This window comes from Streptomyces sp. NPDC057697, from assembly GCF_042799335.1.
In the GTDB taxonomy this organism is placed as follows: Bacteria; Actinomycetota; Actinomycetes; order Streptomycetales; family Streptomycetaceae; genus Streptomyces.
Window position 1 is genome coordinate 56,670 of sequence record NZ_JBHVJA010000007.1, and the last position, 56,413, is coordinate 113,082.

A 56,413-nucleotide genomic window follows, 5' to 3' on the forward strand; every position below is an offset into this window, starting at 1 on the left:
GCATCCCGTCCGCCGAGTCCTGCACGATCTTCGGGCCACGCAGCTTGACCGTCTGGTGGCTGACCGCCGTCACGAAGTGGCGCTGCATGCCAGTGAGCTGACTGTGCGCGCCGGCTGCGACCGCGTTCGGAAGGACGTTGGTGCCGAGGTGCTTGTTGAAGTAGCGGACAACGTCGTCGGGCTGGAGCTGAGAGGCGATCTCACGTACCCGGGCGTCGATATCGACATCGGTGCCTTGCCAGATCCGGTACTCGTTGCTGTACGACCGGTGAACGACGAGCCCGTCCTTCACCAACTTGTCCAGTCGCTTCTGCATCTGCTCGAAGCGCTCGACATTGGTGGCATCGATCGGGTCGTTCAGTGCGAACTGAATCATCGCGGGGGTGGCCCGGAGCAGACCGTCCGCATCGATGAGATTCAGGACGCCGATTGCTTTGAGGAGCTCCTGGTCCTCCTCCGGGAGACCATGGGCCTCCTCCAGGCGAGCATCGATCTCCAGCCACCGGCTCGCCTTCGATGAGGCAAGGATCGTCGTGCGTCCCGCAGAGAAGAAGAAGTCGTACAGCTGAGGGATACGGAGGGTGGAGGCGCGCTCCGGCGATGCGTCAGCGAAGGCGTCCAGACTGCGCCGCACAGTGAATGGCTCATCGTTGACCAGGAAGCCGCTAAGACTACGGTCGTTCTGACCGATCTGCGATGCCATGAGCGGAGCAGTGAAGGCCGTGAGCGGGTGCAGGGGATACAGGTTGGCGAACGACTCGACGGAGATGTCGACCACCGAGTGCAGCGACTGCTCATGCCAGATGCCGTGAGCGGCCTTCGCCTGGGCTTCGATCATCTTGCGATTCTGCTTCGACACGCCAGCGTGGTTCAGCTTTCGCTGGAGGAGATAGGCCGCGTCGCCGAGGTTGGGCGCGAAGGTGACGTCCTCGAAACGCCCCTGGATCTTGGCCCATTCCTGGGTCTGAGCTGAGCTCGCCCGTGAGGCGTAGTCAGTAAACGCCAGGTGCTGCAGGGTGAAGATGAAGAGCGGCAGGCCCTTGGCGCCAGCGCCCCTTTCTGCAAGCAGCTGGAGGAGGAAGACGTCGCTTCCAGCGTCTCCGCTCTCCTCCGCCGAGACCAGGTGCTCCAGTGTCTTGCCGAATTCGTCGACGATCAGCAACAGCGGCGCCTTGCCGCACAGCAGGGTTACGGCGTTCAGCAAGCTGTCCGATGTCGGCACGTCCGTCTCAACGCAGGCGCTCATGACAGCGGACACGTCCTTCGGAACGCGCTTCTTCCACTTGCGTTCCACTGCGGTCTGCAGAGCCCGGTGGATCGTGACAGCCAGCGGCTCACGACGGGCGGTGGTGACCGCCCCCAGGAAACCATCGCCGGTGAGCGCCTTCCGGGTCTCAGCGATTTCTTGCGCCAGCGCGTTGTGCGTCGCAGAGACTGCTTTGTACGCAGCACTGCCGCGCTTCGCATCGTGCCCAAGGAAGGCGTCGATCAGGTTCGCGAGCGTCGACTTACCGGACCCGTACGGTCCCGTGAAGGACCATGCGCGGGAACGCTTGGGGTCGCGCAGGGCGCTTCCCACGCGCTCCAGCACGTCCTGGGCGCGGACGCCGACATACGGTGAGTGCAGGTCGGAGTCCTGGACATCGCGCTCCAGATTGGTGGAGCGGAACTCCGTACCAACGAAGCTGATACCCGAAGGGATCTGCGCACCAGTGCTCTTCGACTTGGTGTGCGGGGAAGGCTGGGTCGCCGTGGTCACGCGAGCTCCTCGTTCATGTCAGCCCGCTGGGGGAACAGTCCCTGCGTGGCCTCAGCGTCATCCGTGGTCTTCGTCAGGCCGGGCTTCTGCCGCGCCCACTCTTCAGGCGTCGGGAAACCATCGCGCTCGCGCACGCGGCCGTACTGCTCATCGAGGACGTCCCAGGCGAGGGTCTCGGGGTTGTCCGCGAAGCGCAGGCTCCGCTGGCCGAGCGACTCCACGACCTCCAGCTGTGGGTGGCTCTCGACGAAGGCTTCGATCGATCGGGAGAGCTCCGGCTCACGCATGTGGAAGGCGCGTCCGGGTGCTCCGGGTTCGCTGGCGAGCCGGGCCAGTGAGATGGAGTCCGACTGGCGGGAGAAACGCGCTGCGTAGTCCAGGCAAGCATGCACGAGGACGCGCGGCGGAAGACTGGGCCGGATCCCGCTGGTGAAGCGGTACGTGCGCTCTTTACCGCGCCCCCCCTGGTACTCCAGCAAGCCGAGCTCACGGAAGGGGCAGAGGAGGGAGTCCTCGAAGCTGCCCGGAGAGAGCGGGTTCGCGTCGGGGTCCGGGGCGTACATCTTGATGAAGCACTCGGCGTCACGGGTGATGGACTCTGCGGCCGGCCACTTTTCGCGCGGGAAGCTGCTGTGCACTTCACGCGTGATGAGTGTGGTCATCTCCTCGACGGTAACCCGGGCAAGCGGAGCGAGGTGGAACATCACGTACCAACTCGGCGCGAGGCACTGGGCGTCCTTACTACCAGAGACGAGCCACCAGTGCAACAGCCAGAGGCTGCCGGTGTCCTCGAGATAGGGGTCGGCACCATCCTCGTCCAGGAGCCAGCGGGCCCGCCAGGTCGGTGTGGCCGCGAGCGACCGTGACTGGTTCTCGGCGCTGTTGTACTCATGAGTGAGTTTGAATGCCTGCGACCAGTACCGCATTGAATAAACCATGTTCTTACCGACACCGAGACGCACCAACGCGTCCGGAGCATGGAAGAGCATTTCATCCTTCTTTACCTGAAGGTACGCCTTGTGCAGCCAGCCGAAACGAGGGGGGAAGCTTTCGTGGCGGTTGAATTTGAGTCCGACAACGTCGGAGAGGCGGCCTTCTGGCATTATAGTCGAGCCCTTCATTTCAAGGTGTGGGTAAAAGATCTTTGCAAATTCGGTCAAGGGCCGGCAGTGGCGTTCATGAGCGCCTTTACGTGTGTTACTGCTCGAACTGCGGCGGCAACGGCGCGGCGGATTTCCCGTTCCGTGGTGGCGTGCCCCAACGAGAAGCGGATCGTGGCGTCAGCGTCTTCCCGGCCGAGCCCCATGGCGACGAGGACGTGACTCGGACTAGGTGCACCTGCGGAGCAGGCGCTGCCGTCGGAGGCGGCGACGTCAGGCATTGAGGCCAGGATTGCGTCGGCTGGAGCGCCAGGGAACGTGATGCTCGTGACGCCGGGCAGCCGAGGGGCTGCGGAACCGTTGACGTAGCTGCCGGGGAGGCGAGTGAGTAGCTCGTCCTCCAAGAGGTCTCGCAGCTTGGTGATGCGTGACGCTTCGTCGGTGAGATCACGGGTCGCAGCCTCGGCAGCGGCCCCCAGTCCGACAATGCCGGGCACGTTGAGTGTGCCTGCTCGCCAGCCACGCTCATGTCCCCCGCCGAAGACCAGGGGTCGCTGTGAAAGCCGTATACCGCGACGGATGAACAGCGCACCGACGCCCTGCGGCCCTCCGAACTTGTGGGCCGAAAGTGACAGCAGGTCTACGTCGAGTTCCCTCAGGTCGACAGGCAACTTGCCGACGTACTGTGTCGCATCCGTGTGAACCAGTGCACCGACTGAGTGAGCGGCCTCGACTACGGGCCGCAGATCGGTGATCACGCCGGTCTCGTTGTTCGCGAGCATGAGGGAAATGAGAGCCACGTGGTCCCGCTGAAGCGATGCGGTGAACGTCCCCAAGTCGATCTGCCCCAGACGATCAACCGGTAGGACGTTCAAGGAAGTAGGAGTCTCACTTGTGAGTGCCCGTGCGGTCTCCAAAACAGCCGGATGCTCAACGGCCGAGGTGACGATCAATCCGCCCTCAACGTAAGCAGCTTGCAGGGCAAGATTGTTGGCCTCAGTGGCACCGGAAGTGAAGATGATCTCGCCGGATGAGCAGTTCAGCAAGTCCGAGAGCTGTCGGCGTGCTCGGTCGACCCTGCCTGCGGCGTCGCGGCCTTGATGGTGGATGCTGGAAGCATTACCCACAGAGTGGAGCGCCTCCTGCACGGCCTTGAGCGCCGCCGGCCGCATGGGGGCAGTCGCGTTGTAGTCGAGGTACACAGACTGCGCCTCGGGTGTGCCTGCTTCCATAGAATGCCCCCACTCACTGCGATTCGCTCCTTATGCCACTCCTGGTTGCTCTTCGCGACCGGTAGCTCGTGTTCCACCAGGAGTGCTCTGAGATCCTAACGAACCATCGGGGCGAGTGGGAACGGCTCGCCACAGGAAGAACGGGTGCGAGCGGGGCGTGAGCGTCTCCCGCCGAGGAGCGCCCCCTTCTGTTCACAGGCGTCTGATCAGGACGTACGCACGCCGAGCGCTGCCTATATTTGCGCTGTCCGGCCCTTTGCCGGTGGTCGGAATTACTGTTTGCTACACGTGGTGACCAGATTCATGGAAGCGTCAAAGAGCTGATACCGGCGTGCGGGGGAGGGACGGAAAGCGCGTGGTGAGTACGAGTGAGGCGCCTCACCTGAGGTGCGAGAGGGTGGATGCCGGATGTGTGCAACCGGAATTGCGTTCGCGCGCGTTCTTGACATAACTTCTTTGGATACGTGTGAGAACTCCTCGGTGACGAGGAGTGCACGCTTCTTGGCCTCCTGTACGGACGCACTGCTGATGATCCCATGCTCCGGTTTGTGGCGTGAACGCCGGGTTGCCTTCTATCTTCCGGAAGGGGTGGACAAGACCCAGACGGCGATGAATATGATCAGCGAGGAGGGGATCGCTGAGCGTGCGGCGGAGAATATCGCCGAGCGTCTGATGCATTTCGAAGAGGAAAGGATCGTCTCGACTGGGCCCTGGGATCTCAGGTGGGGGCGCGAGTTTCGATGATCCAGGGGACGGAGTTCCACTGATGGGCGCGATGTTAAAGCTCGTACGGGATGGAATTCCGGAGATCATCCGCCGGAATGGGGAAGAGCCTGCCACGTGCGTCGCTGGCGCGCCGGAGTATCGGAAGCGGTTGCGTGACAAGTTGAGTGAGGAGGTTGGCGAGTTCCTTGAGGTCGAGGAAGATTATTCCAAGGAGGAGCTCGCCGACGTGCTCGAAGTGGTTTACGCGCTTGCGCAGGATCTGGGCATTACACTGGAAGATCTTGAACGCTGCCGTGCGGAAAAGGCCGCCGAACGTGGTGGCTTTGAGAAGCGCATTATCTGGACAGGCATGGAGAACGGCAGCGGCCGACCGTAGGCGAGTCCAGCTTCGCCGGGTGGGGTGTGTGGGTACCGCCCCAGTCGTTTTGCGGGGCGTCGCGTCAGCGCGCCTGCGGCTGGTCGTCGTTGGGTAGCGTGCGGCTGCCGTTCTGGTGGGGGGACGCTCTGGGTGGTGTCGTCGAGGCGGTACTGGTCGGACTGGATTCAGTACACCCGCTGGAACAGGGAGCGGCCCCATCCTCAGAAGAGCGAGATGGGACCATCGGGGAGCCAGCCCTCGATGTATCCCGTCGTGAGAGTGACGACCCCCTCCGGGAAGATCTCGCGCCTGCGCTTACGCAGGTTCTTCAGTGTCCAGCGAGCGTGGGTGGCCGAGCGTTCCTCGAGTCGGTCGCCCTCCGCGCTGCTGATGTGGATGATGAAGACGCGGGTGGCCGTCGCACGGTCGAACTCCCAGTCCGCGGTGTACTCCGTGTGGCGCCTCCCGTGGACGGGACCGAAGCGGGGCGCGAGCTCAAACTCCTTGGTGAGGAATGCCGTCGCTGTCGCGCGAAAATCAACGCTGCTCGTCATCCGGACCTGTGGAACGGTTCAGCCGCCGCAGCATCCGCCGCACAGCATGAGCCTTTGTTGCTCGTCTAGGAGCAACAGGTAACAGCGGCGATCAAGGCGGAGCCACGGGAGCCGTGGCGTGGTGCATTCGGGCATGACTGAAGACTCAGCTGCTGCTACTTGTGTAGCAAGTCGGGAGGTTTGAATGGGGCACTCATAGCGAGCCAGGCACCCCCTTGCCCACTGCTCCCGCTCGTGCCAGCTGTGCGGCGATTACTGGCTCACGTTGACCTGTGCAAACCCGGAAAAGCGTTAGGGAAAATCGCGAACCGCGTTCGTAGAGCTCCCAGTGCACAGATCGTGGCCTGCGGTGATGCAATTTCCCACAGACCCTACGAAGGCGGGGGTTTGGAGAGGATCTCGGAGGAAATCCAGTGAGTGGATCTTCGGCGAGGACGCCAAGCCCGATGGTCGGACGCGGTCCCGGCGCGGTCGCACCGCCGGATGGTAGTGCAGCCGACCGTTTCAACGGCTGACCAGGGACCAGCGTAGCGGATGGAGATCCGGACAGGGGCCTGGATATGGGGAGTGGGCCGGGCGTCGGGCGGCTGTGGGGCTGTCGGTGGCTGCGCGCCGGGAACAGCGGGGTCGCCTCGGCCGAGGTGATGAACGCCGCCGGCTCGTCGCAGACGTGGACGAAGGTCGCTCCGGCGGCATCCTTCATCCACGACCTCGGGCCGTACGGCACGGGCATCGACATGGCGTACCGCCAGCAGGGCCTGAATCGCGGTCATGTGTGTGGGGAGTTACGCCCATCCGGTTCGGAGCTCCGTCAACACGCTCCTTGAGGATCACCCGGAAGTGATCTTGCCAAGCCGACACTCCGTGTGACTTCCTGGACATGTACGGCAACCGTCTGTAGTGGACGGTCGACGAACGGCGAAGGGATGACGATGAGCGCTGCCCAGTCGGGAGCCACGAGTGGCGAGGACTTCGCCGCTCCCATCAGTACGGTCGCGGGGAACGGCACCGCAGGGGACGGCGGGCCCGCGGTCACGGCTCAGGTGGGTCGTCCGATCGGGATCGCGATGGACAGGACGGGCACGCTCTACGTCGCCGACTACGGGGGGCACCGGGTCCGGAGGATCACGACCGACGGGAAGATCAGCACGGTCGCCGGGACCGGGTCGGGGACGTTCGGTGGGGACGGTGGTCCGGCCGCCTCGGCCCAGCTGAAGAACCCGTACGGGGTGGCGGTGGACAGCGCGGGGAATCTCTACATCGCGGATTCCGAGAACTACCGGGTCCGGAAGGTGACGCCCGACGGGAAGATCAGCACCATCGTCGGCTCAGGCACCTCGACGACCTCCGGCGATGGCGGCCTCGCCACCGCCGCCCGGCTGAACCGCCCGACCGGGGTCGCGGTGGGCAGCGACGGCGTCATCTACATCGCTGACAGCGGCGGCCACCGGATCCGGAGGATCACGCCCGACGGGAAGATCAGCACGGTCGCCGGCACGGGCTCGGCGAACTTCGGTGGGGACGGCGGTCCGGCCACCTCCGCCCAGCTGAAGAATCCGTACGGCGTCACCGTGGACGACGAGGGAAACCTCTACATCGCGGACCGGGGCAACCACCGCGTCCGGAAGGTCACGGCCGCCGACGGGAAGATCAGCACCATCGCCGGCACGGGCTCCGCGAGCCTCGGCGGGGACGGCGGTCCGGCCACCTCCGCCCAGCTGAACAACCCCTTCGCCACGGTGCTGGACAGCACCGGCGCGCTCTACATCTCCGACTACGGCAACCACGCGATCCGCAAGGTCACGGCGGACGGCGTGATCGGCACGGTCGCGGGCACCGGCACCGGCGGCATCGAAGGGGACGACGGGCCCGCCGTCGAAGCCCAGTTGAAGAATCCGGCCGGGGTCGCGATGGACTGCGTCGACACCCTCTACATCTCCGACCACAACAACGGCCGGATCCGGAAGGTCGCCTCGGAGAAGATGGCCGGGCTGCCCGATTCAGGTGCGGTCGTCTCCTGGGCCAACGTCCGCAGCAGGTTGCGGATGGGGGTCCTGAGGGAATCCGTCAAGGACGGGGCCGAGATCCACCAGTCGCTCGCCGCCCCCAGGGAGCACCAGCGGTGGCGGCTGGTCGTGGCGGCCCAGGACGACGGCGAGGTGCTCTACACGATCGAGAACCTGCGCAGCGGCAAGGTCCTGGAGGTCGCCGGAGCCCACGGGTGCGACGGGGCCGTGGTCGCACAACGCGCCTACGAGGGGGACGACGCGCACCACCAGCAGTGGCGCCTGATCCCGGTGGGCTCCGCGGACGGCGCCCCGCGTGCCTATGAGATCGCCAACCGGAACAGCGGTCTGCTCCTGCGCGTCGGCACCAACGCGCGCACCCCTGTCCGGCAGCACGCGGTGGAGGGCGATCACCGCAACCGGCAGTGGGAGCTGCTTCCCGTATGACGCACATGGGGTCAGGGGCCGCCTTCGCCCCTGGCCCCACGTCACACCACCAGGCCGCTACGAGGAGCCGGACGGGGCCTCCGCCGTCGGCTTGGGGGGCTCGGGGGGCCGGGTGAAGTCGCTCTTGCTCGGCTTGCCGGCCAGGTCCGCGTCCTTCTGGAGGCCACTGTGGTCCTCCACCGTCGCGGCGGACTTCTGCATTCCGGCCGACGCCGCGTCCGACACCGATGCGGGGTTCTGCGCGTACTGCTTCTGCTCGTCGGCGGCGACCTGGGTGGTCTGGATGAAGGAGCCGAGGAAGCCCAAAATGGCCCGCGCCTCGGGAGAATGCTCCTGCACGGTCTTCGCCCGGTCGGAGGCTCCGTGGATCGATCCGTTGAACAGGCTCGGGGTCGTGTCGTCGTACGTGCTGTCGTCGGCGTCCTCGAAGTCGACACCCGCGCCCGGCTGCGGCCTGACGCTGTCGGTGGTCACCGAGAACAGCCCCGCGCCCTTGTCCGCGGAGCCGAAGATGTTGCCGAACACCATGGTCGTCACCTCTCGTCGTCTCGTGTCATCTCTTGCCGCCCCGCGTCATCGGGGCCCGGTCAGGGCTGCTTGTGCAGCGCGCGGTCGCTGCCGGTCAGGCTCTCCTCCGCGAACATCGTGTGGTCGACCTCCAGGGCGGAGACGACCTCGGCCCACCCCTTCATCCGGAAACCGTTCCCGCCGGCCAGGTCGATGTCACCGATGTCGCGGGCGACCAGGTGGTCGAGGCCCGGGTAGTCCCCCGACTGCGGGGGCGACAAGACCTTCACCGGCACGTCGTACTTCACCGCGAGCAGCCCGGAGAAGGTCACCGGGATCTCGTACGTGTACTCCTTGCGCTTGCGCCGCTGGCAGACGAGGGTCCTGATGCGGCAGTCCGGCGGGACCTCGCCGGAGATCTGCGAGTTCGACGCCCAGCTGGTGGTGAGGGTGCCTCCGACGGAGGCCGTGATGCCCAGCATCAGCTGGGCGTTCAGCTCCGCGCTGCCGGTGGCGCTGCCCAGGGTCGTGAACGCCACCGAGTTCGTCACCGCGTTGGCCGCGGAGTTGGCCGCCGAGTTCTTCACGCCCGTCTCGGTGGCGTCCGCGACGTCGAGTCCGACGTCGTCCTTGCTGTTCTCGTTGGTCTCGGTGTGCGTGGTCTTGTTCTCCAGGTCGTTCTGGAGCTGGGCCTGGAGCTGGGACTGGAGGTCCAGCTGGAGATGATTCTGCAACTGCAACTGGAGTTCCGCGCCGACGCTCCCGCCGAAGGTCAGCTGGCTCTCCCCCGCGAGGGACCAGGTGACCTCGTTCGACACGGTGAACTCGACCGAATCGGTGAAAGTCATCGTGGACTCCTCGCTGCGGTTGGCATAGGTCCGCGCGGAGAACATGTCGGGCGGAGGCTGGTCGACATTGCCCCGCTCCTCGATCAGCGGCTCCCCCAGGTTCATGTACGCGAGCCAGCCCAGCCGGTACGCGGAACCGGGAAAGGACCCGAAGCTGGATTTGTTCAGGGAGAAGCCGATGGGCTTGTGCGGCACCCCGTAGTCGTCGACGTAGACCAGATTGGGGTGGTCCAGGATGGACTGCCAGTTCTGCTCGATATTCAGTTCCCGCAGGTTCTTCTTCGTCAGCGGCTGGCGCTTGGACCGTTCCAGGTTGTACGCGTTGGAAGGCATTCCCCGTCCTCAACTGCTCGGGTCGGACCACGCTCGGTCAATGGGAAAGAGAAATCTGTGCACGTTTCGCCCATGGAAGTTATCACGCCCCGATGAGGTGGAAAGATTCCGTCGCACATCACCCTCAATCGAGTGAGAGGAATTCAGCCACCACTCGTCGCCTGTCCCGCTCGTGGGTGGTTTGATCTGCGATCCTGTCGCTTTTGATAGGTTTTCGCCCGGTCATGCATTCGCTTTTCTGGATTATTGGGCACGGAGGCGATTGAGCCTCGGCAATAACGCGTGATAAACCACCAGTGCACTGAGCTCCTGACGCATTGTTCTCCCCATCCAGAACAGATGAGGTTTCCGCGATGTACACCCAAGAACACACCGCGATGTCGAATTTGGTGGTCGGCGGACCGGTGGCGGTGAACAGCTATGACAACGCCATCGTGGCAGCACTGCTCGAAAATCGGCCGGTGATGCTCGTCCATGCTTTCAACGGCGGCTATCTGCGGCCCGCGGAGCTGAAGGAGGAGAGCCACGACAAGGGGGTCAAGCTGGCCACCGCGCTCGACCCGGCCACCAAGGAGGCGCAGGGCCACCTCTGGTACATCACCCCCGGCGGCTTCTTCGGGCAGCGGCCGCTGTACTTCATCGAGAGCGCCGCGGGCCAGGTGTCGCCCCGGCCGGCCGGCCCGGCCGAAGCCGCGGCCGGGCGCGGCGACGACGGCACGCCCAAGCCGCGGCGCAGGCGTATCGCCGCGCACCAGGAGGCCCCCCGGAGCACCGCCGACACCGTCCAGGTCGGGCTCCCCGACAAGGTCGGTGAGAAGTGGCGCGGCAAGAACGGCGCGCCCGAGGACACCCAGCTCTGGGTCGTCACCGTGACGCCCTGGGGCGGGATCACCTTCGTCCCGATCACCCACCCCGACGCCATCCTCGGGTTCAAGGACCACGCGGTGACCGCCGACAGCGAGGTGCGCCTCACCTACAACTGGGGCGGGGACTTCACCGGGACGGTCATCAACACCTTCTACCCCCGGCTGCCCAGCGAGTGGAACGTGCCGTACCACCACGTCTTCACGTGACCCCCCGGTTTCACGTGCCCCCGGTCCCGCCACCGCCGCACCGGAACCGTCCCGAGCCACCGCCCGTACCGCCGCCTGGAAGAGGCACCACGATGCCCGTGCCCACGGAAGAACTGAAGCTGGAGATCGTCAACGCCGCCACGGGGGAGAGACTCGGCGCCAAGCCCGCGCCCAGCGCAGACGGGACGCTGGTCGTCCGCGCCTTCCCCGATGACGGCCCGAGCCCGGACCTGTGGCAGTTCACTCCCGTACCGGCCGCTTCGGGCGGACACGAGGAGGACGACCAGGCGTATGTCGTCCGCAACACCATCAGCGGCAAGGTGCTCGACAACCCGACCGCCGCCGACCGGGGCGTACGCCAGTGGGACGCCGGAAGCGGCAAGAAGGGGCAGCAGTGGCATCTCGTCCCCGTCGAGGGCGAGGTGGGCCTCTACGTCATCGAGGGCGTGGCCGACGGCACCGTACTCGATCTGTCGTCCGACCCCGGCGAGGACGGCACCCGGGTCGTCCTGCGCGAGCACGACGACGGCGCGGAGAGCCAGCGGTGGCGGTTCGTACCGGCCGAACCCGAGCGCACCAGCGACCCCGTACTGCGCTGGGCGCCGCTGAGCCACTGGAACAGCCGGCAGTCCTGGAGGCTGGGCCCGTCGGCCGCGCTGCGGCCCGCGCCCGACGCGACGCCCTCCTTCAGCGATCTGCTGCTGGTCCTCGAAGGGTACGGAAGCAACCAGGACTCCGGCGGGTGGAAGAGCGACGCGGTCACCCCTCCGCCCGGCGGACAACCGACCTGGTGGGCCGGGCCCGGGGCACGTTTCCTCGCCGACGTCGCGGGGGCCGGACGGGCGGACATCGTGGGGATCAGGCCCACGAAGGGGGCCGTGACGTCGGCCGGCAGGGGCGACGGGACGTTCGACGAGGAGAGCCCGCTGCACCAGGGGGCGACCGCGCCCGACCCGGCGGACCTGTGGTCCTTCGTGGACCTGACGGGCAACGGCCGGCCCGACCTCGTCGTCCTGTGCACCGGCGGTGTCCGGGTGTCCGCCCAGGGCGAGGACGGGACGTTCGCACCCGCAGGCGGCGAGCTGGCCCTCAAGGCGTTCGGACACGGCAAGCAGGCCGGCGAGTGGGCTGCCGCCAAGCACCCGCGCTTTCTCGCCGACACCACCGGTGACGGGCGGCTCGATCTCGTCGGCTGCCACGACGACGGCGTCTGGGTATCGCTCCAGGACGAGGAGGGAAAGTTCGCGCCGCTCGGCGACGAACCAGCGCTCCGTGCGTTCGGGCACGACGAGAAGGCCGGTGGCTGGCTCGTCGACAGGCATCCGCGTTTCCTCGCCGACACCACCGGTGACGGGCGGCTCGATCTCGTCGGCTGCCACGACGACGGCGTCTGGGTATCGCTCCAGGACGAGGACGGAGCGTTCGCCGAACCCCTGTACGCCCGCGACGACTTCGGGGTCGATCAGGGGTGGAGCTCGACCGAGGAGCACCCCCGGTTCCTGACCAGGACCACCGGTGGCGGAGCGGTGGACATCGTCGGTTTCGGACCGCAGGGCGTCGTCGTCTCGCACGGGCGCGGTGACGGTACGTTCGCACCCTCGAAGCTCGTTCTGAACGACTTCGGATCGGCCCAGGGGTGGACGAGCCGGAAGCACCTCAGGCTGCTCACCGACGTCACCGGCGACGGCAACCCCGACATCGTCGGCTTCGGCGACGAGGGTGTCTGGGTGGCGCACAGCCTCGGCGACGGCCGGTTCGAGCAGGCCCGACTCGTCTGCCGCGGCTTCGGGTACGGGGAGGACGCGGGCGCCTGGCGGGTCGACCGCCATCCACGCTTCCTCGCCGACATCACCGGTGAGGGACGCGTCGACATCGTCGGCTTCGGCGGACCGGGCGTGTACGTGGCCCGGAACCTCTTCCGCCGCTTCAGGACCCGATAGCCCTCGGGGACTCGCCGGCCGTGTCCGTACCGGCCTGCGGTGGCCAGGGCGAGCAGGGAGGCCCGGGGGCTTCGCGTTCGAGCGGCCTCCGGGCACGCGGCGTTGCCCCGGCCGCGGCTGCCGGGTCCCTTCCGTGCGCGCCGTTGCCCAGGAGCGAGACTTCAGGCGTTCCGCGTGATCGCTCCGTCCGGGATCCGCTCTCCGACGGGGTGGTGTGAGGACCCCACCGTGGTGGTCCGGCGAACGTGGCCGCTCCAGGCGGCCAGCCGTGCTGTCACCCAGCAAAGGTGCCGGGTCGACGCCTGAGTGGGATCGCTCCGAGATCTTCTCCACGCCGGCCCCACGGAGGCGCAGGCCGTGGTGCCGCTGCGACCTGCTGCTTGTTCGCGCGGGGGTGTGCGGCGCCGGGCAGGCGGAGGAGGTGAGGGGGCGGCCGTACGCCTTAAGATCCACTTCGGCGGATGATCGGAAAAGGTCTGCGAAGGATGGGGTCAGGGATGTCGGACCGGACCGGTCGGTTACGGGGTGCCGTGGCGGGCGGCAGTCGGCGGATCGTGGACTCTTCGGCGTTCGGGGCCGTGGTCTTCTGCCTCATCGTGGGCAACGCGGCCCTGCTCGGGGCCGAGACCTATACCGGTGCCGTGCATGACTGGCATGGTCCACTCAAGCTGGCGGAGCACCTGTTCCTCGCGGCGTTCACCGTGGAGATCCTGCTCCGCGTCGCGGCGTACGCCGACCGGCCCGGGGACTTCTTCCGTGACCCGTGGAACGTGTTCGACCTCGTGGTGGTCGCGCTGGCGTTCATGCCTTTCGCGCGCGAGAACGCCACCGTGCTGCGCCTGCTGCGGCTGGCGCGTGTGGTGCGCGCGGCGCGCTTTCTGCCGCAGTTGCGGATCGTCATCGTGGCCGTGGGCAAGAGCCTGCCGGGCACCGTGAGTTTCGTGCTGGTCGGGGCGCTCCTGCTCTACATCTACGCCATGGTCGGCTGGGTGTTCTTCTCCTCGGCCGACCCGGAGCACTACGGTTCGCTCGGCCGGGCGGTGCTCACCCTCTTCCTCCTGATCACCCTCGACGGCCTCGGCGATGCGGTACGGGCCGGCCTGGAGGTCTCCCGCTGGACCATCGTCTACTTCGCCTCCTTCGTCCTGCTCGGCTCGTTCCTCCTGGTGAACCTGCTGATCGGGGTGGTCATCAACTCGCTCCAGGAAGCGCGCGAGTTGGAGACCGGGCGGAGTGACGAGGTCCCGGCGCCCCGGGGTGCCGGGGCGGGCGCGGAGGTCGGCTCGGAGGCCGAACTGCGGGAGCGGCTGGCCGCCGCGCGCCGGGCCCTGGACGACATCGAAGCGGGGCTCTCGCGCCACAGCCACCTGTAGCCGCGGCCGGGGCCGGTCAGTCCCGGGAGTTGCCGAACAGCAGGCGGTACGCGATGAGCAGGACGAGGGAGCCACCGATCGCCGCGCCCCAGGTGGGCAGGTCGAAGAACTGCTTCTCCACCGGGCGGTCCAGGAACCGGGCGGAGATCCAGCCGCCCACGAAGGCGCCCGTGATGCCGATGAGCGTCGTGCCGATCAGGCCTCCCGGATCGCGGCCGGGAAGAAGGATCTTGGCGATCGCGCCGGCGAGGAGGCCGAGGATGATCCAGCTGATGATGCCCATGTCGTTCTCTCCTTGTCCGGCCGTGTCCGGGAGCGTCTCCGGTTCGGGTGGCCGTCGTGTGTTGCTCGGTTGCGCAAGCTATGGGAATTTCTAGGACGCGGGCGCGGTGCCGGTGGTTGCGCGTCCCGTCGACGGGCGGGGTGTCGGCGAGGGAATCGTCACTTAATATATTGCGCAACTGTGGAACTCAAGGTCTCCGGAACACGTTTGAGTGCGATGTGTGACGCGCGATGAGCGATGCGCGGCATGCGTCGAACGACGAACGCCGGAGCGGCTGCGGAGGAAGTTCATGGGTGTGCCCCTGACCAAGGGCGGAAACGTCTCATTGAGCAAACAGGCCCCCGGCCTGGCTGCCGTGACGGTCGGGCTGGGATGGCAGGTGGCGGCCGGGTGCGAGCTGGATGCCAGTGCGCTGCTGTGCGACCGGGCGGGCAGGGTCCTGTCCGACCAGCACTTCGTCTTCTTCAACAACCTGAGCAGCCCGGACGGTTCGGTCCGCCATTCCGGAAGCGGAGGGGACGCGGGAGGGGGCTCGGGAACCGAGGAACAGATCGTTGTCGATCTCGCCAGGGTTCCGGCCGAGGTCGCGAAGATCGTCTTCCCGGTGTCCATCTACGAGGCCGCGGCCCGGGGTCAGGACTTCGGGCGGTTGCGCGGTGCTCACATCCGGGTGACCGACCGGGAAGGGGGCGTCGAGCTCGCGCGCTACGACATGGCGGCCGGGAGTCTGTCGGCGGAGACCGCGATGGTCTTCGGCGAGTTGTACCGGCACAGCGCGGAGTGGAAGTTCCGCGCGGTGGGGCAGGGATACGACTCCGGGCTCGCGGGCATCGCCACCGACTACGGCGTCGATGTCCTGCGCGAGGCGCCGGAGGCACCGTCCACCGCTCCTGCCTCGGACGGCGGAGGAACGAGCACGTACGCGCCGCCCGCGCCGACCCTGCCTCCTCCTCCGCCGACGCCTGCGCCGACCCCGCCTCCTGTACCGACACCCACGCCGACCCTCGTCGTGCCGCAGCCGTCGATGGCCGTCGATCCACCACCACCGACAGGGAGTTCTCCCATGACCTGCTTCTTCGACCCCGGCCACGGCCCCGGCACGACACCCGTGACGTGGTCCCCGCAGTGGGGCGTGCCCCGGCAGATCCAGGTGTGCGGCGGCTGCGCCCAGCGGGTGCAGACCACGCCTCCGCCGTACTACACACCGCCCCAGCCCGGATATCCGCAGGCCGGTCAGCCGCAGGCCGGATACCCGCAAGCCGGGTATCCGCAGCAGCCGCAGCAGGGGTATCCGCAGGACCCGCAGGGCGGCCGCAGATTCGGTACGGGGGCGCTCATCGGCGCCGGTGCGGCCGGGCTGGTCGGAGGCGCGCTGCTCAACGAGGCATTCAGCGACGACGAACCGGATGTGATCGTGAACAACTATTACGAGGACTGAACGGACCGAGAGGACTGGACGGAGCGAGCGGGCTGAGTGGGCCGAGCGGGCTGAGTGGGCCGGCTGACGGTTCCGCCTCGCGCCCGCCCGGCCTGGAAGCGCACGGGCGCCCGGCGCCGGACACCTAGACTGGGCCGGCGCACGGGACGGTGTGCAGGACGGGACGGGAGCGGGTTGTGGCGGCAGACGTTGGTGACCCGGAGGACCCGCCCGCCGAGGTACTGGCCGAGGCAGCCGCCGCGTTCGGGTTGCTGGCGTCCTCGGCGCGGCTGCACATCATGTGGGCGCTGGCCCAGGGCGAGAGCGATGTCACCCATCTCGCGGACCGGGTGGGCGGGGCCCTGCCCGCGGTCAGCCAGCACCTGACGAAGCTGAGGCTCGCCGGTCTCGTACGCTCCCGCCGCGACGGCCGGCGCCAGGTCTACTACGTCGACGATCCCGATGTCGTGACCGTCGTCCGGCTCATGGTCGGCCAGTTGGCCGCACGTGCCGAGACGGCGTCGTCGGTGCCGGTGCGCCGACTGCGCGGGGCCGGTGCCTGACGGCTCCGGGATCGGCGACGGGTCCGCGGCCCTGTGGGCCGGGCGGGCCGGGATGCGAATTCCGGTGTGACGAGGACGGGTGTGAAGCACCATGAAGGGCCCAGGCACACTCTAGGTGTCGTGCCCGTCGTCAAAAAGGATGATTCATACATGATTACGCTCACGAAGGAAGATGGACCGGCGGACCTGGATGGAGTGACCCATCTGTCCATCGGAGTGTCCTGGGACCCCACCGCAGGCAGCAGCGGCGGGGTGATGGGGATACTCCGCCGCAAGTCCGGTACCGACCTCGATCTGATCGCCATCGCGATGCAGGGCGGGGACCCGGTGCGTCTCGCCGGCCTCGACTCCCTGGACCCGATGGGCAACGGCTCGCTGGTGCACAGCGGCGACAACCAGACCGGACGCGGCGACGGGGACGACGAGACGGTGACCGTCGAGTTCGCACGGATCCCGTCCCACATCACGTCGATCGTGTTCGTCGCCGCCGCCTACAAGAAGGGGAGTTCCTTCCAGAAGGCGCGCAACATCAGCTTCAAGGTGTACGACGCGACCGGTGGCAGCACCCAGCAGGTCGCCGACATCTGGCCGAGCCTGCTCACCCAGGACAACGGGTGCGCCGTGGCCAAGGCCGTGCGCGTGGGCAGCAGCTGGAAGCTCGAAGTGATCAATACGACCGGGAAGATCAAGCAGGGCAGCGAGCATGCCCTGATGCGCTTCGCCGTCAGCAAGTAGCGGGCAGCGGCCTGCCCCGCGCCGGGGCGCGGCCCGCCCCCCTGTCGGGCGGAGGCCCGCCCCCTCGCCGGACCGACCCGCCGAACCGATCCGCCGGACCGATCCTCCGACCTGTCTCTGGGGGCCTGCCCAGGGGCAGGTCGGAGGATCGGTCCGGTTGTTGGTTGTCGGGTTGTCCTAGCCGTACGACAGGTTGGAGCACAGGTCGTCATCGGCCGAGCGGGCGTCGTCCGCCACGGTCTTGGGCACCGCTGCCCCCGGGCCCTCGGACCCCTTGGCCGAGGAGACCTCGGCCGTGTACGACCGGCCCAGGACCACGCTGACGCCCTCGCCGGACGCCGACTCCAACCGGGCGCCGGGGAAGAGTCCGGCGACGTTCTCGGCCCGGCTCCGCTGCCCCGGTCCGTACTCGATGATGGTGTCGGCGTGGTCCTGGGTGCTCGCGTTCGCCGTGCCGGTGACGGTGAAACCGTGGTCGGTGAGCGCGGTCGCGGCACGGGCGGCGAGCCCCTTGGTGGTGGTGCCGTTGTAGACGGCGACGGCGATGCCGTCCCCGGAGACGGGCGCGTCGGAGGCCGGCGGGGCGGAGGCCGTCGCCCCGCCCTTCTTTCCGCCCTTTCCGTCGGCGTCCTTCCCGGCGGCGCCTTTACCGTCGGCGTCCTTCCCGCTGGCGTCCTTGCCGTCGATGGTCCGGTCGGCCTTCAGCGCGGCCCAGAGCTCGTCGGCGTCCGGCTGGACGATCGCCACCCGGGCGCCCTCGTACCGCCAGGGGATGGTGACGAACTTGGTGTTGTGCAGGTCGATGTCGCGCAGGGCCATCGTGAAGGAGATCAGTTTGTCGGCCGAGCCTAGGCCGGGGTCGACCGTCATCGACCGGGTGGCGGCGTCGGCGAGCGGCAGCAGCTTGGTGGGAGTGAGGCCGTCGCTCTTCACCCGTGCGATCAGGCTGGCCACGAAGGCCTGTTGGCGCTTGATGCGGCCTATGTCGGAGCCGTCGCCGATGCCGTGCCGGATGCGTACGTAGTCCAGGGCCTTCTGACCGGCGACCGTCTGCTCGCCCTTGTGGAAGAGGAGCTTTCCGCGAGTGGTGCGGTTGGGGTTGAGGTCCTGCTGGTGGATGTCCTGCGGCAGACACACCTTCACACCGCCGACCACGTCCGTCAGCGCGGCGAAGCCCTTGAAGTCGACGACCACCGTGTGGTCCACGCGCAGCCCGGTGAGTTCCTCGACGGTGTTCTGGGTGCAGGCGGGGCTGCCCTTGGCCGTCTGCCCCACGGAGTAGGCCGCGTTGAACATGGTGTTGGTCCGCGTCTTGGTCCAGGTGCCGTCCGGCAGCTTGCAGGGCGGGATGGTGACCAGGGTGTCGCGCGGGATGGACACGGCGACGGCGTGCCGGTGGTCGGCGTAGACGTGCAGCAGGAACGCGGTGTCGGAACGGCCGATGTCGCCCTTGTCCCCACCGCCCAGCGCGCTGTTGCCGCCGGTGCGCGCGTCCGATCCGATGACGAGGACGTTCTCGCCCTTCGCCGCTGCGGGGCGGTCCCCGGAGATGCCGTCGGCGCTGAATGTGTCGATGTTGCCGTTCAGTTCGAGAAAGATCCAGCCGAGCCCGGCCGCGCCGAGCACGAGTATGGACAGGGCTATGGCGAGGGCTATGCGCAGCCGACTGCGTTTGCGCCGCCGTCCCGCGCGAGCGTTGCGTTGCCCCGCGGGGGCGTTGCGCCGGCCCGCGCGTCCGTTGCGCCGTCCGCTCTCGCGCGGCGCCGGTGCCGTGCGCCCGCGCTGCGGTGGAGCTGCCTGGTGGCTGGTTGTCATGTGTACGCCCTCATCCGTCTGCCTCATACGAAGGGGACGTCTGGCCCCACTGCAAGGTTGTACAGTTGCGCAATGTAGCAAGCGTTACAGGTGGTGCGGTGCGCCCGGTACCCACCTCTGCCGGATGAAGAGAATGGGGTGGGCGGGATGCTCCGCAACGGACTGGAACCCTGGCACCTGCTGATCGTCGCGATCGTGGTGATCGTGCTGTTCGGCTCGAAGAAGCTGCCGGAGGCCGCGAGGTCCCTGGGCAAGTCGATGCGCATCCTCAAGAGCGAGGCCAAGGCCATGAAGCAGGACGGCGCCGCGGAGTCCGCTCCCGCTCCTGCTTCCGCTCCCGCCGAGGACGACCCGGTACGGGAGGCGCCGCGGACCATCCGGGCGGCGCCGGGCGACGTCGCGTCGGCCCGTTCCGTCGCGGAGAACGACGCCGCCCGCTGAGTCGCGCGCGGCCCCCCTCAGGGGCTGGCCCCGTCGAAGCCGTACCGCAGTGGCTCGCTCTTCACGCGCAGGTCGCGGCGGTAGATGTGCAGCGCCTCCGCGCGCATCTCGTTCGACGGGGCTTCCAGCTCGCAGGGGCAGGTCACCTGGATCGTTCGCGGCCGGTCGGCGACCCGCATCCGCAGGCCGTCCGCGGGGCCGCCGAAAAGTACCGCTGCTTCCCATGTCGCCCGGTCTCCTGTGTCCATGACGACAGTTTAATCATTGCGCAACTTTTAAAGTGACGTGATGTGAGTCACGCCGTGCGTGGAGCCTCGTGGTCGCATGTGTGGAGTCCTGTGGTCGCGTGCGGGGCGCCCCGTCGCGCCCCGTCGCGCCCCGTCGCGCCTGGTCACGCTCGTGGCGCCGCATCGCGTCCCATCGCGCCTCGTCGTGCTTCATGGCGTCATGTGGCGTCGAAGTGGTCGATCGGCGCTCGGGGGGTCGCATCCGACCTGGGCTCCTTCCTCAGGTCCACCCGCGTTGGCGCGGCCGTGCGCTCGGTGACCGCTTCTCCTGTCGAGCGGAGCGCGTCGACGGCGGCCGCCAACTCCTCCCTCGGGTCCAGGGCGTTGCGGATCTCCTCCAGCTCGACGCCGAGCCCGAGGCCCGATCCGGGCCCCGGGCTCTCGCTGTCACCGCCGCTGCCGTTGCCGCTGTCGAGTACGTGCTTGCGTACGAATGTCTTCGGATCCAGGTCCTCGAACTCGAAGTCGGCGAACTCCGGGCCCAGTTCGGAGCGGATCTCCTGTTTCGCGCTGTCGGAGAACTCGCGGAACTTCCGGAGCAGCGACGCCGCGTTCTGGATGAACTCGGGCAGCTTGTCCGGCCCGAACAGGAGGATGGCGAGCACCGCCAGTGTCACCAGTTCCAGGGGGCCCACATCGGAGAACATCCGGCACCTCTCGCCTTCGCGGTCGTGCGACCGGTCGCCACCGGGGCGGCCCCGGTGTCAACACTTTAGAGGTTGCGCAAGCAGAATGACTATCGAGCTCGGGTCCGATGGGCTCAGTGGGTCCGATGGGTCCAGTGGGTCCGATCGGTCCTGATGGTCTTGTCGATCCAGCCCGCGTAGGCGGGCGCGCTGGTGTAGAGGCCGGGGCCCTGCGAGCACGGCACGCCCGGGGCGCCGGGCCCCGAGGTGACGCCGATCAACTCCCAGCGGCCGCCCCGGCCCTTCACGATCTGCGGCCCGCCGGAGTCCCCGAAGCAGGCCATGGCCTCGGGCACGGTGGTGAGGGTGCACAGCCGGGTGCGGTCCGCGTAGCCGGGCGCGCACTCGGACTCGGCGCCCCTGCGGGTGTTCAGCTCCTGGAGCCGGTCGGGGAACGCGAACTCGGTGTCGACGGTGGTGCCGAAGCCCAGCAGCCGGGTCGGCGTGCCGGGCTTGCCGGCCCGCTGGGCGATCTCGATGGGCTTCTGGGAGACGGGGCGGTCCAGGCGTATCAGCGCGATGTCGTGCTTGTTGGCGGCCTTGTCGGCACCGTTGACGTAACCGGGGTGGACGAACGCCCGGTCGATCTTCCGGACGGTGCCGCCGGACTTGCGGTGGGCGCTGCCGACGCGCACGATGCCGTCCAGTTCGAGGCCGTCGCCCTTCACGCAGTGGGCCGCCGTCAGCACCCACCGCCGGTCGATCAGCGATGCCCCGCAGTTTCCGTCGTACAGACCTTGCGTGGGGGCCGACTCCGGGATGGTCGCCATGAACGGGTAGCTCTCGGTGGAGTCCGATCCGTTGACGATGGCTCCGGCGCTGCCGGTCATGACGGTGGCGCAGGCCGCGGCGGCGAGTACACCGATGACCGCGGTGCGGGCGGTTCGGACGGTGCGGGCCGCGCGGCGCGGCGGCTTGGAAGGGGACACGGTGGGGTTCCTCTTGCTCGGTGGATCCGTACGCATGGATCCTCGCGATCCGGGCAGTGCAGGACCATCCGGGCACCAGGCCGGTCGACGCTGGAGCCACCCCCCGGCCCGTACGGGGGAGGGCGCGCGGACCGGAGCGCGGCCGTCCGCGGAAGGCGCACGGGCCGGAGCGTGGCCATCCGCGCAGGCGCGGGCAGGGGCGCGCGGAATGGTGTGCGGACGCGGGCAGGTAAGGGGGCTGTTCGTCGGGGGAGTTGGGGGTGGGCGTACCGTTCTGACTGACCAGCAAGAAACGTTGTTCAGTACGCACGGGGGTGTTTCCGCGTTCCCGCGTGTCGCGTCCGCATCGCACCGCGGGTCCCGGAGCCTTCTGGGAGCGCCGGGCGTCGCCGCACGGGTGACCGGGGTGCGACGGCGTGCCGCGGGGGGCGGGCCCCCGGCCCGGACACCGGGTGGCGCGTGACCACCGCCGCCCCGAAGGACCCCCCATGAAACGCCCGCTTGTTCCCTTCCTGGCCGCCCTGGCCTTCGCCGTCGTACTCATCGGCGTCCTCGTGATCAGTGGAAACGACCCCGGTACGCCCCGGGGCTATCACCGCAGCAAGGACGGCACGCTCCTGATAGACGTGGCGAACCGTCCCGCCGCGCCGGACTTCACCGGGTTCGACGTCGACGGGCGCCCGCTGCGCCTCTCCGACTACGCGGGCAAGACCGTCGTGGTCAACGCGTGGGCCTCCTGGTGCGAGTCCTGCCGCAAGGAGACGCCGGTGATGGTGAGCTTCCACCGGAGGATGAAGGAGCAGGACGTCGTGGTCCTGGGACTGAACCGGGACGGGTCGCCCGGCGCGGCGCGTGGTTTCGCCGAGAAGTTCCAGATGCCGTACCCGAGCATTCTCGACCCGCGCGGTAAGCAGCTCCTCAACCTGCCCAAGGGGCTGCTGACCACGCAGGGGCTGCCCGTGACCCTGATCGTGGACGAGCGTGGCCGGATCGCCTCGACCGCGTCCGCCGCCCTCGGCGCGGGCCGACTGGACGAGCTGGTCGGCGCCGCGCGGGCCGGATACCCCACCAGGCGCTGACCCGCCCCGGACGCGCTGACCCGCCCCGAGGCGCTGACCTGCCCCGGGGCGGCGGGCGCCTTGACGGGGGCCGGGGCCGGGCATAGCGTCGCGCGTGTACTGAGCAAGCGCTCAGCCGCTGAGAGAAGGTCGCTCGTGCCGCACTCCGACCCGGCCGGCCCGGCCCCCGCCGCCGCTCCCGATCCGGCGGCCGCGGCCGAGGCCGCCCTGCGCGTCGAGGCCGCGCTGACCGCCCCCGGGGCCCCGTTCGCCGTGGTGCGGACGGAGGGCGGGGCGCACGTCGGCCCGCTCGTGTACGCGGACGGGCCCCGGACGCTCCGCGAGTTCGTCGAGACCACCTGGGCCTTCGGGGACCGGCCCTTCCTGGTCTCGGCGGAGCGCTGCTACTCGTACGCCGAGTTCTTCGCCGCCGCGTCCGCGCTGGCCTGCCGGATGACCGGCACGTACGGGCTCCGCCGGGGCGACCGGGCCGTCGTCGCGATGCGCAACCACCCCGAGTGGCAGATCGCCTTCTGGGCGGCGCAGCTGGCCGGTCTGGTCGCCGTACCGCTCAACGCCTGGTGGACCGAGGACGAGTTCGTCCACGCGCTGGACGACTCGGAGCCGAGGCTCCTCCTGGTGGACGGCGAGCGGCTGCCCAGGATCGCCGGATGGGCGGCGCGGAACGGGGCCCGCGTGGTCGTCTTCCACGCGGAGGGAGCGGTGCCGGATGGCGTCGAGCGGTACGAGGACCTGCCCGCGCCCGATCCGCTCGCCGCGCCCCCCGAGGCCGGGATCCGGCCCGAGGACGACGCGACGATCCTCTACACCTCCGGCACCACCGGCCGGCCCAAGGGCGCGGTCGCCACCCATCTCGCCCAGGCGGGGGCGGCGCTCAACCCGAGGTTCCACGCGGCGGCCTCCGCGCTCGGCCGCGGGGTGATCCCGGGGCAGGGGCCCGCCCCCGTGACGCTGCTGACGTTCCCGTTCTTCCACGTCGCCGCGTTCACCGGCTTCTACGCGGCGATGGCGGCCGGCGGCACCCTCGTCCTGATGCGGAAGTGGGACGCGGAGGAGGCGCTGCGGCTGATCCGCGCCCATGGCGTCACCCATTACGCGGGCGTCCCGGCGACCGCGCTCCAGCTGCTCGCGGCGGCCGAGCGGACGGGCGACGGCCTGGAGAGCCTGCGGATGCTGAACACCGGAGGCGCCGCCGCCCCGCCCGCTCTGGTCGCCCGGCTGACCGCCCGGCACGGCGAGCGCATCGAACCCCGCAACGGCTACGGCCTGACCGAGACCAGCGGCGGCGTCCTGGCGAATTTCGGTGCCGAGTACCGGCTCCACCCGGGCAGCGTCGGCCGCCCGACCCCCACCACCGAGGTGCGGATCGCCGGGTCCGCGGGCGAGGCGCTGCCCGAGGGCGAGGCGGGGGAGTTGTGGCTGCGTGGCCAGTCCCTGGTCCGGGGCTACTGGCGCGACGAGGCGGCGACCGCGCGGGCGTTCACCGACGGATGGTTCCGGACCGGTGATCTCGCGGTGGTGCGCGAGGGGCGGGTCGAGATCGTCGACCGGATCAAGGACATGGTGATCCGCGGCGGCGAGAACGTGTACTGCGTGGAGGTCGAGGCTGCGCTGCACGACCACCCGGACGTCGAGGACGCCGCGGTGCTGGGGGTGGCGCACCCGGTCCTGGGCGAGGAGGTCGCCGCCGTCGTCCGGCTGCGGGCCGGTGCCACCGTCACGGCCGAGGAGCTGAGAGCGCACGTCGGGCGCGGCCTGGCCGCGTTCAAGGTCCCGGCCCATGTGCTCGTGCGGGACGAGCCGCTGCCCCGGAACGCGACCGGGAAGATCCTCAAGCGCGAGCTGCGCGGGCCGGTCGAGGCGGAGGTCCTGGGCGGTCCGGGGAGCCGGGGACCTGACGGGGGCGGGGTGCTCGGTGACGAGGGCGGGGCGCCCGGTCAGGGGCGGGTTATGCGGACCCGGTAGTTCCCCTTGTCGTCCTTGTCGACCACGGATATGCGTATCCCGTTGGTCCGGTCGGTGAAGGTCTGGCCGGGCTGGAAGGTGGCGTCGGACAGTTCGGTGTGCACATTGGGCAGCCGGGTGCAGCCGGAGCTGCCCTTGGTGCTGTCCGCGACGGACACCGGCCCCTGCCCGGTGTCGACGTCCGAGCTCACCTTGTAGATCAGCACGCCCGGCCGGCAGACCGCCTGGTCGTTGCCGGCCCGGGTCCGCACCTCCACCGCGTAGCCGGAATCGCTGCTCAGCGGTACGAATGCCAGCTTGGTGCCGCCCCGGGTGGCCAGCGGTCCGAGCACGTGGTCGCTGGTGCCGGAGCGCGCGGCGCAGCTGATCTGCTTGTTGTCCAGCCAGCCGAGCTTCCACTTGTGCCAGCCCAGCAGGTCGTTGTTGGCCCCCCAGTCCTCGGACATGATGTCCCAGTGCCCGACCGAGCCGCCGCCCTCCATCGTGTAGAGGTCGGGGAGGCCGAAGACATGGCCGTTCTCGTGCGGCAGGACGCGGTATCCGGTCTTCTTGAACGAGCCCGAGCCGTCGTCCTGGTGGCTGTAGATGAAGGACGTGTTGGCGAGCGGGACGCCGTCCGCCCTCGGGGCGTCGTCGTTGCCGGAGAAGGTCACGGACAGGACGGTGTCCAGGGCGGAGGGCCCGGCGTTCGGGGTGACCAGGACGTTGATCAGGTCGTACGCGGCGAAGTCCACCTTCGCGTCGGCGGCGGCGACGATGTCCTGGACGAGGTGGCGGTAGCCCGGTTCGTACGGTGAGCCGCGTCCTATCCCGTACTTCGCGAACGGCAGCGGCATCCGCAGCCAGGACTTCAGGGGGGCGTCGGGTACGTAGGTGAGCCGCCCGTACGAGCCGGTCCGGAACCAGTCGGTGGTCTGCGGGAAGAACTCCGCGTACCGGTCCATCGCCGGACCGGCGCCCGGCGCGTCCGGGAAGTCGATCATCAGGTTGAGGGCGCGGATCCGGCCCGTGGAGCGGGCGTAGCCCGCCGGTGTCGGCACCCCCTCCGACATCTGTACGCCCATCGTCGCCGGTATCCGGCACGGGGCTATGCCTGCCGCGCGGATGGTGCCCACCGGACCGGCCGAGGCCCGGCTGCCTATCGGAAGAGTGCTGCTGGCCGTGGCCATCGCGGCTATGACCAGGGCTGATGCGGAGGCGAGCGCGATCGGGTGGCGGTGGTTGCGTATCCGGTGGCGGGGCTTGTGCATACAGGCGCCTCGGGGTCCGCGGCAGTCGGCCGGCCCTGACTGCGCTCTGCGGATCAGCCTGTTGCGGGTGGTGCGCGGCCGCTCGTTGGGTGCGCCGTTCGGCTGGTTTTCCGCCGCGAACACGTGACCCGGGTCACATGGCGGTGCGGAAATAACCGGGGACCGTTTCCCCGTTTGCACCCGTGTCCCCGCGAAACGGGGAGGCGGTCCCCGGTTACGGGGAAGGGTCGCCCGGGGGACACCATGGAGAACGAGGACCATCGCAGTGGACGTGGAAGGAAGAGCCGTCGTGGAGACCGCCGACCGTGCCGCCACCGGAGTGACACGCGCGCGTACGCCCCGCCCGAGGGCCGACGCGCTGCGCAACCGGGAACGGATCGTGACGGCCGCGCGCGAGATGTTCGTCGAGTTCGGGCCCGACGTGCCCCTCGACGAGGTCGCCCGGCGCGCCGGGGTCGGCAACGCCACGCTCTACCGGAACTTCCCCGACCGGGCCGCGCTGGTCCACGAGGTCGTGCTTGAGGTCACCTCCCGGACCACCGACCGCGCGAAGGAGGCGGCGGCCGCGGAGGCCGACCCCTTCGCCGCGCTCAGCCGCTTCGTGCACGCGGCGGCCGACGAGCGGATCGGGGCGCTGTGCCCGATGCTCTCCGGTGGCTTCGACAAGGACCATCCCGAACTGCTCGCCGAGCGCCGGCGCCTCGAAGAGGCCGTCGAGGGGCTCGTGTCGCGCGCCATGACCGCGGGGCGGCTGCGCACCGACATCGCCGTCGGTGACGTACTCGTCGCCCTCTCCCAGCTCACCCGGCCACTGCCCGGCACCGGCTGCCTGGACATCGACCGGTTCACCCACCGTCATCTACAGCTGTTCCTGGACGGCCTCGCGGCTCCGGCCCGGTCCGAACTGCCCGGAACGGCGGCGACCTTGGAGGACCTCCGGCGCCGGCCTTGACATCCGCGCCGGGCCCCTGAAGCAGGAGCCCGGCGGCGCGCCCGCCACGCCCCGACCATCCCCTTCACCCCAGCCCTTTCCCTTTCCCTTTCCCCTTCCCCATCCGTCCCTTCCTGCCTGCCCTTTCGCCGTCCGTCGTCGCGACGACGGACCGGTTCACGACCTCTCGCGCGCCCGCGCGCCCTTAGGTGGATACACCCATGTCAAAAACAGCCGATCTCCGACTCCCGGACCCCAGCCGCTGGAAAGCGCTGGCGTTCATAGCCCTCGCACAGCTGATGGTCGTGCTCGATGCCACGATCGTGAACATCGCGCTGCCGCACGCCCAGACCGCCCTGGGTATCTCCGACGCCAACAAGCAGTGGGTCATCACGGCCTACGCCCTCGCCTTCGGCGGGCTGCTCCTCTTCGGCGGCCGGATCGCCGACCTCTGGGGCCGTAAGCGCACCTTCGTCGTCGGCCTGATCGGCTTCGCGCTGGCCTCCGCGCTCGGCGGCGCCGCACAGAACCAGGGCATGCTCTTCGGCTCCCGCGCGCTCCAGGGCGTCTTCGGCGCGCTGCTCGCCCCGGCGGCCCTGTCGCTGCTCGCCGTGATGTTCACCGACGCCAAGGAGCGCGCCAAGGCGTTCGGCATCTACGGCGCGATCGCCGGTGGCGGCGGCGCCGTGGGCCTGATCCTCGGCGGTTTCCTGACCCAGACGCTGAACTGGCGCTGGACGTTCTTCGTCAACATCCCGTTCGCCATCATCGCGGCCGCGGGCGCGTACTTCGTGATCCGTGAGCCGGCCGGCAGCCGCAACCGCGCGTCGCTGGACATCCCGGGCGTCGTCCTGTCCGCGCTGGGCCTGGTCTCGCTGGTGTACGGATTCACCCGCGCCGAGTCCGCGGGCTGGTCGGACGGGCTGACCATCGGCATGTTCGTCGCGTCCGCCGTGCTGCTGCTGTCCTTCGCCCTGACCGAGTCCAGGGTCAAGTCGCCGCTGCTGCCCCTGCGCGTGGTGCTGGACCGCAACCGCGGCGGCGTCTACCTCTCGCTGGGTCTGGCCGTCATCGCGATGTTCGGACTGTTCCTCTTCCTGACGTACTACCTCCAGGTCGTGCGGGGCTACTCGCCGATCAGGACCGGCTTCGCCTTCCTCCCGATGATCGCGGGCATGATCACCGGATCGACGCAGATCGGTGCCCGGCTGATGACCCGGGTTCCGGCGCGCAAGCTGATGGGCCCCGGCTTCCTGGTCGCCGCCCTCGGCATGCTGCTGCTGACGCAGCTGGAGATCGGCTCCTCCTACGTCGGACTCATCCTGCCCGCGCAGCTGCTGCTGGGGCTGGGCATGGGCACGGCGTTCATGCCCGCCATGTCGCTGGCCACGCACGGCGTCGAGCCCAGGGACTCCGGTGTCGCGTCCGCGATGGTGAACACCTCGCAGCAGGTGGGCGGCGCGATCGGTACGGCGCTGCTCAACACCATCGCCGCATCGGCCGCGACGGCCTACGCCACCTCGCACGCCGCACTCGGCGCCAAGAACCCGGAGCTGCTGAAGCTCCAGTCGATGGTGCACGGCTTCACCGGTGCGATCTGGTGGGCCGTCGGCATCCTGGTGGTGGCCTCCGCGATCGCGGTGACCTTCATCAACGCCGGTCGTCCTTCGGCGGGCCCGGCGGGCGCAGGCTCCGGCCGGGGCGACGCCGAGGGCGTCGAGGACGAGTTCAAGATCCCGGTCGTCGCCCACTGAACGCCGAGAACGCCGAGAACGCCGAGGCGTGAGGTGCGTACGGACGAGATCGCCGAGGCGTGACGTGCGTACGGAGATGACGTGAACGCGGCTGTGCCCCGGTTTCCGCCCGAAGTCCGAAGCTCGAAGATCGAAGCTCGTCACTCGTAGCTTGCTCGAAGCTCAGGATCTCGGACGGGACCGGGGCACAGCCGTATCGGTATGTCTCGGGCGCCGCGCGGCTCGGTGCGGGTCCGGCTCAGCGCAGTCCGGTGCGGGTCCGGCTCAGCGGAGCCAGGGCAGATCCGCGTCCGTGCCCTCCGGCTGGAGTCCGGTGGCGACGACCTGCATGATCTCGCCCAGCGAGCGCACCTGCTCGGGCGTGAGCCGGTCGAACATCGCCTGGCGTACGGCGTCGACATGGCCGGGTGCGGACCGGCGCAGCATCTCGAAGCCGTCGTCGGTGAGGACCGCGTTCTGGCCCCGCTTGTCGGACGGGCAGTCCTCGCGGCGTACCCAGCCGCTCTTCTCCAGCCGCGCGACGGCGTGCGAGAGCCGCGAGCGGGTGATCTTGGCATCCTTGGCCAACTCCGTCATCCGCATCCGGCGGCGGGGGGCCTGGGAGAGCTGGACGAGCAGACCGTAATAGATGTGCGGCATGCCGGCATCGCGCTGCAACTGGCGGTCGAGGTGGTCCTCCAAGAGCGTGGTGGCGTGGAGATACGCGCGCCACACTCCCTGCTCTTCGTCGGAGAGCCAGCGGGGCTCGCCGGTGGATGCCGTGGTCATGTACTCCACTGTACGACCTTTTCTTGAAAGTTGAACTAGATAGAGCTAAGGTCTCCGGAGGAAGGAAGCTTGAACATTAAAGAACCCTTCCTTCTCAAAAAGGCGCCTGTAGAAGGCCCAGTAGAAGACATACCCGGATCAGCAGCGGATGGGGAGTGCCATGACAGTCACCGCGGAGCGCATGCCCGCCCTCTATCTTTCCCACGGCGCCCCGCCGCTGGCCGACGACCCGGTCTGGCCCGGAGAGCTGGCCGCCTGGTCCGCCGGGCTGCCCCGCCCCCGGGCGATCCTCATGGTCTCCGCGCACTGGGAGGAGGCCCCGCTGGCCCTCGGTGCCACGGAGACGGTCCCGCTCGTCTACGACTTCTGGGGCTTCCCCGAGCACTACTACCAGGTGCGGTACGCCGCCCCCGGCGCCCCCGGGCTGGCGGAGAGCGTGCGCAAGCTGCTGCGCGGAGCCGGGACGCCGGTCCAGGACATCCCGGACCGGGGGCTCGACCACGGGGCGTACGTCCCGCTCGTGGAGATGTTCCCGGACGCCGATATTCCGGTGCTCCAGATCTCCATGCCGACCCTGGACCCGCAGAAGCTCATGGACATCGGGCGCAAGCTCGCGCCGCTGCGCGACGAGGGCGTGCTGATCGTCGGCAGCGGCTTCTTCACCCACAACCTGGCCGCCCTGCGCCATGCGGGCGGCGTCCCCGGCTGGTCGGCGGAGTTCGACGACTGGGGGAGCAGGGCCCTCCAGGCGCAGGACATCGACGCCCTGCTGGACTTCGAGCACAAGTCCCCGGCCGGCCGGCTGGCCCACCCGCGCACCGAGCACTTCGCGCCGCTCTTCGTGACGCTCGGCGCCTCCGAGGGCGAGCTGGACCAGGGGCGCAGTGTCATCGACGGGTTCTGGATGGGGCTCGCCAAGCGGTCGGTGCAGTTCGGCTGAGCCCGTCGGGCCGCTACAAGGCCGGTGGATTCAGCTCGATCGAGCGGAGCGCGGCGGCGAGGGCCGTCGCGTCACCGACGTCCAGCGCGGTGTCGGTGAACTTGATGGTGTGGTCGTCGCCGTGCGCCGCCGCCCGCGCGAACAGCTCCTCGGCGGACGCGTCCGCCGCGGGGTACGCGGCAGGCTCGGCCGGAGCGTACGCGGCGGTGACCGCGGCGCTCGCCGCCCAGGCCGCCGCCACGCTCGGCGCCCACAGGGTGCGGGGGAGCGCGGGCAGGGTGCGCAGCACCGCGTTCGGGGCGGTCGCGGCGTGCACCAGCATGATCGGTTCGCCGTGCCCGTGCGTGGCGAACCGGTGCGTGGCGGCCCGCACCAGCTCCGTCAGCCGGGCCCGCGCCTCGTCCGCGTCGCCGGTGACCTCGCCCGGCCACACCGGGAGCGCCGTGAGCTGGGCCAGCCGTTCCCGGATGCCGCCACTCTGCACCGGGACCGGAGGGACGGCGTCCAGCGCGGCCGCGGCGGACCGCGCGGGTGCCAGCGGGGCAAGAGCGGGCAGTGGCTGGTGGCGGGCGGCCCAGTAGCCCAGGCCGTGCGCCAGCTCGGCGACCCTGGGGGCGGTCGCCTCGCCGGAGAGCAGGGTGCGTACGGAGTGGCCGACCCGGATCACGGGGTGGGTGGCGCCCGCCGCGATCCCGGGGAGCAGCCGCGGCCACCATTCGGCCAGGACGTCCCGCCAGGGGCGCTCTGCGGTCTCCCGCTCGAAGTACGCCGTCCAGTCGGCGATCCGGCGCGGGTCGCCGAGGGCCTCGCGCCAGTTCTCCGCCGTGACGCGGTCCGCCGGGTCCGGCATGTCCTCCAGCTTGTGACTGTAGTGGTCGAGCCAGCGGTGGACGGCCGGTGCCTGACCGTGCCTGACCAGCGCCTCGACGGCCATCGGGCCGTGGTTGCTCAGCCAGCCGTGGCGTTCGGGGCCCGAGGAGTGGAGGCGTTCCAGCGCCTCGTCGAGTGTGCCGGTGGTGTCGTCCGCGGTGTTCTTCGTGTCGTCCATGCACGAGCACGCTAGGCGCGGTGCCCATGCGGCGTAACGGACCACGGACCCAGAACGGGACCGGCGGGAGTCCTAGGCCCTGTCTTCGAACTGCGGTCGTCCGGCCCGGAGGCCGGGCCGGGGAGGCCGACGGTGGTCCGGGGAGGCCGGGGAGGCCGGTCGGGTGACCGAGGGGGCCGGTGGTGCGACCGGGAACCGAGACGGGGCCGACAAGCCGGACATCCTGAGCAACCCGGAGACGGCGTGGTCCGTCTTCAGGGTGGGAACGCGGCCACGGCGGCCGCCGTTCGGAATGAAGGGGGTCGCGGTAGATGTGAGCGCGGTCTCACGTACGTAATGGTGGCAGTTGTCCGCGAGCGCCATGAAATCGCCTCGATGCCCGGCCTGACCTGCGCTTCTGTGCGACTCCCCGGCGTGCACCCTGCCCTCGTGGCGGCACAGGGTACTGCATGATCGTGAAAGTGAATGCCACGCGTGGGAATTCTGTCCGGATTCCAGTCGTTGTTTCCATCGGATGCAGGGCACCCGGAAGGGTGTCGCGACCTACTCAGCAAGGGAGCACGCATGGCAACCCGTGCCGTCGCCCGTCGTTCGTCCGCCACCGGTGGGACCAACCGGGCAAGCAGTGTTCGCGCCTCGGGCGGAGAGATCGCCGATCGCGACCTGGTCGGCATGTACCTGGACGAGATCGCGCGCACGCCGCTGCTCGATGCCGCCAAGGAAGTCGAGCTGTCGCAGACCGTCGAGGCGGGCGTCTATGCCCAGCAGATACTCGACGGCGCGGTGGACAGCGACGCCGGCGGGGCCACGCGCGAGGAGCTGGAAGCGCTGGTCGCCGACGGCGAGCGCGCCAAGGACGTATTCATCCGGTCCAACCTCCGACTCGTCGTCGCCGTCGCCCGCCGCTACCCGCGGGCCGGGCTCCCCCTGCTCGACCTGATCCAGGAGGGCAACGCGGGCCTGGTGCGCGCGGTCGAGAAGTTCGACTACGCGAAGGGCTTCAAGTTCTCCACGTACGCGACCTGGTGGATCCGTCAGGCCATCACCCGCTCCATAGCCGACCAGTCCCGCACGATCCGGCTCCCCGTCCACCTGGTGGAGGAGCTCGGCCGGATTCGCCGGGTGCAGCGCGAGTTCAACCGCGAGCACGGCCGCGAGCCGGAGCACACGGAGATAGCGGCCGAGCTGGACTCCACGCCGGAGCGCGTGGGCGACGTCCTGGACTGGGCGCGCGACCCGGTCAGTCTCAACATGTCCGTGGACGACGAGGGCGAGACCCAGTTCGGTGACCTGCTGGAGGACACCTCCGCCGTGTCGCCCGAGCAGTCGGTGATGACGCTGCTGCGCAGCGAGGAGCTTGAGGACCTGATCGGCAAGCTCGACAACCGCACCGCCTCGATCATCCGTATGAGGTACGGCATCGAGGACGGCCGTGAGCGGACCCTCACCGAGGTCGGCAAGCAGCATGGGCTGACCCGGGAGCGGATCCGGCAGATCGAGAAGCACGCGCTCCTGGAATTGAAGCGAATGGCCCACGACACGGGTTTTGACGCTGCGGCGTGAGCCTCCGTCCAGTAACCTCCGAAATGGGTCGCTTCGCGTGACCCCCTGAGCTGAGTCCCGGCGCCCACCCCCCCCTGGCGCCGGGGCTCATTCTTTTCCGCGCCGCTTCGTGTCCGCTGCCCGGCCGCTTCGTGTCCGCTGCCCGCTTTCGTGTTTGCTCCGCGCCCCCGCCTCGTGTGCCCGCCGCCGTTGTCCCTGCTGCCGTGCCGGCTGCTCCTCGCTGCGCGGCACCCGGTTCAGCGTGCTGCCGCGCGGGTCAGGCGGGAGCCCAGATCGCCGAGGTAGTCCACCAGCTGCGGTGGCCCGTGCACGGTGAATTCGCAGTCCACCAGCGCCAGCCGGAGCGCCACCCACTCCAGCGAGTCCGCGAGCACCGCCCGCAGCCGACAGCCGTCCTCGCCGGTCCGCTCCAAGGGGCCGATCGACATCGGCAGCCGCGCGGAGACGAATTCCGCCGGGGCCGCGAAGCTCACGTCGATCGCCAGCTCCGGCCGCCGGCGCGCGATGGACCCGGCGAGGAACTCCGCCGCGTCCCCCGTGGGCAGTGCGCGGGGCGTGAACCGGGCCCCGGTCGCGAACGGCTCGCTCACCCGGTCGACCCGGAACGTACGCCAGGCCTCCCGCCCCAGGTCGTACGCGACGAGGTACCAGCGCCACCCCGTGCTCACCAGCCGGTACGGCTCGGCCTCCCGCTTCGTCTCGGTGCCGTCGCCCGCCCGGTACGCGAACCGCAGCCGCTCCTGCCCGGTGACCGCCGAGGCCATCACGGTCAGCGTCCGAGGGTCGATGGTCGAGCCGTCGCCCCGGGTCAGCGGCATCGTCGCGTTCTGGAGGGTCGAGACCCGGTGCCGCAGCCGCGACGGCAGCACCTGTTCCAGCTTCGCCAGCGCCCGTACGGACGCCTCGTCCACCCCCTCGATGGCATGCCCGGCGCCCGCCCGCAGCCCCACCGCGATCGCCACCGCCTCCTCGTCGTCGAGGAGCAGCGGTGGCATCGCGGTGCCCGCGACCAGCCGGTAGCCGCCGATCGAACCGCGCGAGGCCTCGACCGGATAACCGAGCTCGCGGAGCCGGTCGATGTCACGGCGGATGGTGCGCGGGCTGACGTCGAGCCGCTGAGCGAGCTCGCTGCCCGGCCACTCGCGGGGTGTCTGGAGGAGCGACAGCAGACTCAGCAGTCGTGCCGGGGTGTCGGTCATGGCCTCAGCTTCCGCCGGAGTGTCGGTCGTGTCCGTCGTGTGGTCGTGTCGGTCGTCTCACCAGGATGCCCAACCATTGGGACATGAGCTGACCTAATGAATGTTTAGCTTTCTCATATGACTTCTTCCTCATCTCTGCCGTCCACGGCATCCGGGCCCGCGGTGTCCTCGGACCCGTCGGACCGGCGACGCTGGTTCGCGCTCGCCATCGTGATGACCGCGGCCTTCATGGACCTGGTCGACGTCACGATCGTGAACATCGCCATTCCGAGCATCCGGGAGGACACCGGCGCCTCGTTCACCTCGATCCAGTGGATCACCGCCGGATACGCCCTGGCCTTCGCGGCCGGGCTGATCACCGGCGGCCGGCTGGGCGACATCTACGGCCGCAAGCGGCTGTTCCTCATCGGGATCGGCGGCTTCACCCTGGCCTCCGCGCTCTGCGGCTTCGCCGCCAACCCGGAGATGCTGGTCGCCTCCCGCATCCTCCAGGGCGGCACCGCCGCGCTGATGGTCCCGCAGGTGCTGTCGATCGTGCACGCCACCTTCCCGGCGCACGAACGCGGCAAGGTCTTCGGCCTCTTCGGCGCGATCGTCGGCCTCGGCGCGGTCTCGGGCCCGCTGCTCGGCGCGCTGCTCACCGAGTGGAACATCGCCGGTCTCGAATGGCGGCCGATCTTCCTGATCAACCTGCCGGTCGGCATAGCGGGCCTGATCCTCGGCCTCAAGTTCATCACCGAGTCCAAGGCCCCGAAGGCGCTCCGGCTCGACCTCGTCGGTGTCGCCCTGGTGACGCTGGGGCTGCTGATGCTGATCTACCCGCTGACCCGTGGGCATGAGCTGGGCTGGCCGCTGTGGGGCCATCTCTCGATGGTCGGCAGCCTGCTGGTGTTCCTGGTCCTGGTGCTGTTCGAGCGTTCCAAGGCACGGAAGGACGGATCGCCGCTGGTCGAACTGTCGCTGTTCCGGGTCAAAAGCTTCGCGGCGGGCATCGCCGTCCAGCTGACCTTCGGCATCGGCCTCGGGATCTTCTTCCTGGTCTGGACGCTCTACATGCAGATGGGCCTCGGCTGGAGCGCGCTGCGGGCCGGTACGACCGGCATCCCGTTCTCGGTCGCGGTGTCGCTCGCCGCCGGGATCTCCGTACAGAAGCTGGTGCCCCGGTTCGGCCGCAAGGTGCTCCAGACCGGCGCGCTGCTGATGGTCGCCGGTCTGCTGATCTACATCTGGGAGTCCGACCGGTACGGCATGGGCATCACGTCCTGGCAGATGATCCTGCCGCTGGTGGTCATGGGCCTGGGGATGGGCCTCATCGTGGCGCCGCTGACCGACGCGGTCCTCTCCGAGGTGCCCAAGGAGCACTCCGGTTCCGCCTCCGGTCTGATCAACACCGTGCAGCAGATGGGCAACGCGCTCGGGCTCGGGCTGGTCTCGGTCGTCTTCCTCGGCGCGATCGGTGACCGGCTGGCGCCGCAGGATGTGGGCCCGGCCTTCGCGGAGGCGTTCCGGCACTCGCTCTGGTGGGTGGCCGGGGTGCTCGCGGTGATCTTCCTGGTGATGTTCGCGCTGCCCGCCCGTCCGCGACAGCACGTGGAGGGCGGCGACGCGGCCATGGACGCGGCCGAGGGCTCCGAAGGCCCGGCGACGGGCGCTGTGGGCGCGGTGGACGGCTCCGGGGGCGTGAACGGTTCCGGGGGCGTGAACGGTTCCGAAGGCGCCAAGGAGCCCGCGCTGACGTCCTGACCGGCCTCCATCGGGGGAGGGAACGACGCAACGGGGGAGGAGAACGGTGCCCGCGCCCCTCGGGGTGCGGGCACCGCCGCGTCTGCGTCCGCGTCGGTGCCGTTGTGCCGCCGGTCGGCTTCCGCCTTCGGCTCCGGTTCCGGTTCCGCTTGCGGCGGCTCGGCCCGGGACGCGCCGGGTCAGCAGATGCGCGTACGGCTCTCCATCGCTCTGCGCGCGGCGTCCTCGTCGCCGTACACCTCGCACATGTGGCGGCCGTCCGGCGTGGCCGTGTGCTCGACCTCCCACAGGCTCGTCTCGCTGCCGTCGAGGAGCAGGAAGGCGTGCTCGTACAGGGTGAACCCGGCGTCCCGGCCGTCCACCTGGCACTGCCGGCCGAAGACCTGGGTGATGTGGTGGGCGAAGGCGGCGCGCAGCAGCCGGGCGGTCTCCTCGCCCGGACCGTCGCCGTTCTCCGCGCGGCGCAGGACGCGGCGGGCGTGGTCGGCGGAGTTGTCCGGGGCGTACATCCTGGGCAGCGGGGCCGGGGGAGCCGCCATGAGGACCGTGAGTATCTCCAGGTCGGGCCCCGGGCCGTCGTCCCCGAACACCGGGACCTCGCCGAAGCCGCCGGTCAGCCTGGCGGCGGCGACATGGGCATCGGCCTCGTCGTCGTACAGCTCGTGGTGCATGAGGTCGGACTCCGAACGGAACCGCGGGTCCGCCTCGCTCCGCGGACCGCCGTACACCACCTCCCACAGGGTGAGCGGGGTGCCGTCGGACAGCAGATACGTGTGCCGGTAGGTCTCGCGGTGGAGTACGGAACTGTGGTGCGAGGAGTGCAGGGAACTGCTGTGGGCGAGTGCGGTACCGAGTCTCTCGACCGTACTGTCGGGCAGGTCGAAAGAGTTGAGTGCCCGTCGCAGGAGTCTCTCGAGGTGCTGCTCGGTTGTCTCGTACGGATCGCTCAAGGTGCTGTCTCCAGGCCGTTGCCGCGTGTTACTTGCTGCGTGCTTAACGTAGTCCCTGGGTCCGACATCGTGACCGGGGTTCGGGAAAACGTATGGCGCACGCAGATGGTTCCTGGCGGTTCGTCCGAACTTCCTCAGCCGGAGGGCGAGTCGGGAGCCGGATGATCGTACGCCGACGGCCGCGAGGGGCGCGGTCGTACGCCGTAGAGGTCACCGTACGAGGGGTAGTGGCCCCCGCCGGGCCGACGGTCGACGCCCTGAGCTGCCCGGACGGCCTTCACGATGGCGCGCGTGAGCACATCCGCACCGGCCGCCAGCAGTTCGTTGAGCGCGACCGGATTCCGCGGATCCAGCGGCCGGGCGCCGGTGGCCAGCGCGAAAACGGTGTCCCCGTCGGTCAGCAGATGCACGGGCCGGACGGCGCGCGCCAGCCCGTCGTGCGCCGTGCCCGCGAGCTTCTGCGCCTGGGCCCGGGTGAGTTCGGCGTCGGTGGCGACGACGGCGAGCGTGGTGTTGAGCGGGGGCCGCGCGTGCGCCTCGCGCAGTTCGGCGAGGCGCCGCTCCGCCGCCCGGAGGACCTCGGGCGCCGGGTACACCGGCGGTTCGGCGGCGCCGTACTCCCCGTGCAGCACGCCGGTGCGCGGATCGACCACCGAGCCCGCCGCGTTCACCACGACGAGGACGCCCACCGTGATCCCGGAGGCCAGCCGGACGCTCGCCGTGCCCACGCCGCCCTTGAGCTGCCCGGCGACCGCGCCGGTACCGGCGCCCACGCCGCCCTCGGCCACCGGCGCCCCCGGGGCGGTGGCCGCCGCGGCCTCCACCGCCGCACGGCCCGTCGAGGCGTCGGGGCGGGCCCGCCAGTCGCCGCCCCGGCCCAGGTCGAAGACGCAGGCGGCGGGGACCACGGGCACCACGTGCGCCGGATCGGGGCCGACCCGCACCCCGCGCCCCTGCTCCTCCAGCCAGGCCATCACCCCGGACGCGGCATCCAGTCCGTACGCGCTGCCGCCCGTCAGGACGACGGCGTCGATGCGCTGGACCAGGTTGCGCGGATCGAGCGCGTCCGTCTCCCGGGTGCCGGGGCCGCCGCCGCGCACGTCGACGGCCGCGACCGCGCCGCCCTCGGGCGCGAGGACCACGGTGGTGCCGCTCAGTGCGCCTTCGCCCGGCACCCGCGCATGACCGACGCGCAGCCCCGCGACATCGGTCAGCGCGTCGAGCGGCCCGGGGAGGCCCGGTCCGGCGGCGTGCGGACTGGTGGCGTCCGGTCCGGTGGCGTGCGGACTGGTGGTGTCCGGTCCGGTGGCGTGCGGACTGGTGGTGTCCGGTCCGGTGGCGTGCGGACTGGTGGTGTCCGGTCCGGTGGCGTGCGGACTGGTGGTGTCCGGTCCGGTGGCGTGCGGGCTGGTGGTGTCCGGTCCGGTGGCGTGCGGGCTGGTGGTGTCCGGTCCGGTGGCGTGCGGGCTGATGGTGTCCGGTCCGGTGGCGTGCGGACTGGTGGTGTCCGGCGCGGTGGTCCGTGGTGGGGTGGCGGCGGGGCTCGTCGGCTTCGGGGATTCGTCCGTCACTGCGTGCTCCTCGTCGCGTGAGCCGTCACCGGTCGTCCGTCGCGCTTCCCTCGGCCGGGGCGGGCCGCCGGGACAGCAGCACGCCCGCGGTCACGGCCGCCGCGGCGACCAGACCGGCCGCGAACACCGCCCACCCGCCGGCGAACGTACAGGCCAGGATGGCCAGCGCGGCCACGGGGAGGGAGAGCTGCTCCACGAGATCGCGCTTGAAGTGGCGGACGTGCAGCGCCCACACCGTCAGCAGGAAGAGCGCGGAGGGAATGGTCACCGAGGCGGCGGCCACCGTGGCCGAGACATGCGTCTTGCCCACGGCCTCCTCCACCGCGACCTCGATCCCCGCGCCGATGGCGGCCGCGGAACCGAGGATCAGGTAGTGCCCGTATCCCCAGAGGAACGCTTCCCTGCTGCCGCGCAGGTAGTCATGGATCGGCACGGCGAAATAGATCCACCAGGCGGAGAAGACGATCAGCAGCCCGCCCGCCGCGATCGGCAGCAGTTCGCCCAGCGCGCCGTGCTCGTACACCGCCTCCTGGACCGCGACCGTGGCCGCCGCGATCGTCTCGCCCAGCACGATGATCGTGAACAGCCCGTACCGCTCACCGATGTGGTGCGGGTGCCAGCTCGTCGGGCGGTCGCGCTCGGCGAGCGCGGGTACGGAGATCTCCGCGAGCACCAGCACGACGAAGACCGCGGCACGGACTCCGCCCGAACCGTGCGGCGGCAGCAGCAGCATCGCGATCCAGCCCAGCTGCACCACCGTGATCCCGGCCGCGTACCGCTGCGCCACGCGCCGCTCGGCGCCTTGGGTGCAGTGTGCGGCGCGCAGCCACTGGCTGGTCAGCGCGAGCCGCATCACCACGTAGCCGATGACGACGACCAGCCAGTCGCCCTGGTCGAAGGCGCGCGGCACCCCGGCGGCCAGGACGAGCACACCGGTGATCTGGACGAGCGTGACGACGCGGTACAGCGGGTCGTCGGTGTCGTAGGCCGAGGCGAACCAGCTGAAGTTGACCCAGGCCCACCAGATCGCGAAGAAGACGGCCGCGTAGCCACCGACCCCGGCGAGGGCGTGGCCCTCGGCGACGGCATGGACCAGCCGCGCGCCCGCCTGGGCCACGGCGACGACGAAGCAGAGGTCGAAGAAGAGCTCCAGCGGTGTCGACGCGCGATGTTTCTCGGTACGGCTGCGAGCCGTCATGACGGGCATGGGAGCCAGCACACCAGACGGAACCCGGCCACGCCGTGCGGGACCCGCCCCGGATGGCCGAACGGGCTCACCCGGCTGAGGTGCAGAACAGGACCAACCGTGATGTACGGCCCTACGGTGACGGGGTGACCGAGCCGCCAGAAGCCTCCGCCGCAGCCGAGCCACCCGACCCCGGCGCACGAGCCGGCTCCACCGGAGCGGAGCCCGGCACCCCACCCGCTGCCGGCACCGCGCCCGCTGCCGGAGCCTCGAACGCCGTCGGCCCCTCGAACGCCGTCGGCACCTCGACGGCCGTGGGCTCCGGCCCTGCGGCGGCGCCCGAGGCTCACTCCGCCGCCGGTCCCCGGACCGCTGGATTCCGGACAGCCGGGCCCCGCTCCGTCACCGGCCGTGCCACCGCGGCCGGTGTCATCGTCTCCGCCCTGCTGATCCTGGCGATCGTGCTGGGCAGCCGACTCCTGGAGAACTTCGACTCCGCCCTCCTCCCGTACGCGGTCGCCACTGTCTTTCTCGCCTTCGGCGTCGCCTACCGCTACACGGTCTGGGTCTCCGCGCCCGGCGCCCGGCGCTTGTTCAGACAGGGCTGGCGGAGCTTCTTCTCGATGGCCAACTTCCGCAAGGCACCCACCGCGCTGCCCCGGATGATCGCCACGTATCTGGGCTTCCAGAAGTTCCTCGGCGCCCGCTCGCACGCCCGGTGGGCCGCCCACCAGCTGATCTTCTGGGGCTGCATCCTCGCTTCCCTGATCACCTTCCCGCTGACCTGGGGCTGGTTCACCTTCACCTCGAACAGCGGCTCGGGGCCCAGCTACGAGATGCGCGTCTGGGGCTTCAAGATCATCGGATTCGACTCCCTGGACTTCCTGGGCTGGCTGATGTTCCACGGCCTGGACATCGCCGCCGTGCTCGTCATCCCCGGCGCCTCCTACTTCCTGTGGCGCCGGATGAGGGACCGCGGCGCCATCACCGGCCAGCGCTTCGCCTATGACCTGGTGCCGCTGATCGCTCTCATCGTCATCTCGGTGACCGGCCTGCTGCTCACCTTCTCGTCGATCTTCCTGCACGGCGGCGGATACGAGTTCCTGGCCGTGCTCCACATGGTGTCGGTGGTCTTCACCCTCATCTACATCCCGTTCGGGAAGTTCTTCCACATCGTCCAGCGCCCGGCCGCGGTCGGCATGCAGCTGTTCAAGTACACCGCCCGCCAGGACGAGGAGGTGCTCGGCTGCCGCCGCTGCGAGGAGCCCATCGACACCGGGCCGTACGTCGACAACCTCCGCGGCACCATGCGCGACCTCGGCCTCGGCTTCGACGAGTGGGCCGAATACTGCCCGCGCTGCAAGCGGGTGCTGCGTGGCAGTGCCTATCTCTCCCAGGTGAAGAAGGGCTTCAAGTGACCGCGGACCCGGATGCGGCCGACCCTCGTTCGACCGACCCCCGTGCGACCGGCCCGAGTGGAACCGGCCTCCGTGCGGCCGATTCCCGCGCGACCGGCCCCCGGGCGGCCGACCCCCGTGCGGCCGGGCAGCGTACGGCTGTTCCGCTCGACCCCTCCCTCGCCCCGCCCGGCACCCGCGCCTTCCGGGACGCGGGCGGTATCCCGGCCGACCGGTGGCGCGCCGACCAGGAGGGCGAGACGCTCGTCCCCACCCACTGCTGTTTCTGCGGGGTGCAGTGCGGGATGTATCTGCGCGTCGACCGCGGCGGCAAGGTCTTCGGTGTCGAACCCCGCAACCACGACATCAACCGGATGCGGCTGTGTCCCAAGGGGATCAACGCGTATCAGCAGGTCAACCACCCCGACCGGCTCACCGCCCCACTGATGCGCCGCTCCCGTGACGAGGAGTTCCGCGAGGTCTCCTGGGACGAGGCGCTCGACTTCACCGTCGCCGAGATCAAGCGCATCCAGCAGACCTACGGCAACGACGCCTTCGGGCTGCTCGGCGGGGCGAGCCTGTTCTCCGAGAAGACCTATCTGGTCGGCAAATTCGCCCGGGTCGCCCTCAAGTCCCGCCATGTCGACTACAACGGCCGGCTCTGCATGGTCAGCGCGGCGGGCGCCAACAAGCTGGCCTTCGGTATCGACCGGGCCGGCAACCCCTTCTCCGACATCCTGCTCACCGACTGCCTGCTGATCGCGGGCTCCAACGTCGGTGAGTGCTTCCCCGTGATGACCCAGTACGTGTGGGGGGCCCGGGACCGCGGGGCGAGCCTGATCGTCATCGACCCGCGCGAGACGGCCATCGCCCGGACCGCCGACATCCACGTCGCCCTCAAGCCCGGCACCGATTCGGCCTTCTTCAACTCCGTGCTGCACGTGGTCGTCGAGGAGGGACTGACCGACGAGTCCTATCTCGCCGCCCATGCCACCGGCTGGGAGGAGGTGAAGGCCAAGGTCGCCGAGTACCCGCCGTCCAGGGCCGCCGAGATCTGTGGCATCCCCGCCGAACAGATCGTCCGGGTCGCCCGCACCTTCGCCCGTGCGCCCAGGGCCATGGCCTGGCACGCCCGGGGCATCGAGCATCACTCGCAGGGCGTCGAGAACTGCCTCGCCGTGATCAACCTCTGCACCGCCACCGGTCACATCGGCAAGCCCGGCGCCGGGTACGGCACCATCACCGGCCAGGGCAACGGACAGGGCGGGCGCGAGCACGGACAGAAGGCCGACCTGCTGCCCGGCGGCCGCTCGATCATGAACGAGGAGCACCGCAGACAGATCTGCGAGATCTGGGGCATCGAGGAGTCCGAACTCCCGCCCGCCGGAACCTCGATGATGGAAATGGTCTGGCAGATGCAGCGTCGCGAGATCCGCGGACTGATCGGCGTCTGCAACAACCCCTTCGTCTCCCTCCCCAACTACGCGGTGGTCAAGGAGGGGTACGACGCCACTGAGTTCCACGCGCAATTCGACTTCTTCCTTTCCGAGACCGCTGCCAACGCTCATGTCGTCTTTCCCGTCACCACCTGGGCCGAGGACGAAGGGGTGATGGCCAACGCCGAGGCCCGGGTGGTCAAGCACAACAAGGCACAGGACCCGCCGCCCGGCGTACGGACCGACACCTGGGTGATGTGCGAACTGGCCAGGCGCCTCGGCGCGGGCGACAAATTCGCCTTCGCCGACTCCCGCGCGGTCTTCGACGAACTGCGGATCGCCTCCGCCGGCACCGTCAACGACTACTACGGCATCACCTACGAGCGGCTGGAGGAGACCGGCGGGATCGCCTGGCCCTGCCCCTCCACCGACCACCCCGGCACCCCCCGGCTCTTCGAGGACGGCAGGACCTACCACCCGGACGGCAGGATCCACCTCCAGGTCGTCGACTGGCACCCGCCGATGGACCCGTACGACGACGAGCACCCCATGTCGCTCACCACCGGGCGGACCGTCGCCCACTTCCTCTCCGGCAACCAGACCCGCCGTCTGGGTGCTCTCGTCGAACAGACCCCGCGCCCCTGGGCCGAGCTCCATCCCTCTCACGGCTTCCGCAACGGCGAACCGGTCCGCGTCATCACCCGGCGCGGCAGCGAGGTGTTCCCCGCCCTGGTCACCGAGGCGATCCGCCCCGACACCGTCTTCATCCCGTATCACTGGCCGGTCCCCACCTCGGCCAACGCCCTCACCATCGATGCCCTCGACCCCCGTTCCAAGATTCCCGAGTACAAGGTGTGCGCCTGCCGCATCGAGCACGCCCGGGAGATCGACGAGGTCCCCGCGCCTCCCGTCGCTCCCGGTCAGGTCAGCTACCCGGAGACGCAGGTCTCCCGCACCGACCCACTGCCGCCCACGGCCCCCCAGGGACGTGGCACCTCGGAGAGGAGCTGACCGCCGCATGATGGGCCGAACGATCTTCATCGACCCCGGACGCTGCATCGGCTGCCAGGCCTGCGTCTCCGCCTGCCGGGAGTGCGACTCGCACCGCGGCAAGTCGATGATCCACCTCGACTACACGGACGAGGGCCAGAGCGTGGCCTCCCTTCCCACGGTCTGCATGCACTGCGAGGACCCTGTCGCTCCGTGCGCCGAGGTCTGTCCCGCCGACGCGATCCTGGTGACCGCCGACGGGGTGGTGCAGCAGGCCGACACCACCCGCTGCATCGGCTGTGCCAACTGCGTCAACGCCTGCCCCTTCGGCGTACCGAAGATCGACCTCCAGGCGAAGCTGCAGATGAAATGCAACCTCTGCTACGACCGCACCGCCTACGGCCTCGCCCCCATGTGCGCGACCGTCTGCCCGACCGGAGCGCTCTTCTACGGGACCGTCGAGGAGCTCCAGGCCGAGCGCCCCGGCGTCCAGGTCGCCGACACCTTCACCTTCGGCCGGAGCGAGGTACGCACCGGCGTCGCCATGGTCGTTCCCGCGGACCGGGTCCGGTGGCCGGTGCCCGGCGGCCTTCCGGTCGTCGAGATCAACGGGAAGGACGTCCGCCGATGAGCGTCACCGACCAGTCGCCCTCCCCCCAGCCGCCCTCCAGCGATCCGCGCGAGGCCCTGCACGACCGGATCGCCGCCGACTCCCTCACCACCCGGCGCGACTACCTCCGGATCGTGGCGACCGTCTCCGGCGGGCTCGCCGTCGGCGGGCTCGGTGTGGCAGGCGGCATCCTTCCGCGCCACGGCGACCCCGATGACGCCAGGACGCCCGCGCCGAAGAGGATCGCCGCCCAGCTGCTGCCCGGTGAATCCCTCGCCTTCCACTACCCGGACGAGGAGGACCGCGCGGTCGCCGTCCGGCTGGACGACGGCACCCTCGTCGGCTACTCCGCGATCTGCACCCATCTCGCCTGTGCCGTGCTCTGGCGCAAGGACCGGGGGGCCGAGGGCGAGCTGTACTGCCCCTGCCACGAGGGTGTCTTCGACGCCCGGACCGGTGAGGTCACCGCCGGGCCGCCGCCCCGCCCACTGCCCAAGGTGGTGCTCACCGAGCAGGCGGACGGCAGCATCTGGGCGGTCGGTACGACGCGCTCGGGCGAGAGCATCGAGCACGGCCTGTGCCGCCAGCTCTCCCAGGACCGTCCCGACCTCGCCTCCCGGATCGGCTGCCCCGCCGTCAGGGGAGGCGGCGCGGAGGCCCCCGAGCCCGCGCCCGGGGCCGGGACGCCCGGCAGGCGGTCATGACCGGCGCCCGGCAGTCCGACCAGGACCCCTTGGAGCCGCCGACGGCCTCGGACTACCCGGTGCCCCCGGAGTACCACCCGGGAAGCGCCCGCCCCGAACTGAACCGGCCCGTCCATGAGCGCTACCCACAGATCCGCGCCACCAGCGGCTACGGAGACCCCCGGATCCGCCACACCGGCCCCGGCCCCGGGGCGGGCACCGACCAGCAGCCCGAGCGGTCGTCCAAGCTGACCGCCCGGCTGGTCCTCGCCATGACGGTGGTCGTCGGACAGCTCTGGGGCCTGACCATCGTCATCGACGCGTGGATGGAGGGCCACACCGGCACGGCCTGGTGGGGTGCCGGCTTCCTCTGCCTGTCGTTCCTCGTGGTCCTCGGGCTGTGGCTGATCGACCCGGAGGATCGCTGACCGTCGCCGTACCCTTGACGCATGAGCACCGCCCCCGCCCCCGGCCCGCGCGATTCGAAGACCCCCGAGCCGCGGAGGCCGCAGCCGAAACCGGCTCTGGTCTTCGACGATCCGCTGGACCAGCAGTCCTCGGACGATACGGACCGAGGGTGGGGCGAGCGGGCCCCGGCCGGTGGCAGCGCCGCCGATCTGGCGCGCTTTCTCGACGAGAAGCCGCCCCACCACATCTGATTTCCCGCTCCGTGGTGATCCGGCGGCGGTGCCACCGGTCCCCGCACGCCGCGTGGAAGCGGAACCGTCGGGGCTACTCGTCGTGATCGCGGCCGAGGCCCTGGCCGGGACCTTCGCCCGCCGGGCCGCGGCGCTGTGAGACGAGGGCGTCGCGGATCTCCTTCAGTACCTCCAGCTCGCTCACCTCCAGCGTCTCCTGCACGCCGTCCTTCGCGGCCTGCATCGCCGCCCGCCTGGCGAGGTACTTGGCCATGGGCAGGACCAGCAGGAAGTAGACGACGGCCGCCGTGATCAGGAAGCTGAGAGCGGCGCTGAGCACCGAACCCCACAGGATCCGGATGCCCTCGGTCACCTCGCCCGTCTTCGGGTCCGTGACGCAGGGGCCCTTGAGGCAGGAGCTGTAACCCTCCAGGTCCTTGGTGCCGAACGCGCCGACCAGCGGGTTGATGACTCCCTTGACGAATGCGTTCACGACCTGGGTGAACGCGGCACCGATGACGACGGCGACCGCAAGATCGATCACATTGCCGCGCGTCAGGAAGGCTTTGAACCCTTCCAGCAGACTGACCTTCTTCTCGCTCACGGATGAGCCTTCCTTCGCGTGTGCCGTAGGCGGAGCAAACTCCTCCGCAACTTACGGCAGTACGCCTGGAAAACACCCAATTCTGAGCTTTGACAAGGTGACTTGATAGCTGGTCAGTTCGAATCAGCACAGGATCACCGCCAGCTGGGACGAGATGCCGGCGCCGGCCAGTGCGGTGGCCGTGTCCCGTGGGACGGACAGCACGATCAGGGCGCCGTCGTCGGAGGAGCCCTCCGCCACGGCCCGCGGCACCTCCGCCACCCGTGCCCCCTTCGCCAGCACCCGGGCCCCGTTCTGGTCGCCGGTCCCGCCGGTCCCGCCGGTCCCGCCGGTCCCGTCTGTCCCGGAGGCGATCACGTCGACGTGGTCGCCCGGCCGCAACAAGCGGACCGTCGCCGCGTCCGCGATCCGGACCGGCACGGAGGCCGACCGGGCCGGCCGCCGCGCCCGCTCCGGCACCCCGGACCCGCTCCCGGCCCCCGCCCCGTACGCCGCACCGCCGCCCGTGCCCGCCGCGCCGCCACCCCCCGGCCCCGTGGCGGCCAGCGCGGCAGCGGTCAGGGCCAGCCCGGCGGCCAGGGCGCGGCGCTGCCGCCACAAGGCCCGCCGCAGCCGACGCCCACCGCCTCCACGCACCCGCAGGGGCGCGAACGCGGGCACCCCGCAGGGCGAAGGGGCCGCGGACGGAGACGGCAGCGGCGAGCACGACGGAGAGGGCACGCACGACGGAAGCGACGGAAGCGACGGAGAAGACGGAGACGACGAGGAAGGCGGGGAAGATGCAGGAGCCGCAGGAGCCGCAGGAGACAGAGGAAAGGCGGGCGAAGACGGCACAGTGCGCGAGGAGGGCGCGGTGTTCGAGGAGGGCCCGGTAGGCGAAGACGGCGCGGTGGGCGATGTGGGAGACGTGGGAGACGTGAGGAACGTGGAGTACGTGGACGACGGAAACATGGTCGGTACCACCTGTCGTGACGAGTGCGTGAGGAGCGTGGGACGAACTCCCCTCACGATCCACTGGCCGCGAGAATCCCGCTGAAGCCTGTGGACGGGCCCGCCGTTGTGGACAACTCCGTCACCCACTCACGCCACACCCACCACACCCGTCACCCGCACCCGTGCCGAGCCCGCCCGCACCCGTGCCGAGTCCGCCCCGCACCCGTGCCGAGCCCGCCCCGCACCATCCCCCGCCCCATCCCGCCGGGGCAGCGGGATCAAGGCAGCTCGATCCCCGTCTTGAGGCCGTCCAGCGCATGCGAGCAGGGGCAGTCCCGGTCCGCCTCGGCGGGCAGGGCAGCCACCACGTCGAAGAGCACCGCGCGCAGCCGGTCCACATTGGCCGCGAACACCCGGAGCACCTCTTCGTGCGAGACGCCCTCCCCGGCCTCCGCCCCGGCGTCCAGGTCCGTCACCAGCGTCGTCGTGGTGTAGCAGAGGCCCAGCTCACGGGCGAGGACGGCCTCCGGGTGACCGGTCATCCCGACCACCGACCAGCCCATCGCCGCATGCCAGCGCGACTCCGCCCGGGTCGAGAAGCGCGGCCCCTCGACGACCACCAGCGTCCCGCCGTCCACCGGTTCCCAGCCCTTCGCCCGCGCCGCCGCCAGCGCGGCCCTGCGCCCCTCGGGGCAGTACGGGTCGGCGAAGCCCAGGTGCAGGACGTTCGGCTCCGCGCCGTCGGCCCGGCGCTCACCGTCGTAGAACGTCTGCGTCCGGGCCTTGGTGCGGTCCACCAGCTGGTCCGGCACGAGCAGGGTGCCCGGCCCGTACTCCGGGCGCAGGCCGCCCACCGCGCACGGGCCGAGTACCTGACGCACGCCGACGGAGCGCAGCGCCCACAGGTTGGCCCGGTAGTTGATGCGGTGCGGCGGCAGGTGGTGGCCGCGTCCGTGGCGCGGGAGGAAGGCGACCCGGCGGCCGCCGACCTCGCCGAGGAAGAGGGAGTCGCTCGGCTGTCCGTACGGGGTGTCCACCCGTACTTCCGTGACGTCCTCCAGGAAGGAGTACAAGCCCGAGCCGCCGATGACACCGATCTCTGCGTTCGCCATGCGATCACATTAGCGGCGCCGGAAAGCACCGGGAGCCCTGCCGAACGGATTCGGCAGGGCTCCCGGCGGAAGCCTGGTGAGGAGGCGCGGTGCGGCTCAGGCGGCCGACGTGCCGCTCGTCGAGGACGAGGAGGACGACGAGGACGCCGCGGAAGAGGCGGACGACTTCGCGTCCGACCCCGAGGACCCCGAGGACGCCGAAGACCCCGAGGACGAGGAATCGGACGAAGCGGAACCCGACGCCTTCGCCGAGGACGAAGCCGGCGTGCTGCTCGACGAGGAGCCGCGGCTGTCGTTCCGGTAGAAACCGGAACCCTTGAAGACGATGCCGACCGCGGAGAACACCTTCTTCAGGCGTCCGTCGCAGCTCGGGCACACGGTGAGGGCGTCATCGGTGAACTTCTGCACCGCCTCAAGGCCCTCGCCACATTCGGTGCACTGGTACTGATAGGTCGGCACTTGCTCCTCCTGGCACTCTGACTCAATGAGTGCTAACGACGCTCCATACTGACGTATTCCGCAGCATCAGTCCACCGTGACCGGCTCCCGGTGACCGACACCACGTGCCACGGTCCGTCCCGAGGCGGCGGGCACGAGCCTCGAACGCAGCCCCACGAGGGTGATCAGGGCCAGTACGGTCCCCACGAGCGGCACCACGAATCCGGCGGCGGCCCCGTGGGCGTCCGCGAGCCGCCCGGCGACCGTCACCGCCGCCGCCTGGCCGAGCGCGACCGAACCGGTCAGCCAGGTGAACGCCTCGGTCCGGGCGGACCCCGGCACCAGGGCGTCGACCAGCGTGTAGCCGCTGATCAGGGCCGGGGCGATGGAGAGCCCGACCAGGAGTCCGAGCCCGGCCAGCAGCGGCACCGAGTGGACCGCCCACAGTCCGGAGGCGGTCAGGGTGAGCGCCGCGTACCCGACGATCAGCCGCCGTCGCGGCCCGCTCTTCCAGGCGATGGCGCCGCAGGCGATTCCCGCGAGCATGTTGCCGGCCGCGAAGACGCCGTACAGCAGGCCGTTGGCCCCCGGGCGGCCGATCTCCTCGGCGAAGGCGGTCAGCGAGACCTGCATGCCGCCGAAGACCGCCCCGATGCCGAGGAAGGCCACGGCGAGCACCCGTACACCCGGTACGGACAGCGCGGAGGAGCGCGGCCGGGAGGCGTCGGACACGGAATCGCGCACCGCGGGCTGGGTGCGGCGCTGTGTGGCGAACAGCAGCCCGCCGACCAGGGTCAGCGCGGCCTCCGTGATCAGTCCGGCCGCCGGGTGCACCCCGGTGCAGAGCGCGGTGGCGAGCACCGGGCCGATGACGAAGGTGAACTCGTCCGTCACCGATTCGAAGGCGGCCGCGGTGGCCATCAGCGGCGAGGCCTCGCGCTCCGGGGTCGCGCCGAGCATCGCCGCCCAGCGGGCCCGCACCATCGGCCCGATCTGCGGGACGGAGGCACCGGTCGGCACGGCCGCCACGAACAGCGCCCACAGGGGAGCGTCCGCCAGTGCCAGCGCCGTCAGCACCGACACGGACACCGCGTGCACCAGGACGCCGGGCAGCAGCACGGCGCGCTGGCCGAAGCGGTCGGCGAGCTTGCCGGTCTGCGGCGCGAACAGGGCCATGGAGACCCCGGTCACGGCGGCGACGGCGCCCGCGCTGCCGTACGAGCCGGTGGTGTGCTGGACCAGGAGCACGATGCCGATGGTCAGCATCGCGAAGGGTTGCCGGGCGGCGAAGCCCGGCAGAAGAAATGTCCACGCACCCGGGGTGCGCAGCAACTGCCCGTATCCGGGGCGGTCGGTGACCGTGGACGCCACGGTCCATGCCTTTCTGCCGCCTGGTGGCCGAGCTCCCGCGGCGCGGCCGGCACGGGTGGGTGCGGGCTCGTTCGTGCGGGTGCTGCCGAGAGCTGTCCTCTTCGCGCGGAACTGCGGTAGATGCCGGGCGCTCAGCAGAGGCGGAGGACGCCACGACCGCCATACGGTCGCGCCAGCTCTGCATCAGACAGAGTTGGTCGTTCGGGTTGGTCGATCGGGTCGACCGGCCCCGTCACGGGTCCGGTCGGATTCCCTTCATGATACAGGCCAAGGCCCTTGTGCACCTGTGAATGTGTGCAGGCACACCCCGTCGGCACCTCGGTTCGGAAGCACCTGTGAGGGATGTTTTCGTCAGGCCGCCCCCACGGCACCGGTGCGCCCCGGGCGCCCGCCCGGGGCCGCGCCCCCGAGCGGTACGCCTGCCCCGGGCCGCCCCGGGCCGCCCCGGGCCGTCAGTGGTGCGCCTTGGGGCCGCCGCTCCTGCCGAGCTTCTTCACGGCCTTCAGCGCGTGTGCCGCCTCATGGGCCGCGTGCGGCCCCGAGAGGTCCTCGCCGCCCTTGCCGCCGGTCCCCAGCCAGCCCGCGAGCTTGCCGCCCTCGCCGACCGCGCGCAGCCGTTCCTCCGCCGCGTCGCGCACCGGGTCGGTGGTGACCACCAGCAGCTCGTCGCCGCGCCGCAGCACGGTCGAGGGCGCCGGTACGAAGCTCTTGCCGTCCCGCACCACGAGGGTGACGGCGGCGCCGGCGGGCAGCCGCAGTTCCGCGACCTCCACGCCGTGCATCTTCGACCGGCCCGGGATCGCCACCGAGAGCAGATGACCGCGCAGCCGCTCCAGCGGCGCCGACTCGATGCCCAGGTCGGCGGCCTCGGACGGATCGTCGGCGATCTTCAGGGCCTTCGCCAGCCAGGGCAGCGTCGGCCCCTGGATGAGGGTGTAGACGATGACGAGGACGAAGACGATGTTGAAGACACGGGTGGAGCCCTCGACCCCGGCGACCATCGGAATGGTCGCCAGGATGATGGGCACGGCGCCGCGCAGCCCCGCCCAGGACATGAGCGCCTTCTCCTGCCAGGGCAGCCGGAACGGCGCCAGCGAGATGAAGACCTCCAGCGGACGTGCCACCACCGTCAGCACCAGCCCCACGATGACCGCGGGCCAGAAGTCGTCGTACAGGTCGTGCGGTGTGACCAGGAGCCCGAGCAGGACGAACATCCCGATCTGGGCGAGCCAGCCGAGCCCGTCGGCGAAGCCGCGGGTGGCGGGCCAGTGCGGCAGCTTGGCGTTGCCGAGGATCATCGCGGCCAGATAGACGGCGAGGAATCCGCTGCCGTGGGCCAGGGCGCCCGCCGCGTACGCGGAGACCGCGATCGCCATCACGGCGATCGGGTAGAGGCCGGAGGCGGGCAGCGCCACGTGGCGCAGTCCGAACGAACCGAGCCAGCCGACGGCGATGCCCACGGCCGCGCCGATGGCGAGCTCCAGGGCTATCTCGCCGACCAGGACGTACCAGCTGTCCACCGGCCCCCTGGTCGAGAAGGCGACCACCAGAATCACCACGGGGGCGTCGTTGAAGCCGGACTCGGCCTCCAGCACCCCGGTGACCCGGGCGGGCAGCGGCACCTTGCGCAGCACGGAGAAGACCGCGGCGGCGTCCGTGGACGAGACGACGGCGCCGATGATCAGCGACTGCCGCCAGTCCAGCCCGACCAGGTAGTGCGCGCCCGCCGCCGTGACGCCCACGCTCACCGCGACGCCGACCAGCGAGAGCATCACGGCGGCGGGCAGCGCCGGTTTGATCTCTTTCCACTTCGTGCCCAGGCCGCCCTCGGCGAGGATCACGACCAGAGCCGCGTAACCGATGACCTGGGTCAGTTCCGCATTGTCGAACTTGACGTCGAAGATGCCGTCCTGCCCCATGACGATCCCGATGCCGAGATACAGGAGCAGGCTGGGGAGCCCGCTGCGCGACGAGATGCGCACCGCCGCCACCGCGACGAGCAGTACGAGCGAGCAGACGAGCAGGAGTTCGTTGAGCGTGTGGACAGACAGTGGCCGTTCCTTCCCCGCGTACGCCTGCCGAGTCGGTCGACCTTCGGCATCGGCCCTTGGCGGCCGGTACTTCGTTACCTTACCTAATCTTTAACGTTTTCTTGACGCCTTCGAGCATTCGTACGACCCCTGTGCAATCCCGGCCATCCCGATACCGCGTCGGAGCCGTACCGGCGCTGCGCCTATGGTTGCTCCTGCACTCCCAGGACCACCTGCCCCTCGAAGGACAGCGATGCCCGCCAACACCACCGCCTCTTCCGCCGCCACCGGTTCCGCCGGTGCGAAGACCGGCCGGAAGAAGGGGCGACGTGCCCGCCTGATCGTGATCGTTCTGGTGCTGGCGCTTGTCGCGGGTATCGGTTACGGGACGTTCTGGTCCGTATCGACCGTGCGGGCCTCGTACCCGCAGACCACCGGATCGGTGAAGCTCGACGGCCTCGACGGCACCGTCGACGTCAAACGCGACGGCTACGGGATCCCGCAGCTGTACGCGGACTCCGACGCCGATCTCTTCCGCGCCCAGGGCTTCGTCCAGGCGCAGGACCGCTTCTGGGAGATGGACGTCCGCCGTCACATGACGGCCGGCCGGCTCTCCGAGATGTTCGGCTCCGGACAGGTCGAGACGGACTCCTTCCTGCGCACGCTGGGCTGGCGCAAGGTCGCGCAGGAGGAGTACGACAAGGTCCTCTCCGAGGACACCAAGAAGAACCTCCAGGCGTACGCGGACGGCGTCAACGCCTACCTCAAGGGGCGCGACGGCAAGGACATCTCCGTCGAGTACGCGGCCCTCGGCTTCACCAACGACTACAAGCCCACCGAGTGGACCCCGGTCGACTCGGTGGCCTGGCTCAAGGCCATGGCCTGGGACCTGCGCGGCAACATGCAGGACGAGATCGACCGCTCGCTGATGACCAGCAGGCTCGACGCGAAGCAGATCGAGGACCTCTACCCGGCGTATCCGTACGACAAGCACCGGCCGATCGTCGACCAGGGGGCCGTCTCCCCGGTCACCGGGAAGTTCGACCCGGACGCCGCCCCGTCCGACTCCCTCGGCTCGGACACCGCGCAGGGTGCCACCGAGGGGCTGAACACCCAGCTCTCCGCGCTCTCCGACACCCTCGACCAGATCCCGGCGCTGCTCGGCCCGAACGGCAACGGCATCGGCTCCAACTCCTGGGTGGTCTCCGGCGACTACACCACCACCGGCAAGCCGCTGCTCGCCAACGACCCGCACCTGGCGCCGCAGCTGCCCTCGGTCTGGTACCAGATGGGCCTGCACTGCCGCGAGATCACGGCGAAGTGCCAGTACGACACCGCGGGCTACACCTTCTCCGGCATGCCGGGCGTGATCGTCGGCCACAACCAGGACATCGCCTGGGGGCTCACCAACCTCGGCGCGGACGTCACCGACCTCTTCCTGGAGAAGGTCTCCGGCGACGGCTACCTGTACGACGGCAAGGTCAAGCCCTTCGTCACCCGTGAGGAGACCATCAAGGTCGCGGGCGGCAAGAGCCGGACGATCACCGTCCGCGAGACCAACAACGGCCCGCTGGTCTCCGACCGCAGCAGCGAACTGGAGACGGTCGGCCAGAAGGCCCCCGTCACCAACGCGGCCCCGGACCGGGCCGACGGCTACGCGGTCGCCCTGAAGTGGACCGCGTTGCAGCCCGGCAAGTCCATGGACGCCGTCTTCGAGCTCAACCGGGCCAAGGACTTCACCACCTTCCGGGCGGCGGCCGCGGACTTCGAGGTGCCCTCGCAGAACCTCATCTACGCCGACACCAAGGGCCACATCGGCTACCAGGCGCCCGGCAGGATCCCGGTCCGCCTCAAGGGCGACGGCATGATGCCCAGCCCTGGCTGGACCTCGGAGTACGGCTGGAAGAAGGACCCGGTCCCGTTCGACGAGCTGCCCTACGAGTACGACCCGAAGCGCGGCTACATCGTCACCGCCAACCAGGCCGTGATCGACGAGAAGAAGTACCCCCACCTGCTGACCAAGGACTGGGGCTACGGCACCCGCAGCCAGCGGATCGACGACCTGATCCAGTCGAAGATCAAGGGCGGCGGGAAGATCTCGACCGAAGACATGCAGAAGATGCAGATGGACAACACCAGCGAGATCGCCGCGCTGCTGGTGCCCGAGCTGATGAAGATCGACATCCCGGACAAGAGCGTCCGCGAGGCGCAGAAGCTCCTGGAGGGCTGGGACTACACCCAGGAGCCCGACTCGGCCGCGGCCGCGTACTTCAACGCGGTCTGGCGCAACATCCTCAAGCTGGCCTTCGGCAACAAGCTGCCCAAGGAGCTGCGGGTCGAGGGCGAGTGCCTCAACGTGCCCCGGGCCGGCGGCTCGGGCCCGGTCGACGAGCAGCGCAGGCTGGTGCGCGAGTGCGGCCGGCGGTCCGCGGACTCCGCCCAGCCCGACGGCGGTGACCGCTGGTACCAGGTGGTCGCCGACCTGATGGACGACCAGAAGAGCGACTGGTGGAAGGCGCCGAAGAGCGGCCGGTACGAGGCGACCGAGAACCGGGACCAGCTCTTCGCCCGCGCCATGGATGACGCCCGCTGGGAGCTGACGGCCAAGCTCGGCAAGGACATCAGCACCTGGAGCTGGGGCCGCCTGCACCAGCTGAACCTGAAGAACCAGACCCTCGGCACCGAGGGCCCCGGCCTGCTCCAGCGGGTCCTCAACCGCGGCCCGTGGAACCTCGGCGGCGGCGAGGCCGCGGTGAACGCCACCGGCTGGAACGCGGCGGGCGGCTACGAGGTCGTCTGGGTCCCGTCGATGCGGATGGTGGTCAACGTGGGGGACTGGGACAAGTCCCGCTGGATCAACCTCACCGGCGCCTCCGGGCACGCGTTCAGCGCGCACTACACCGATCAGACCGACAAGTGGGTCAACGGTGAACTGCTCGACTGGTCCTTCGGCACCAACGCCGTCTCCAAGAAGACGACCGACACCCTGACCCTCAAGCCCTAGGGTCCGTCCGGCGGACCGACGCCGGTGTCACCACCACGTCCACGGGGTGGTCGTGCGGTTCCTCCGGAACCCGCGCGACCACCTCGTCGTCGTACAGCAGGACGACCAGCGCGGGATGGGCGCCGGCCGCGGCGAGCCGGGCCAGCACCCGGTCGTAGCTGCCGCCGCCGCGGCCGAGCCGCATCCCCCGCCCGTCCGCCGCCAGACCGGGCAGCAGGACCGCGTCCGCCTCCAGGACCGCCTCGGGGCCCAGCCGCCCGCCGTCCGGCTCCAGCAGTCCGCGGCCGGCCCGGACGAGACGGCCGGCTCCTTCGTACGGCGCCCAGTCCAGATCGTTGTCCGCGAGGAGCACCGGCAGCAGCACCCGCACCCCCCGGGCGCGCAAGGCGTCCAGCAGTACCCGGGTGCCGGGCTCGCTGCCCACGGAGACGTACGCGGCGACGGTGCGGGCTTCGGACAGCTCCGGGAGAGCCAATGCGGCCCGGGACAGAACCACCGCGGCGTTTTCCACGTCTTCCCTGGTCAGAAGGCGCCGTGCGGTCAGCAGTTCACGTCGGAGCAGCGCTTTTCGGGACATCTCTGTGCTCAACCGGCACCCCCGGGTCTCGTATGGGCATATAGGCGTATGAAGTTAACCGGACCCTCATCTTCTTCGCATACATACCGGTTATGGTTCTGCGCATGACTCAGTCGCACCCCAGGATCAGCAAGGCCGTCATCCCCGCCGCAGGGCTCGGCACCCGTTTCCTGCCGGCCACCAAAGCCACTCCCAAGGAGATGCTGCCTGTGGTCGACAAGCCCGCGATCCAGTACGTGGTGGAGGAGGCGGTGGGCGCCGGCCTCTCCGACGTGCTGATGATCACGGGCCGCAACAAGCGTCCGCTGGAGGACCACTTCGACCGCAATTACGAACTGGAGTCCGCGCTCACCCGCAAGGGAGACGCCGAACGGCTCAAGAAGGTCCAGGAGTCGAGCGACCTGGCCACCATGCACTACGTCCGGCAGGGCGACCCGCGCGGCCTCGGCCACGCCGTGCTGTGCGCCGCCCCGCACGTGGGCGACCAGCCGTTCGCGGTCCTCCTCGGTGACGACCTGATCGACCCGCGCGACCCGCTGCTGGCCCGCATGGTCGAGGTCCAGGAGCGCGAGGGCGGCAGCGTCATCGCGCTGATGGAGGTCTCGCCCGAGCAGATCCACCAGTACGGCTGCGCGGCCGTCGAGCCCACCGCCGAGGGCGATGTGGTGCGCATCACGGGCCTGGTCGAGAAGCCCGAGGGGGCCGAGGCGCCCAGCAACCTCGCCATCATCGGCCGCTATGTCCTGGACCCCGCCGTCTTCGGCATACTGCGCAGGACCGAGCCGGGCCGCGGCGGCGAGATCCAGCTCACCGACGCGCTCCAGCTCCTCGCCGAGGACGAGAAGGTCGGCGGCCCGGTGCACGGCGTCGTCTTCAAGGGCCGCCGCTATGACACCGGCGACCGGAGCGACTACCTCCGTGCCATTGTCAGACTCGCGTGCGAACGTGAGGACCTGGGCCCGGACTTCAAGACCTGGCTCCGCAGTTACGTCACCGAGGAGATGTAGCACTTTGAGCAGCACGACCTGGTCGGTGGACGAGCACCTGGACGACATTCTCGGCGCGGTACGGCCGCTCGAACCCATCGAGTTGCAGCTGCACGACGCCCAGGGCTGCGTCCTCGTCGAGGACGTCGTGGTGGAGATCGCCCTGCCGCCGTTCGACAACAGCTCGATGGACGGGTACGCGGTCCGTGTCGCCGACGTCGAGGGCGCCGACGAGGAGTTCCCCG

General features: G+C 70.0%; 50 protein-coding genes and 1 pseudogene (2 of these 51 only partly in view). 26 read left to right on the top strand and 25 right to left on the bottom strand.

The window, feature by feature from the left end; all coding sequences use genetic code 11:
* The 3 genes in view from ACFVFH_RS19565 to ACFVFH_RS19575 are tightly spaced (each overlapping or abutting the next) and all read right to left on the bottom strand, a layout consistent with a single transcriptional unit that may run on beyond the window.
* On the bottom strand, positions 1-1,759 hold the 5' end (the start) of the coding sequence (locus ACFVFH_RS19565; RefSeq protein ID WP_383770069.1) for an ATP-binding protein. It extends 1,904 nt beyond the left edge of the window; only the first 1,759 of its 3,663 coding nucleotides appear in the window; the start codon lies at positions 1,757-1,759; its stop codon lies off the left edge, out of view.
* Entirely contained in the window at positions 1,756-2,919 is a 1,164-nt protein-coding gene (locus ACFVFH_RS19570; RefSeq protein WP_383770071.1) for a DUF4007 family protein, read from the bottom strand. The genes ACFVFH_RS19565 and ACFVFH_RS19570 overlap by 4 nt, the downstream gene beginning before the upstream one ends.
* Positions 2,916-4,061, bottom strand: coding sequence for a cysteine desulfurase family protein (locus ACFVFH_RS19575; RefSeq protein WP_383770074.1), 1,146 nt, complete (start codon positions 4,059-4,061; stop codon positions 2,916-2,918). The genes ACFVFH_RS19570 and ACFVFH_RS19575 overlap by 4 nt, the downstream gene beginning before the upstream one ends.
* 618 nt (positions 4,062-4,679) lie before the next feature.
* Between ACFVFH_RS19575 and ACFVFH_RS19580 the strand changes: the two genes are divergently transcribed.
* Complete coding sequence (locus ACFVFH_RS19580) at positions 4,680-4,835, top strand: hypothetical protein (protein ID WP_383770076.1); 156 nt, start codon at positions 4,680-4,682, stop codon at positions 4,833-4,835.
* Positions 4,836-4,857: 22 nt separating this feature from the next.
* Positions 4,858-5,193, top strand: coding sequence for a nucleoside triphosphate pyrophosphohydrolase (locus ACFVFH_RS19585; RefSeq protein ID WP_383770078.1), 336 nt, complete (start codon positions 4,858-4,860; stop codon positions 5,191-5,193).
* Between the two features lie 203 nt (positions 5,194-5,396).
* Here the strand turns inward: ACFVFH_RS19585 and ACFVFH_RS19590 are convergent, their stop codons facing one another.
* Complete coding sequence (locus ACFVFH_RS19590) at positions 5,397-5,729, bottom strand: hypothetical protein (RefSeq protein ID WP_383770081.1); 333 nt, start codon at positions 5,727-5,729, stop codon at positions 5,397-5,399.
* 932 nt (positions 5,730-6,661) lie between these two features.
* On the opposite strand from ACFVFH_RS19590, the gene ACFVFH_RS19595 reads away from it, so the two are divergent.
* Positions 6,662-8,182 (top strand): RICIN domain-containing protein, encoded by a 1,521-nt coding sequence (locus tag ACFVFH_RS19595; protein ID WP_383770083.1) that lies wholly within the window; start codon positions 6,662-6,664, stop codon positions 8,180-8,182.
* A 57-nt stretch (positions 8,183-8,239) separates the two neighbouring features.
* Here the strand turns inward: ACFVFH_RS19595 and ACFVFH_RS19600 are convergent, their stop codons facing one another.
* Together ACFVFH_RS19600 and ACFVFH_RS19605 are read right to left on the bottom strand one after the other, a co-directional pair.
* On the bottom strand, positions 8,240-8,710 hold the full coding sequence (locus ACFVFH_RS19600; RefSeq protein WP_383770086.1) for a hypothetical protein: 471 nt from the start codon (positions 8,708-8,710) through the stop codon (positions 8,240-8,242).
* A 59-nt stretch (positions 8,711-8,769) separates the two neighbouring features.
* The gene (locus ACFVFH_RS19605) at positions 8,770-9,870 is read right to left on the bottom strand and encodes a hypothetical protein (protein ID WP_383770089.1); all 1,101 of its coding nucleotides are present in this window, start codon (positions 9,868-9,870) and stop codon (positions 8,770-8,772) included.
* Positions 9,871-10,223: 353 nt separating this feature from the next.
* Between ACFVFH_RS19605 and ACFVFH_RS19610 the strand changes: the two genes are divergently transcribed.
* The 3 genes from ACFVFH_RS19610 (at position 10,224) to ACFVFH_RS19620 (ending at position 14,256) form a co-directional block, all read left to right on the top strand.
* Positions 10,224-10,943, top strand: a complete 720-nt coding sequence (locus tag ACFVFH_RS19610) for a hypothetical protein (protein WP_383770090.1) — start codon at positions 10,224-10,226, stop codon at positions 10,941-10,943.
* 92 nt (positions 10,944-11,035) lie between these two features.
* A complete protein-coding gene (locus tag ACFVFH_RS19615) occupies positions 11,036-12,883 on the top strand; it encodes an FG-GAP-like repeat-containing protein (protein ID WP_383770093.1) in 1,848 nt (615 codons plus the stop codon).
* A 497-nt stretch (positions 12,884-13,380) separates the two neighbouring features.
* Positions 13,381-14,256 carry an ion transporter gene (locus ACFVFH_RS19620; protein ID WP_383770096.1) on the top strand — a complete coding sequence of 292 codons (876 nt, stop codon included), beginning with the start codon at positions 13,381-13,383 and terminating at the stop codon, positions 14,254-14,256.
* Positions 14,257-14,272: 16 nt separating this feature from the next.
* On the opposite strand, the gene ACFVFH_RS19625 is transcribed toward ACFVFH_RS19620, so the two are convergent.
* Complete coding sequence (locus tag ACFVFH_RS19625) at positions 14,273-14,539, bottom strand: GlsB/YeaQ/YmgE family stress response membrane protein (RefSeq protein WP_383770101.1); 267 nt, start codon at positions 14,537-14,539, stop codon at positions 14,273-14,275.
* 289 nt (positions 14,540-14,828) lie between these two features.
* Between ACFVFH_RS19625 and ACFVFH_RS19630 the strand changes: the two are divergent.
* The 3 genes and pseudogenes from ACFVFH_RS19630 to ACFVFH_RS19640 form a co-directional block, all read left to right on the top strand.
* Positions 14,829-15,395 (top strand): annotated as a pseudogene (locus tag ACFVFH_RS19630) (TerD family protein); the annotation flags it as partial.
* A 758-nt stretch (positions 15,396-16,153) separates the two neighbouring features.
* Positions 16,154-16,519, top strand: coding sequence for an ArsR/SmtB family transcription factor (locus ACFVFH_RS19635; RefSeq protein ID WP_383770104.1), 366 nt, complete (start codon positions 16,154-16,156; stop codon positions 16,517-16,519).
* Between the two features lie 150 nt (positions 16,520-16,669).
* Positions 16,670-17,254 (top strand): TerD family protein, encoded by a 585-nt coding sequence (locus ACFVFH_RS19640; protein WP_383770107.1) that lies wholly within the window; start codon positions 16,670-16,672, stop codon positions 17,252-17,254.
* A 177-nt stretch (positions 17,255-17,431) separates the two neighbouring features.
* Here ACFVFH_RS19640 and ACFVFH_RS19645 read toward each other — a convergent pair whose 3' ends face one another.
* Positions 17,432-19,069, bottom strand: coding sequence for an LCP family protein (locus tag ACFVFH_RS19645; protein WP_383770110.1), 1,638 nt, complete (start codon positions 19,067-19,069; stop codon positions 17,432-17,434).
* A gap of 147 nt (positions 19,070-19,216) precedes the next feature.
* Here ACFVFH_RS19645 and tatA point away from each other — a divergent pair, with 147 nt between their 5' ends.
* Positions 19,217-19,510 carry a Sec-independent protein translocase subunit TatA gene (gene tatA / locus ACFVFH_RS19650; RefSeq protein ID WP_383770113.1) on the top strand — a complete coding sequence of 98 codons (294 nt, stop codon included), beginning with the start codon at positions 19,217-19,219 and terminating at the stop codon, positions 19,508-19,510.
* 17 nt (positions 19,511-19,527) lie between these two features.
* Here tatA and ACFVFH_RS19655 read toward each other — a convergent pair whose 3' ends face one another.
* The 3 genes from ACFVFH_RS19655 to ACFVFH_RS19665 form a co-directional block, all read right to left on the bottom strand.
* Entirely contained in the window at positions 19,528-19,758 is a 231-nt protein-coding gene (locus ACFVFH_RS19655; protein ID WP_383770116.1) for a hypothetical protein, read from the bottom strand.
* A gap of 197 nt (positions 19,759-19,955) precedes the next feature.
* A complete protein-coding gene (locus ACFVFH_RS19660; protein WP_383770119.1) occupies positions 19,956-20,444 on the bottom strand; it encodes a sec-independent translocase in 489 nt (162 codons plus the stop codon).
* Positions 20,445-20,557: 113 nt separating this feature from the next.
* Positions 20,558-21,448: a S1 family peptidase gene (locus tag ACFVFH_RS19665; RefSeq protein WP_383770122.1), complete on the bottom strand. Its 891-nt coding sequence runs from the start codon at positions 21,446-21,448 to the stop codon at positions 20,558-20,560.
* 452 nt (positions 21,449-21,900) lie between these two features.
* On the opposite strand from ACFVFH_RS19665, the gene ACFVFH_RS19670 reads away from it, so the two are divergent.
* Both ACFVFH_RS19670 and ACFVFH_RS19675 read left to right on the top strand, forming a co-directional pair.
* Positions 21,901-22,491: a TlpA family protein disulfide reductase gene (locus tag ACFVFH_RS19670; RefSeq protein ID WP_383770125.1), complete on the top strand. Its 591-nt coding sequence runs from the start codon at positions 21,901-21,903 to the stop codon at positions 22,489-22,491.
* A 135-nt stretch (positions 22,492-22,626) separates the two neighbouring features.
* The gene (locus ACFVFH_RS19675) at positions 22,627-24,456 is read left to right on the top strand and encodes a class I adenylate-forming enzyme family protein (RefSeq protein WP_383770128.1); all 1,830 of its coding nucleotides are present in this window, start codon (positions 22,627-22,629) and stop codon (positions 24,454-24,456) included.
* Here the strand turns inward: ACFVFH_RS19675 and ACFVFH_RS19680 are convergent.
* The gene (locus ACFVFH_RS19680; RefSeq protein WP_383770131.1) at positions 24,429-25,706 is read right to left on the bottom strand and encodes a M6 family metalloprotease domain-containing protein; all 1,278 of its coding nucleotides are present in this window, start codon (positions 25,704-25,706) and stop codon (positions 24,429-24,431) included. The two genes, ACFVFH_RS19675 and ACFVFH_RS19680, sit on opposite strands and share 28 nt — an antisense overlap.
* Positions 25,707-25,995: 289 nt before the next feature.
* On the opposite strand from ACFVFH_RS19680, the gene ACFVFH_RS19685 reads away from it, so the two are divergent.
* Complete coding sequence (locus ACFVFH_RS19685) at positions 25,996-26,658, top strand: TetR/AcrR family transcriptional regulator (RefSeq protein WP_383770133.1); 663 nt, start codon at positions 25,996-25,998, stop codon at positions 26,656-26,658.
* 200 nt (positions 26,659-26,858) lie between these two features.
* The gene (locus tag ACFVFH_RS19690) at positions 26,859-28,391 is read left to right on the top strand and encodes an MFS transporter (protein WP_383770135.1); all 1,533 of its coding nucleotides are present in this window, start codon (positions 26,859-26,861) and stop codon (positions 28,389-28,391) included.
* A gap of 264 nt (positions 28,392-28,655) precedes the next feature.
* On the opposite strand, the gene ACFVFH_RS19695 is transcribed toward ACFVFH_RS19690, so the two are convergent.
* Positions 28,656-29,168, bottom strand: coding sequence for a MarR family winged helix-turn-helix transcriptional regulator (locus ACFVFH_RS19695; RefSeq protein WP_383770138.1), 513 nt, complete (start codon positions 29,166-29,168; stop codon positions 28,656-28,658).
* Between the two features lie 151 nt (positions 29,169-29,319).
* On the opposite strand from ACFVFH_RS19695, the gene ACFVFH_RS19700 reads away from it, so the two are divergent.
* Positions 29,320-30,099: a dioxygenase gene (locus ACFVFH_RS19700; protein WP_383770141.1), complete on the top strand. Its 780-nt coding sequence runs from the start codon at positions 29,320-29,322 to the stop codon at positions 30,097-30,099.
* 13 nt (positions 30,100-30,112) lie between these two features.
* On the opposite strand, the gene ACFVFH_RS19705 is transcribed toward ACFVFH_RS19700, so the two are convergent.
* A complete protein-coding gene (locus tag ACFVFH_RS19705) occupies positions 30,113-31,147 on the bottom strand; it encodes a questin oxidase family protein (protein ID WP_383770144.1) in 1,035 nt (344 codons plus the stop codon).
* 564 nt (positions 31,148-31,711) lie between these two features.
* On the opposite strand from ACFVFH_RS19705, the gene ACFVFH_RS19710 reads away from it, so the two are divergent.
* The gene (locus ACFVFH_RS19710) at positions 31,712-32,710 is read left to right on the top strand and encodes an RNA polymerase sigma factor RpoD/SigA (protein ID WP_383770146.1); all 999 of its coding nucleotides are present in this window, start codon (positions 31,712-31,714) and stop codon (positions 32,708-32,710) included.
* A 236-nt stretch (positions 32,711-32,946) separates the two neighbouring features.
* On the opposite strand, the gene ACFVFH_RS19715 is transcribed toward ACFVFH_RS19710, so the two are convergent.
* A complete protein-coding gene (locus ACFVFH_RS19715; RefSeq protein ID WP_383770148.1) occupies positions 32,947-33,909 on the bottom strand; it encodes a helix-turn-helix transcriptional regulator in 963 nt (320 codons plus the stop codon).
* A gap of 117 nt (positions 33,910-34,026) precedes the next feature.
* Between ACFVFH_RS19715 and ACFVFH_RS19720 the strand changes: the two genes are divergently transcribed.
* Positions 34,027-35,652, top strand: coding sequence for an MFS transporter (locus ACFVFH_RS19720; RefSeq protein WP_383770151.1), 1,626 nt, complete (start codon positions 34,027-34,029; stop codon positions 35,650-35,652).
* Positions 35,653-35,831: 179 nt separating this feature from the next.
* Here ACFVFH_RS19720 and ACFVFH_RS19725 read toward each other — a convergent pair whose 3' ends face one another.
* The 3 genes from ACFVFH_RS19725 to ACFVFH_RS19735 all read right to left on the bottom strand — a co-directional run bounded on the left by ACFVFH_RS19725 (position 35,832) and on the right by ACFVFH_RS19735 (position 39,380).
* Positions 35,832-36,602, bottom strand: a complete 771-nt coding sequence (locus ACFVFH_RS19725; protein ID WP_383770153.1) for a DUF6227 family protein — start codon at positions 36,600-36,602, stop codon at positions 35,832-35,834.
* A 134-nt stretch (positions 36,603-36,736) separates the two neighbouring features.
* Positions 36,737-37,816, bottom strand: a complete 1,080-nt coding sequence (locus tag ACFVFH_RS19730; protein ID WP_383770728.1) for a P1 family peptidase — start codon at positions 37,814-37,816, stop codon at positions 36,737-36,739.
* Positions 37,817-38,198: 382 nt separating this feature from the next.
* On the bottom strand, positions 38,199-39,380 hold the full coding sequence (locus tag ACFVFH_RS19735; protein ID WP_383770156.1) for a low temperature requirement protein A: 1,182 nt from the start codon (positions 39,378-39,380) through the stop codon (positions 38,199-38,201).
* 125 nt (positions 39,381-39,505) lie between these two features.
* Between ACFVFH_RS19735 and ACFVFH_RS19740 the strand changes: the two genes are divergently transcribed.
* The 6 genes from ACFVFH_RS19740 (at position 39,506) to ACFVFH_RS19765 (ending at position 45,134) form a co-directional block, all read left to right on the top strand.
* Positions 39,506-40,777, top strand: a complete 1,272-nt coding sequence (locus ACFVFH_RS19740; RefSeq protein ID WP_383770159.1) for an MFS transporter — start codon at positions 39,506-39,508, stop codon at positions 40,775-40,777.
* Positions 40,778-40,977: 200 nt separating this feature from the next.
* Positions 40,978-43,203: a molybdopterin oxidoreductase family protein gene (locus tag ACFVFH_RS19745; protein ID WP_383770731.1), complete on the top strand. Its 2,226-nt coding sequence runs from the start codon at positions 40,978-40,980 to the stop codon at positions 43,201-43,203.
* A gap of 7 nt (positions 43,204-43,210) precedes the next feature.
* The gene (locus ACFVFH_RS19750) at positions 43,211-43,813 is read left to right on the top strand and encodes a 4Fe-4S dicluster domain-containing protein (protein ID WP_072487374.1); all 603 of its coding nucleotides are present in this window, start codon (positions 43,211-43,213) and stop codon (positions 43,811-43,813) included.
* Positions 43,810-44,496: a ubiquinol-cytochrome c reductase iron-sulfur subunit gene (locus ACFVFH_RS19755; RefSeq protein WP_383770162.1), complete on the top strand. Its 687-nt coding sequence runs from the start codon at positions 43,810-43,812 to the stop codon at positions 44,494-44,496. The genes ACFVFH_RS19750 and ACFVFH_RS19755 overlap by 4 nt, the downstream gene beginning before the upstream one ends.
* Positions 44,493-44,903, top strand: a complete 411-nt coding sequence (locus ACFVFH_RS19760; protein ID WP_383770165.1) for a hypothetical protein — start codon at positions 44,493-44,495, stop codon at positions 44,901-44,903. Before ACFVFH_RS19755 ends, ACFVFH_RS19760 begins: the two co-directional genes overlap by 4 nt.
* Positions 44,904-44,924: 21 nt before the next feature.
* Positions 44,925-45,134, top strand: coding sequence for a hypothetical protein (locus tag ACFVFH_RS19765; RefSeq protein WP_383770168.1), 210 nt, complete (start codon positions 44,925-44,927; stop codon positions 45,132-45,134).
* 73 nt (positions 45,135-45,207) lie between these two features.
* Here the strand turns inward: ACFVFH_RS19765 and ACFVFH_RS19770 are convergent, their stop codons facing one another.
* From ACFVFH_RS19770 to ACFVFH_RS19795, 6 genes are all read right to left on the bottom strand, one after another.
* A complete protein-coding gene (locus tag ACFVFH_RS19770; RefSeq protein WP_383770171.1) occupies positions 45,208-45,717 on the bottom strand; it encodes an MscL family protein in 510 nt (169 codons plus the stop codon).
* A 123-nt stretch (positions 45,718-45,840) separates the two neighbouring features.
* Positions 45,841-46,377 (bottom strand): RcpC/CpaB family pilus assembly protein, encoded by a 537-nt coding sequence (locus tag ACFVFH_RS19775; RefSeq protein WP_383770174.1) that lies wholly within the window; start codon positions 46,375-46,377, stop codon positions 45,841-45,843.
* Positions 46,378-46,928: 551 nt separating this feature from the next.
* Positions 46,929-47,762 carry an S-methyl-5'-thioadenosine phosphorylase gene (locus ACFVFH_RS19780; protein WP_383770177.1) on the bottom strand — a complete coding sequence of 278 codons (834 nt, stop codon included), beginning with the start codon at positions 47,760-47,762 and terminating at the stop codon, positions 46,929-46,931.
* 96 nt (positions 47,763-47,858) lie between these two features.
* The gene (locus tag ACFVFH_RS19785; protein WP_383770179.1) at positions 47,859-48,221 is read right to left on the bottom strand and encodes an FmdB family zinc ribbon protein; all 363 of its coding nucleotides are present in this window, start codon (positions 48,219-48,221) and stop codon (positions 47,859-47,861) included.
* Between the two features lie 66 nt (positions 48,222-48,287).
* Positions 48,288-49,571, bottom strand: coding sequence for an MFS transporter (locus tag ACFVFH_RS19790; protein WP_383770182.1), 1,284 nt, complete (start codon positions 49,569-49,571; stop codon positions 48,288-48,290).
* Positions 49,572-50,023: 452 nt separating this feature from the next.
* On the bottom strand, positions 50,024-51,562 hold the full coding sequence (locus ACFVFH_RS19795) for a potassium/proton antiporter (protein WP_383770185.1): 1,539 nt from the start codon (positions 51,560-51,562) through the stop codon (positions 50,024-50,026).
* 292 nt (positions 51,563-51,854) lie between these two features.
* Here ACFVFH_RS19795 and ACFVFH_RS19800 point away from each other — a divergent pair, with 292 nt between their 5' ends.
* A complete protein-coding gene (locus ACFVFH_RS19800) occupies positions 51,855-54,605 on the top strand; it encodes a penicillin acylase family protein (RefSeq protein WP_383770187.1) in 2,751 nt (916 codons plus the stop codon).
* Here the strand turns inward: ACFVFH_RS19800 and ACFVFH_RS19805 are convergent.
* On the bottom strand, positions 54,595-55,182 hold the full coding sequence (locus tag ACFVFH_RS19805; RefSeq protein WP_383770190.1) for a 5-formyltetrahydrofolate cyclo-ligase: 588 nt from the start codon (positions 55,180-55,182) through the stop codon (positions 54,595-54,597). The genes ACFVFH_RS19800 and ACFVFH_RS19805 overlap by 11 nt on opposite strands.
* 104 nt (positions 55,183-55,286) lie before the next feature.
* Between ACFVFH_RS19805 and galU the strand changes: the two genes are divergently transcribed.
* A complete protein-coding gene (galU, locus tag ACFVFH_RS19810) occupies positions 55,287-56,189 on the top strand; it encodes a UTP--glucose-1-phosphate uridylyltransferase GalU (RefSeq protein ID WP_383770193.1) in 903 nt (300 codons plus the stop codon).
* 4 nt (positions 56,190-56,193) lie between these two features.
* A protein-coding gene (glp, locus tag ACFVFH_RS19815) for a gephyrin-like molybdotransferase Glp (RefSeq protein ID WP_383770195.1) crosses the window boundary here: on the top strand, positions 56,194-56,413 show its 5' portion. It continues 1,091 nt past the right edge of the window; the window shows 220 of its 1,311 coding nt (coding positions 1-220); it begins with the start codon at positions 56,194-56,196; its stop codon lies beyond the right edge, outside the window.

Coding starts and splice junctions, on each gene's coding strand:
- ACFVFH_RS19595 (WP_383770083.1), top strand. CDS start 6,662: ATGAGCGCTGCCCAGTCGGGAGCCACGAGTGGCGAGGACTTCGCCGCT.
- ACFVFH_RS19715 (WP_383770148.1), bottom strand. CDS start 33,909: ATGACCGACACCCCGGCACGACTGCTGAGTCTGCTGTCGCTCCTCCAG.
- ACFVFH_RS19700 (WP_383770141.1), top strand. CDS start 29,320: ATGACAGTCACCGCGGAGCGCATGCCCGCCCTCTATCTTTCCCACGGC.
- ACFVFH_RS19665 (WP_383770122.1), bottom strand. CDS start 21,448: ATGCGTACGGATCCACCGAGCAAGAGGAACCCCACCGTGTCCCCTTCC.
- ACFVFH_RS19720 (WP_383770151.1), top strand. CDS start 34,027: ATGACTTCTTCCTCATCTCTGCCGTCCACGGCATCCGGGCCCGCGGTG.
- ACFVFH_RS19750 (WP_072487374.1), top strand. CDS start 43,211: ATGATGGGCCGAACGATCTTCATCGACCCCGGACGCTGCATCGGCTGC.
- ACFVFH_RS19760 (WP_383770165.1), top strand. CDS start 44,493: ATGACCGGCGCCCGGCAGTCCGACCAGGACCCCTTGGAGCCGCCGACG.
- ACFVFH_RS19690 (WP_383770135.1), top strand. CDS start 26,859: ATGTCAAAAACAGCCGATCTCCGACTCCCGGACCCCAGCCGCTGGAAA.
- ACFVFH_RS19670 (WP_383770125.1), top strand. CDS start 21,901: ATGAAACGCCCGCTTGTTCCCTTCCTGGCCGCCCTGGCCTTCGCCGTC.
- ACFVFH_RS19620 (WP_383770096.1), top strand. CDS start 13,381: ATGTCGGACCGGACCGGTCGGTTACGGGGTGCCGTGGCGGGCGGCAGT.
- ACFVFH_RS19710 (WP_383770146.1), top strand. CDS start 31,712: ATGGCAACCCGTGCCGTCGCCCGTCGTTCGTCCGCCACCGGTGGGACC.
- ACFVFH_RS19705 (WP_383770144.1), bottom strand. CDS start 31,147: ATGGACGACACGAAGAACACCGCGGACGACACCACCGGCACACTCGAC.
- ACFVFH_RS19805 (WP_383770190.1), bottom strand. CDS start 55,182: ATGTCCCGAAAAGCGCTGCTCCGACGTGAACTGCTGACCGCACGGCGC.
- ACFVFH_RS19605 (WP_383770089.1), bottom strand. CDS start 9,870: ATGCCTTCCAACGCGTACAACCTGGAACGGTCCAAGCGCCAGCCGCTG.
- ACFVFH_RS19615 (WP_383770093.1), top strand. CDS start 11,036: ATGCCCGTGCCCACGGAAGAACTGAAGCTGGAGATCGTCAACGCCGCC.
- ACFVFH_RS19640 (WP_383770107.1), top strand. CDS start 16,670: ATGATTACGCTCACGAAGGAAGATGGACCGGCGGACCTGGATGGAGTG.
- ACFVFH_RS19645 (WP_383770110.1), bottom strand. CDS start 19,069: ATGACAACCAGCCACCAGGCAGCTCCACCGCAGCGCGGGCGCACGGCA.
- ACFVFH_RS19585 (WP_383770078.1), top strand. CDS start 4,858: ATGGGCGCGATGTTAAAGCTCGTACGGGATGGAATTCCGGAGATCATC.
- ACFVFH_RS19590 (WP_383770081.1), bottom strand. CDS start 5,729: ATGACGAGCAGCGTTGATTTTCGCGCGACAGCGACGGCATTCCTCACC.
- ACFVFH_RS19625 (WP_383770101.1), bottom strand. CDS start 14,539: ATGGGCATCATCAGCTGGATCATCCTCGGCCTCCTCGCCGGCGCGATC.
- ACFVFH_RS19660 (WP_383770119.1), bottom strand. CDS start 20,444: ATGTTCTCCGATGTGGGCCCCCTGGAACTGGTGACACTGGCGGTGCTC.
- ACFVFH_RS19755 (WP_383770162.1), top strand. CDS start 43,810: ATGAGCGTCACCGACCAGTCGCCCTCCCCCCAGCCGCCCTCCAGCGAT.
- ACFVFH_RS19610 (WP_383770090.1), top strand. CDS start 10,224: ATGTACACCCAAGAACACACCGCGATGTCGAATTTGGTGGTCGGCGGA.
- ACFVFH_RS19800 (WP_383770187.1), top strand. CDS start 51,855: ATGCCCGCCAACACCACCGCCTCTTCCGCCGCCACCGGTTCCGCCGGT.
- ACFVFH_RS19655 (WP_383770116.1), bottom strand. CDS start 19,758: ATGGACACAGGAGACCGGGCGACATGGGAAGCAGCGGTACTTTTCGGC.
- ACFVFH_RS19780 (WP_383770177.1), bottom strand. CDS start 47,762: ATGGCGAACGCAGAGATCGGTGTCATCGGCGGCTCGGGCTTGTACTCC.
- ACFVFH_RS19600 (WP_383770086.1), bottom strand. CDS start 8,710: ATGGTGTTCGGCAACATCTTCGGCTCCGCGGACAAGGGCGCGGGGCTG.
- ACFVFH_RS19680 (WP_383770131.1), bottom strand. CDS start 25,706: ATGCACAAGCCCCGCCACCGGATACGCAACCACCGCCACCCGATCGCG.
- ACFVFH_RS19765 (WP_383770168.1), top strand. CDS start 44,925: ATGAGCACCGCCCCCGCCCCCGGCCCGCGCGATTCGAAGACCCCCGAG.
- ACFVFH_RS19735 (WP_383770156.1), bottom strand. CDS start 39,380: ATGCCCGTCATGACGGCTCGCAGCCGTACCGAGAAACATCGCGCGTCG.
- galU (WP_383770193.1), top strand. CDS start 55,287: ATGACTCAGTCGCACCCCAGGATCAGCAAGGCCGTCATCCCCGCCGCA.
- tatA (WP_383770113.1), top strand. CDS start 19,217: ATGCTCCGCAACGGACTGGAACCCTGGCACCTGCTGATCGTCGCGATC.